Here is a 57,671-nt window from a genome sequence, read left to right as displayed (position 1 = left end):
GCTCGAGGAGTACACCGGCGACTTCCTGAACCGCCCCGAAACCGGGCTGCGGCAGTGGCCGGCGGAGCTGTTCGTGTGGCGCCGCGCGGACAAGGCCGCGGTCCTCGATTCGGTCAAGAAGGTGCGCGACGCCCTGGCCGCCGGGGCGCAGCCGACGCCGGCCGATCTCGCGGCCAGCGTGTGGCAGAGCAGCAAGTCGGCCGCCGCGGGCGCCCCGGTGCTGGCGGTGGTCGCGACCTCGCTCGCGGACCTGAAGGACAAGCTCGGCACCGCCCTGGAGGCGCTGCCGAAGGCGACCGACGCCCACACCGACCCGCGCGGCGTGTACTTCTCCGCGAAGCCGGCCGCGGGCAAGGTCGCGTTCCTGTTCCCGGGCCAGGGGTCGCAGTACCCCGACATGCTCGCGCAGGTGGCGATGGCGTTCGGCGAGGTGCGCGAGGTGCTCGACCGCGCGGAGGGGACGCTCGCGGGCGACCTCGACCGGCCGCTCGGCAAGCTGATCTACCCGCCGTCGCCGTTCACCCCCGAGCAGGACGCCGCGAACCGCGACGCGCTCCGGCGCACCGAGGTCGCGCAGTCCAGTATCGGGGCGACGAGCCTCGGCATGTACCGGCTGCTGTCGGCGCTGGGCGTCGAGGCCGACATGTTCGCGGGGCACAGCTACGGCGAGTACACCGCGCTCGCGGCGGCGGGGGCGCTGCCCGAAGACGATCTGGTGCGGCTGTCGTTCAAGCGGGGCCGCGCGATCCGCGAGGCCGCCGCGACGGCGCCCGGCGGGATGATCGCCGCGGACACCACCGCCGAGGCCATCGAGCCGGTGCTGAAGGGCCTGCCCGAGGTCTGGATCGCGAACCACAACTCGCCCACCCAGACGGTGATCGCGGGCACCGAAGCCGGCGTGAAGCGTGCCGCCGAGAAGCTCCAGGCGGCCGGCATCCGGTCGCAGCGGATCGCGGTGGCGTGCGGGTTCCACTCGCCGCTGATCGCGGGCGCGAAGCCGCCGCTCGCGGAGGCGCTCGGACAGGCCAAGTTCGGTGCGCCGAAGAAGCCGGTGTTCTCGAACACCAGCGCCGCCCCGCACCCCGCCGACGGGGCCGCGATCGCCGCGCAACTCGCGGAGCACCTGGTTTCCCCGGTGCGGTTCGCGGACGAAGTGCGGGCCATGCACGCTGCCGGCGCGCGGGTGTTCGTGGAGGTCGGCCCGCAGGCGGTGCTCACGGGCCTCACGGGCCAGATCCTCGCCGGCAAGCCGCACGTCGCGCTCGCGACGGACGCGAAGTCGCGCCCGGGGCTGGTGCAACTCGCCCACGTCCTCGGCCAACTGCTGACCGCCGGCGTGGGCGCGAACCTCGACCGGCTGTTCGTGGGCCGTGCGGTTCAGCCGTTCGACCTCGCGAAGCTCAGCGCCGACACCGGCAAGCCGAAGCCGGCGGCCACCGCGTGGGTGGTCAATGGCGTGCGCAGCCGGCCGATCAACGGGCCGGAGCCGCGGCTGCTGGGGCAGGCTCTGCCCGCGGGTGCGGCACCCGCCGCGACGGCCAAACCCGCCCCCGCGTCTGTACAATCGACGCCCGCGCCTTCTCCTTCCGTGTCGGCCGCTCCTGCCCACGGGGCTTCCCGTGGATCGGCTGAAACGAAGGTGGCGAAAAGCACTGCGCCCGCGCCGCAACTGAACGCCCCTGCGCGTGCTCCGGTGCAAACGACTTCTGCGACTGGGGCCGCTCCGGCTCGCGACTACCAGTCGCGGCCGGTAAATCATGTCGCCGTGCAAACGACTTCTGCGACTGGGTCCGCTCCGGCTCGGGGGGCTGACGCCCCCCGCTCGCCTGGCGCGCCCGGGGTTACCGCACCCGTTCCCTCTACCGCTGCCGTCACCACGCCCTCACGAGCGATGATGCACAACACCGATACACCGCCCGCCCTCCCCGTTCCGTCGGCCAACGGGAACGGCTACGCGCACGCCAGCACCCCGGCGCCGGACGGCGCGGCCGCCGTGATGATGCACTTCCAGGACGTGATGGCCAAGTTCCTGGACACGCAGAAGTCGGTGATGCTCGGGTTTCTCGGCGCGCCCGCGGCAGCCCCGGCCACGGCCGCGCCAGCGAACGGCCACGCGACCTACGCCGCGGTGCCGTACACTAACGGCCACGCGCACACGAACGGTAACGGCAACGGTCACGCATACACGAACGGCAACGGCCACGCGGTCCCGGCCCCGCGGCCGGTGGCCGCCCCGGTCAACCGCGTCGCGCCACAAACGGTCGCCCGACCGGCCGCACCGGTCGCTGCCCCGGCTGCACCCGCTAACGGCCGTAACGGGAAGCACGAGACGAACGGGGCGCACGCCCCGGCTCCGACTCCCGCCCCGGCCCCCGCTCCCGCTCCGGTCGTGGTTGCGGACGCGGGCGCGAAGAAGTCCGGTCAGGTTCTGGACCGGGACGCGCTGCTCGCCCAGCTCCTCGAACTCGTGAGCGAGCGCACCGGGTACCCGAAGGAGGCGCTCAGCATCGACCTCGACCTTGAGGCCGACCTGGGGGTCGATTCGATCAAGCGCGTGGAAGTGCTCGGCGCCCTCGCCGAGAGCATCGAGGCCGGCGCCGACGGCAAACAGCCGAACCTCGAAATGGAAAAGCTCAGCGTCATCAAGACGCTGCGCGGGATCGCGGACTACGTGATGGGCGCGCTGAACGAGGCGGCCCCGCCCGCGAACGGTAAGCACGAACCGGCGGCGCTGCCGGCCGCGCCCGCGGCGGGCACGACCGGCGACCTGCACCCCGGGGCGCGCCAGGGCGACGTGCAGCGGCTCGTGGTGCGGCTGATCGACGCGCCGCTCCCGATCCGGCCCACGTTCAAGCCGCCGACCGGTGCGATCGTCATCACCGACGACGGCCAGGGCACCGCGCGGGAGCTGGCCGACCGGCTCGCGGAACTGGACATCAAGACCGCGCTCGTGCGGCACGGCGGCGGGGACGGGTTCACGGCCGACCTCACCGACCCGGACGAGGTGAGCGACCTGCTCAAGATCCTCCGGTCGAAGGTCGGCCCGGTGTCCGGGCTGATCCACCTGCTCCCGCTGGCCGAACCGCCCGCGGGCGAGTCCGCCGAGCAGCGGATGCGGCGCGAGGTGAAGTCGCTGTACCTGCTGGCCCGCGGGCTCGAAGGCGACATCCGCGAGGCCGGCAAGGGCGGCTCCGCGGTGCTGCTCGCGGTCACCGCGCTGGGCGGCACGATGGGGTACGGGCGCGACCTGCCCGACGACTTCTTCGCGGGGCACGGCGGCATCGCCGGGTTCACGAAGTGCCTCGGGTACGAGTGGCCGGAGGTGACCGTTCGCGCGGTCGACGTGAGCGCCGACGCGCCCGCGCCGCGGCTCGCGGAACAACTGCTCGGCGAACTCGGCGACCCGGACGGGCCGTTCGAGGTCGGCCGCGACGGCGAGTTCCGGAAGACGTGGCAGGTCGATCCGGGGCCGCTCGCCAAAGAGACGGCGGCGATCGAACTCGACGCGAACTCCACCGTTCTCGTGACGGGCGGCGCGCGCGGCATCACCGCGAAGATCGCGCTGGAGATCGCGACGCGGTACAAGTCGCGTCTGGTGCTGGTCGGCAGCTCGCCGGTGCCGGTCGCGGAGCACCCGGACACGACCCCGCTGACGGCGCCCGCGGACCTGAAGGCCGCGCTGATGAAGCTCCTTCAGGCCGAAGGGAAGTCGGCCGCGCCCGCGGCGGTCGAGCAGGCGTACAAGCGGCTCCTGAAGGATCGCGAGATCCGGCAGAACCTGGACGCCATCCGCCACGCCGGGAGCGAGGTCGAGTACCGGTGCGTGGACGTGCGCGACGCCGCGGCGTTCGGCGCGCTCATCACCGGGCTGAACACGACCACGGGCATCACGGGCGTGATCCACGGCGCCGGGGTGATCGAGGACAAGTTGCTGCGGGACAAGACGCCCGAGTCGTTCGACCGCGTGTTCGGGACGAAGGTGGACAGCGCGCTGACGCTGGCCCGCAAGCTGGACCCGGCGAAGCTGAAGTTCTTCGCGCTGTTCGCGTCCATCACGAGCCGGTACGGCAACCGCGGCCAGTCCGACTACGCCGCGGCCAACGAGGTGCTGAGCAAGCTGGCGTGCCAGCTCGACCGCAAGTGGCCGGGGCGGGTGGTGTCGGTGGCGTGGGGGCCGTGGGCCGAGGTGGGCATGGTGGCGGACCTCGCGAAGCACCTCGTCGCCCGCGGGCTCAAGCTGATCGAGCCGGGCGTGGGGGCCGGGTTCGCGGTCGACGAGTTCGTGTTCGGCACGAAGGGCGAGCCCGAGGTGCTGGTGGCGGGCGGGACCGAGTCCGCGCCCAAGCCGGCGCGGCCGAGCGCCCCGGGCGAGTCGTCGCCGGTCCCGACGGGACCGAGCGGCTACCCGATCGCGTCCGGCGCGGGCGGCTGAGGAGTTTTGCCTTCTCCCTATTCATGGGAGAGGGCGGTTGTCTTGCGGACCCAATGCGGCTGGGTAAGGGGACGCCTGCTGACTCGTTGGGCGGCGCTTCTCGCCCTTGCTTTGCGTCGCAAGTCCAGCCCGGTTCCCAATGTTAACGCCATTCGGAACCACCCTCTCCCTTGCGAGAGAGGGGAAATCATATCGGGTCGCGTGGATTGGCTTTCGTCTTCTGTAGCCGGCCTCTGTGAGGCCGGTGCGACACCACCGGAGTAGCACCGGCCTCACAGAGGCCGGCTACAGAATGCAGCCCGCGCAATCCGGTATCACTACCTTTTGCATTATGTCTTCCACCCTCACCGACTCGCCGCTCCCCGCCACGCCGCCCGCGACCGGGTGGGACACGGTGCTCTTCGTGCTGCGCGGCGCCGACCGCGCCGAGTTGCGCGCCCGCGCGCTCTCGCTGGTCGCCGACCTGGAGCGCCGGCCCGACGCCGAACTCATCCCCCTCGCGGCGGCGCTCGCGGCGGAACTCCAACCCGGCGGGGCGCGGCTCGCGGTGGTCGCCGGCTCGCACGCCGACCTGCTCGCGCGGCTGACCCGCGCCGCGGACCGGCTCGGCGACCCGAAGGTCAAGCAGATCCGCGATTCCAACGGGGCCTACTACTTCTCCGAACCGCTCGCGGAGCAGGGCACGGTGGCGCTGCTGTTCCCCGGCGAGGGGGCGCAGTACCTGAACATGCTCGCCGACCTGTGCGGCGTGTTCCCGGAGGTCGAAGACACGTTCGCGTGGTCCGACCAACTGTCCGCGGAAGCGGGGCGGCCGGAGGCCTCGCTGCGCCGGATGCTGCACCTCCCACTGAGCGCGACCGCCGAGGAAAAGGCCGCCGCGGAAGCGGAACTGCGGGGCCTGGGGCCGTCCATCTTCGGCGTGCTGCTCGCGGATCAGGCGATCTACCGCGTGATCGAGCACCTCAAGGTGCCCGTGGCCGCGATGGCGGGGCACAGCGCCGGGGAGCTCGGCGCGCTGCTGGCGAGCGGGGCAATGGACACGCGCGAGTCGCACGGCTCGCGGCTGCCCGACATCATGGAGGTGATGCAGCGCCAGGAGGCCGACGCCGGCGGCCCCGATGTGGCGCTGCTCGCCGTGGGCGCCAGCAAACAGACCATCACCGAGGTCGCCGAGGCGGTCGCGGGCGGGGCGGTGATCGTCGCGATGGACAACTGCCCGCACCAGTGTGTGGCGGTCGGGCCGACCCACCTCGTCGCGGCGGTGGAATCGGCGCTCGCCGAGAAGGGCGTGATCGCGGAGCGCCTCCCGTTCAAGCGGCCGTACCACACGCCGCTGTTCGAGCCGTACATGGGGGCGTTCCGCGAGCTGTTCGCGGCCGTCCCGTTCGGCGGCCAGCACACGCCCATTTACAGCTGCTCGACCGGCGCGCTGTTCCCTTCGGACCCGGACGCGATGCGGGAACTGGCCGTGAACCACTGGGTTCACCCCGTCGAGTTCACGCGGCTGATCGAGAACATGCACGCCGACGGGGTGCGGCTGTTCGTGGAGTGCGGCCCGCGCGGGAACCTGTCCGCCTTCGTGGAAGACATCCTGCGCGGCAAGCCCTTCGCCGCGATCCCGGCCAACGTCCCCCGCAAGAGCGGCCCGACGCAGATCAACCACATGGTCGCACAACTCGTGGCGCACGGCGTTGAACTCAACTTGGGTCACCTGTTCGGGGCGCGGGACGAAGACCCGGCCCCCGGTCCCCTCACCGTTCTCGCCGACCCTGTCAGCGGAGCTTCTGTGGGTCACTGGGAAGGGAAGGGGAGTTCCGCCGACCTGCAACAAGCTGCGCCCACCGGACCGGCGGGCGAGCGGAGGGCGGTGGGGCGGTCCGACTTTGCCGTACACGACTACCTGCGCGTGATGGGGCAGTTCCTCGACACCCAGCGCGAGGTGATGTCGGCGTTCCTCGGGAGCCCGTTCGTTCCTTCGGCGCCGGCGCCCGCTGTTGATCGCCTCGTTCCCGTCGAGCCCGTATCCGCTCCGGCGTCCGAGGCGCTCCCGCCATTCTGTCTCGTCGAGACGGTGGTTCATCACGAGCCCGGGCGCGAGATCGTGTTCCGGCGCGTTCTGGACGAGCGCGAGGACCGGTACGCCTCCGACCACACTTTGGGCGGGCGCGGGGTGAGCCGCGAAGACCCGGGGCAGAACGGGCTGCCCGTGCTGCCCATGACGTTCAGCCTCGAAGCGATGGCCGAGGCCGCGTCGCTGCTCGTACCGGGCAAAGTGGTGATCGGGCTGCGCAACATCCGGCTGTTCCGGTGGCTCCCGCTCGACCCCGAAACGACCACGCTTGAGGTGCGGGCGACGGTCGCCGTGGTCGATCCCGGGACCGGCGCCGTCGAAGTCCGGGCGGACGTGCGCGACCTCGGCAACTCGTTCCTCCGCGACGGCGCCGGCAAGGCGTCCGCGGAGGCGGTGGTGCTCCTCGCCGACCGCTACCCGGACCCGCCGGCGCCGCTGCCGTTCGAACTGACCGACGCGGTGCCGTGCAAGAGCACGGTCGAGGACCTGCGCCGGAACATGTTCCACGGGCCGGTGTTCCAGATGATCCGCACGCTCGACACCACCGGGCGCGAGGGGATCGAGGGGACGCTGGAGGTGCAGTCGCGGGACACGTGGTTCCGCTCGAACCCCGACCCGCAGTTCGCCCTCGACCCCGTCCTCATGGATGCGGCGATGCACATCCTGGGGGCGTGGCACCTCGAGCAGCCGGACTGGACCGGCCGCATCCTGCTGCCGTTCGAGGTGCAGAAGGTCGAGTACTTCGGCCCGACGCCGCAGGTCGGCGCGCACGTCCTGGTGCGCGGGCACAACGAGCAGGAGTCGGCCCGGCACTTCCGGCACGGCCTCGAAGTGTTCGACGAGACCGGGAACGTGTGGCTGCGGCTCACCGGCGCGGGCTACTGGCGGTTCTACCTGCCGTTCGGGCACGTCAACTTCTTCGGGCCGAAGGACGAGTACTACCTGAGCCGCGAGTGGGCGGAAGCCGCCACGGGGAATTCGGAATTCGGAATTCGGAATTCGGAACAGAAGACACAAGGCAATTCGACTCCGCACTCCGCATTTGCAAAGTGCTACTTCCTGGAACCGCCCGCGGACCTGAAGCAGCCGGTGCTGCGCGCCGCCGGGGCGCGCGTGACGATGACGCCGGCCGAACTGGCCGTGTTCGGCACCTGGTCGGGCACCGACGCCGAACTGAACGACTGGTTCTTCGGGCGGATGCTCGCGAAGGACGCGGTTCGCAGCGCGTGGTCGCAGAAGCACGGCGAGGCGATGTTCCCCGCCGACATGGAAACAGAAACCGCCGATGGGCGGATCGTGTGCCGACCGCGCGGCGCTGCCAAGAGCGAGGCGTTCCCGAACGTGGCAGTCGCTGTTGCGGACGGGAAGGTGGCGGCGTTCGCGGCGTTCGCCGAGCGGGTGGGAATCGCCCTTCAAACGGTTCCCAAGAACGCGACGCCGGAAGCCGACGCCGAGGCCCGAACGGCGGTCGCCTGTGGGGCCGTTGCCGACGCCCTGGGCGTTCCGCGCGAGGGCTGCACCCTACAATCACTCGACGCGAACACCGGCGCCGCGCGGGTGACCGCGGGCGGGGCCGCGGTCCGCGTTCAGACGGCCCGTAACAAAGACGCGGTCGTCGCGACCACCCTGTGCGAGCCGGCCTGATGCGAACCGCCGACGAAGTTCTCTCCGCGCTGAGCGACGTGGTGCGCCAGACGTTCCCCGACCGCGACTTTCCCGACGCGGTCGATGCGTCCACCCGCGCCTTCGGCGATCTGGGGCTGGCGTCCATCGACCTCGTCGTGCTGGCCGAGCGGCTGGACGCCCACTTCGGGCGCCGCTTGCCCTTCGGATCGTTCCTGAAGGGACTACGCGACCGGGCCGCGGACGACCTCGAACTCGGCGACCTCGTCGCCTTCCTGCAACAGCACGTCTGATACCGGGCGAAGAGGGAGCGGAGCAGGAAGGCAACCTACCCCCCGGCCCCCTCCCTGACCTGAAGGGAGGGGGCCGGGGGGGGAGCAGTGGTCTCGGAGCTGAAGGAACACGCGGGAGTAAAGGCAACCTACTCCCCGGCCCCCTCCCTGAAGGGAGGGGGTGGCGCCGAGAGGAGTGGTCCCGGCGCGGGCGGGGTGCGCGGGGCGCAGACCCACCCCCAGCCCCTCCCTGCAGGGAGGGGAGCAAAACACGGGCGAACGCCAAGCGTGGCACGCGCCTCTCGCTATGGGAACGTTCCTATCGGCGCCAACCCCCTCCCTTCCCGCCGGCTCACGGAAGCTCGGCTGACCGGGCCGGCGAACACGACGAGGGGCTGGGGGGGGTAGGTTGCCTTTACTCCCCCTCCCTTCAGGGAGGGGGTTGGGGGTGGGTCCGCTTCGCGCACCCCTCCCGCGCCGGGACCGCTCCTCTCGGCGCCACCCCCTCCCTTCCCGCCGGCCAACGGAAGCTCGGCTGACCGGGCCGGCGAGCACGACGAGGGGGCTGGGGGGGCAGGTTGCTTTTTGCAACCACGCACCAACCGCACGGCACCACTGGTTCTTTCAGAAGCCGTTGGAGCTTCCAGAAGTGCCGCAACAGACCGGATTGGTACCACACCGCACGTGAGCAGTCATGCCCGAAGTCGAAGTTAACGGCACGCGCCTCTTCTACCAGCAGGACGGCACCGGGCCGGACGTGGTGCTCGTTCACGCCGTCACCAGCAACCAGGCCGTGTGGGTGCTGAGCGGGTTGCCCGAGGCGCTTGCGACCGAGTACCGCGTCACCACCTACGACATGCGCGGTCACGGGGCCAGCGCCCGGCCCGCCACCGGGTACACGTCCGCGGTGATGGTCGAGGACTTCCGCCAGCTCCACGCTGCACTCGGGCTCAAGCCCGCTGTGTTGGTCGGGCACAGCTTCGGCGGGGTGGTGGCGATGCACGCCGCCGCCGTCGCGCCCGAGTGCGTCGCCGGCGTGATCCTCTCGGACTCGTTTTTCCCGGGGCTGAAGCACGTCGAACCGAACTTCGGGAAGATGAGCATCTGGGTCGATCTGCGCGAGCAGTTCGCCAAGGTGGGCGTCGAACTCGGCGAGACGGTGGACTTCTCCCGGCTGTTCCGTGAAACCGCCGCCCTGAGTTCCGCGAAGTTGAAGGAGCTGGAAGACATCTTCGGTCCGTTCGGGCGCGGGTGGCTGCGTCAGCTCCCGAAGCTCGCGGAAACGACGTGCGGCGAAGAGGTGCTGACCGAGGCCGGGCTGACCGCCGACGTGCTGGCCGGCATCCGTAGACCGGTGGTCGCTCTGTACGACGAATTCTCCCCCTTCCTTGCAACGTCGCGTTGGCTAGAACAACATCTTTCGGGGTGTACGGCCGAGATCATTCCGGCCGCCAAGCACCTCGCGATGTTCGATAACACCGCTGGCTTCACCGATGCTGTTCGGCGGCACCTGAAGCGACTCACCCCACCAGAACGATGTACTTCGCCGCCTTTATCCTGAAGAACCTCACGCGGCGCCCGGTCCGCACCGCGCTCACGGTGCTCGGGTTGGCGGTCGCGGTCGGTAGCATGATCGCGCTGCTGGCGGTCAGCTACAACGTCGAGCGGTCCGTCGAGTCGGCGTTCGATGTCCGCCGGGTCGATCTGGTGGTCATGCAGAAGGGCAAGCCGTTCGGTTTGGACAGCGAGTTCAGCGAGCGACTCGTCGCGGCCACCCGGGCCATGCCCGAGGTGGAGCGCGTGTCCGAAGGGCTGGTGGGTAACGCTAACGTGTACCGCGACAGCGGCACGGTGGACAACGACATCATCCTGGTCCAGGGCTGGAAGCCGGACAACTTCGGCTACGAGGACATGGAGCTGATCGAGGGCCGATTGCTCCAACCCGGCGATCAGCACAAGGTGATTATCGGCCGCATCCTGGCCGGTAACCTGCGGGACAAGGGGAACGTCGGGCACAACGTTGGTCAGAAGTTACGGTTCGTCGGCGACCCGGACAACCCTTATGAAATCGTCGGCATCTTTAAAAGCCGGGTCGTGTTCGAAGAGGGCGGGGCCGTCGTCCCATTCGACGACGGACAAACGTTACACACCAAACCCGGAAAGGTGACCGGGTTCTCCGTGCGCGTCAAAAAGGGCGGCCCCGATTCGACCGCGGAAGTGGAAGCGGTCCGGCAGCAGATCGAGGCGCTTCGCGACGCGAAGGACCCGACCGTTCGGCTCGTCGCCAACCCGCCGGACAAGTACGTCGAGCAGGTGTCGCAACTCCAGCTCATCCGCGCGATCACTTGGCTCGTGTCGGCGATCGCGTTCGCGGTGGGCACGATCACCATGATGAACACGATGGCGATGTCGGTGCTGGAACGCACGCACGAGATCGGCATCCTGAGGGCGGTCGGTTGGCCTCGGTTCCGGGTCATCCGCATGATCCTGGGCGAGGCCGCCATGATCGCGCTGGGGGCAACGCTCATGGGCGTGGTCATTGCGTTTGTTGGGATGCAGTCGCTGACTCTTTCGCCCAAGGTGAACGGGTTCATTGAGCCGGACTTGTCCCTGGTGGTGATTCTGAAGGGGGCGGCGATCACCCTCCTGATCGGGTTAATCGGCGGCGCGTACCCCGCGTACCGGGCGGCCCGGCTCCTGCCGACGGAGGCGCTGCGCCATGACTGACCGCCCCGCCGACTACCTGCTCTTCGGCGAGCAACTCGCGAAAACGTACCCCGATGGCGACGTGCGCGCGCTGAACGGCGTCACGCTGGGCGTGCGCGCCGGGCAGCACGTGGCGATCACCGGCCCGTCCGGGTGCGGCAAATCGACGCTCCTGAACCTGCTCGGCGTGCTCGACACGCCCGACGCGGGGGAGGTGTACTACCGCGGCGAGCCGCTCTCGAAGGACCACAACCTGAACCACTTCCGCGCCCGGCAGATCGGGTTCGTGTTCCAGTCGTTCTTCCTGATCCCGACGCTGACGGCGAAGGAGAACGTGCAGGTGCCGATGTTCGAGGGGCCGGCCCTTTCCGCCCGGGCGCGGGCGAAGAAGGCCGAGGAACTGCTCGAACTGGTCGGGATGCTCAAGCGGGCGAACCACCTGCCGGTTCAGCTCTCGGTGGGCGAGCGGCAGCGGGTGGCGCTGGCCCGGTCCCTGGCGAACGACCCCGCGATACTGCTGGCCGACGAGCCCACCGGTAACCTCGACTCCGACAACGCCGTCAAGGTGCTCGACCTGTTCGCGTCGCTCCAGAAGGCGCGCAACCTCGCGCTCCTGGTGGTCACCCATAGCGACGAAGTGGCCCAGCGCGCCGACCGCGTGATCCGCATGAAAGACGGGCGCGTGGTGAGCGACTCCGCGAACGGCCGCGCCGCGCCGGCCGGCGGGCCGGGCTGACGGTTGGCGCGGTTCGCCTTGTCCGCTGGCGGTTGTGGGTTTAATCTCCGGGCGCTCGACGGACCCGGAGGTGAGCCCGATGCGCGTCGCGATTGTGATTCCGGCCCGGTTCGCGTCCTCGCGACTGCCCGGCAAGCCCCTGCTGAGGGACACCGGCAAGTACCTGATCCAGCACGTTTACGAGCGGGCGTGCGAGACGAAGTGCGCCGACACGGTGGTCGTGGCGACCGACCACGAAGACATCCGCGCCGCGGTGGCCAGTTTCGGCGGGCGGGTCGCGATGACCCGCGCCGACCACCCGTCCGGCACCGACCGCGTGGCCGAGGTCGCCGCGACCCTCACGGCGGACGTGGTCATTAACGTGCAGGGGGACGAACCCCAACTGGAACCGGACGCGATCGACCTGTTGGCCGACCTGATGCGTGACGGGTCCGACATGGCCACCCTGGCGGTGCCCATTCCGGACCTCGAAGCGTATCGCAACCCCAACGTGGTGAAGGTGGTGTGCGACGACCGCGGGCGGGCGCTGTACTTCTCGCGCTCGCCGATCCCGGCGGTGCGGGACGACGAGCCGGATTTCGCCGCGCGCCCGGCCCGGTTCCTCCAACACCTGGGCGTGTACGCGTACCGCCGCGAGTTCCTGCCGCGGATCGCCGCGACGCCGGCGCACCCGCTGGAACAGTCGGAGAAGCTGGAGCAGCTCCGCGTGCTCGGCACCGGTGGTACGATCAGCGTCGGGGTGGTGGCGCACGCGCACCGCGGGGTCGATACCCCCGCGGACTACGCCGCGTTCGTGCGGTGGTACCGCTCGGCGGATAGCGGCGTTCGTCGCGCGGCGTGACCGCGTGGCCGATCCGTCGGCGGGCGCATAAGTCAGATTCGTCTCGACAGGTTCGCGCCCGTGGGCGGCGCGACGAAAAGGGAAGCCGGTGCGATTCCGGCGCAGGGCCGCTGCTGTGTTCGGCCAGGGTTCGGGCACCCGCCACTGTGATTCGTCACGGGAAGGCCGCCCGCCGCCCGCTACGAGCCGTAAGCCAGAAGACCTGCCTGTCGTTCACCCGTTCGGTGCCTCGGAACCAGGCGACCGGCCGACAGGCGCTCCGTGCGCGTGCGCACCCGTTTGTCCGCTTTTGCCCCTCCGCAGGCACCCGGTTCGCCCGTCCCGGCGAACAAGGAGCCGTGCGTGTTCACCGACTACCAGTCCCGTTTGCCGCGCGTTCTTCTGCTGCTGTCGCTGGTTGCGGCCGCGGCTCTTGTGCGCCAGCTCTCGCACCCGCAGAACTTCACGCCGGTCGGGGCGCTGGCGATCTTCGCCGGGGCGTGCTTCGCCGACCGGCGGCTTGCGGTTCTGGTTCCGCTCGCCGCTTTGGTTCCCGGCGACCTCGCTGCCGGGATGCACGTGCTCGTGCCGGCCGTGTACGGGAGCCTCGCGCTGAACGTGTTACTGGCGCGCCGGCTGCGGAAGGGCCGGACGGCGGCCTCGACCGCGGCGGTCACGCTCCTCGGGGCGGTCCAGTTCTTCGTCACCACCAACTTCGCCACCTGGCTGGTTTTCTACCCGCACACGCTCGGCGAACTGGTGTCGTGCTACGTCGCCGCGGTTCCGTACTTCCGCAACACCCTGCTCGGGGACGCGACGTTCGTGGCGCTGCTTTTTGGCGCGCTGGCCCTGGCCGAGCGCGCGCTCCCGGCCGTCCGCGAGCCCGTGCCCGCGGCGGCCAACTGACGGAGGCGGTCGTGCGAATCGTGTCCCTGCTCCCCAGCGCCACCGAGATCGTTTGCGAACTCGGGCTCGGTGATGCGCTCGTGGGGGTGACTCATGAGTGCGACTACCCGGCGTTCGTGACCGCGCTTCCCAAAGTGACCCGCACGCTGATCCCGCACGATGCCACCAGCCGTGAGATCGACGCCCTGGTGCGCGAGCGTCTGCAAACGCAACGGGCGCTCTACACACTTGACCTGCCGACGCTGGAGCGCTTGAAGCCGGACCTGATTGTGACCCAGGCGCTGTGCGACGTGTGCGCGGTGGCCGAAGCCGAGGTGACCGCGGCGGCCTGTACGCTGCCCGGCCGGCCGCGGGTCGTGAACCTCGAACCGACCTCGTTGGGGGACGTGTTCGACACGTTGCACTTGGTCGCCGACGCGGCGGGCGTGCCCGCACGGGCGGACCTCGCCGTGGCCGCGCTGCGTGAACGGATCGGGGCGGTCGCTAAGCGTTCGGAACAGGTGACCGCTCGCCCCCGGGTGGTCGTGCTGGAGTGGCTCGACCCGCCGTTCAGTTGCGGGCACTGGACCCCGGAACTGGTTCGACTGGCCGGGGGCGACGAGGTGCTCGGCGTGTCCGGGGGGCCGTCGCGCACGCTCGCCTGGGCGGACGTGGTCGCGGCGCGGCCGGACGTGCTGCTGGTTGCGTGCTGTGGCTTCTCGCTGGAGCGGACGCTCGTCGATCTTCCGGCGTTCCGGGACTGCCCGGGGTGGGAGGCGCTTCCGGCGGTTCGTTCCGGGCGGGTGTACGTCACCGACGGTAATGCGTACTTCAGTCGGCCCGGGCCGCGCCTCGTGGACAGCGCCGAGATCGTCGCTCACGCGCTTCATCCCGCCCTTCACCCGCTCCCCGCGGGGTTGCCTGCCGCCCGCCGGCTGACGCGCGAAGAGATCGAGAACGTTCGGCCGGTGAGCGTATGAGGCCGAAGGTCCTGTTGTCGTGGAGTTCGGGCAAGGACTCCGCCTGGGCGCTGCACGTTCTGCGACAGCGCGGTGAGGTAGAGGTTGTTGGGCTGGTGACCACCCTGAACGAGGCGTTCGGGCGGGTGGCGATGCACGGCGTTCGGGCCGAACTGGTCCGCGCGCAGGCCGAGGCCGCCGGGCTACCGCTGTGGACGGTCCCGTTGCCGTGGCCGTGCTCGAATGATCAGTACGAGAGCCGGATGCGCGGGCTCGTGGAACGTGCGAGAGCCGCGGGCGTCAGCGGGCTCGCGTTCGGTGACCTGTTCCTGGCCGATGTCCGCGCCTACCGCGAGCGGCAGTTGGCCGGGTCCGGGATCGAGCCGCTGTTCCCACTGTGGGGGGCTCCGGCGGACACGCCCGCGCTGGCGCGGGAGATGATCGGCGCAGGGCTCCGGGCCACGCTGGCGTGCGTCGATCCGAAGCAACTCGCCCCGCAGTTCGTCGGTCGGGAGTTCGACACGCGGCTTTTGGCCGAACTGCCGCCGGGCGCCGACCCGTGCGGGGAGAACGGCGAGTTCCACACCTTCTGCCACGCCGGCCCGGTGTTCGATCGGCCGATCCCGGTGCGGGTCGGCGACACGATCGAACGGGACGGGTTCTGCTTCGCGGACCTGCTGCCGGGCGCCGCACCCGAGTGAACCGCCGCGTTTGCAGATGTTGCGGGTGGCGCGTTCCGGGCGCCGCCGTTCACTTTTCGGAACAACGATTCGCACCGGAAACGCGGGGGCTCGGTTCGCGCGCCGGCGGGGGCGTCCCGCTGATTGTTCCGGTTCCGGCGGGCGATATACTGATAGTTTGGTACCGTCGCACCCCAGGGACCGTTGCTCGATGACCAAACACATCTTCGTGACCGGTGGCGTGGTCAGCTCGCTCGGGAAGGGCTTAACGTCGGCTTCGATCGGCCTCTTGTTGGAGAAGCGCGGGCTGCGGGTGCGGCTCCAGAAACTCGACCCCTATCTGAACGTGGACCCCGGAACGATGTCGCCGTACCAGCACGGCGAGGTGTACGTGCTCGACGACGGCACCGAGACCGACCTCGACCTGGGGCACTACGAGCGGTTCACCCACGCCACCCTGAATAAAGACTGTAACTACACGACCGGCAAGATCTACCTCTCGGTGATCGAAAAGGAGCGCCGCGGCGACTACAAGGGCAAAACGGTTCAGGTGATCCCGCACGTCACGGACGAGATCAAGTCCTGCATCCGGAAGATGGTCGCGCCGGACGTTGACGTGGTCATCACGGAGATCGGCGGGACCGTCGGCGACATCGAGGGCATGCCCTACTTCGAGGCGATCCGGCAGTTCGCGCTGGATGTCGGCAAGCACAACTGCCTGTTCGTCCACCTCACGCTCGTCCCGTACCTGAAGGCCGCGGGCGAACTGAAGACCAAGCCGACGCAGCGCAGCGTCCGCGACCTGCGCGAGATCGGCATCCAGCCCGACATCCTGATCTGCCGCACCGAGCGCGACATTCCGAAGGACGAGTGCGAGAAGATCGCGCTGTTCTGTAACGTCGAGCGCAACGCGGTGATTGAGGAGAAGGACAAGGAGTTCAGCATCTACGAGGTGCCGCTGAGCCTCGCCGACAACAAGCTCGACGCGCTGGTGGTGGAGAAGCTCGCGCTGACCCAGGCGAAGCCGCTGGACATGAGCGCCTGGCGCGCGATGCTCGACCGGATGCGCGCGCCGGCGCACGAGGTCACCATCGGGTTCGTGGGCAAGTACGTGAAGCACCGCGACGCGTACAAGAGCGTGTACGAGTCGATCGACCACGCCGGCATTGCCAACAACGCGAAGGTGCGGGTGATCCGGATCGAGTCCGACAAGCTCGCCGAAGAGGGCGCGGCCCAGGCGCTCGCGGGCGTGGACGGGCTGCTCGTCCCCGGCGGGTTCGACAAGCGCGGGATCGAGGGCAAGATCGACGCCATCCGGTTCGCTCGCGAAACCGGGCTGCCGTTCTTCGGCATTTGCCTCGGGTTGCAGTGCGCGACGATCGAGTTCGCGCGGAACGTGGCGGGCCTGGAAGGGGCCAACAGCACCGAGTTCGATAAGGCGTCGCCGCACCCCGTGGTGTGCCTGCTGGAGGAGCAGGTGAACGTCACGAACCTGGGCGGGACGCAGCGCCTGGGCGCGTATCCCTGCCACCTGGTGCCCGGCACGAAGGCGCGTGCCGCCTACGGCGTGGACGTGGTCAGCGAGCGGCACCGGCACCGGTACGAGGTCAACAACGCCTACCGCGAGAAGCTCGCCGCCGCCGGGTTGGTGTTCTCGGGCACGAGCCCGTCCGGCGATCTGGTGGAGGCGATCGAACTGCCGAACCACCCGTGGTTCGTGGCCGTGCAGGCGCACCCGGAGTTCCTCTCCAAGCCGACCAAATCGCACCCACTGTTCCGCGACTTCGTCGGCGCCAGCTTGGCGCGACGACTCGGTAAGAAGCCGGTCGCGGTTGTCATGGAATAAAGGCCAAGACTGATTGGCCTTTATTTCAACAGCCCGCAACTCCAGGACCGCATCCGGGGGCAACTCGGGTCGGGTGCGATTGGGGCGCCCGGGTTTACCCGCCTCGGGCCTTCCCGGTTCCCTTCCGGGGCAACGCCCGCTTCACCTGCGGTCTATCGGACGAAGGCGCTTGGGACGAATTCGACGAGTTCTGGTTGAGTCGAACTTCCAGAACCGCGATCCGTGCCTTCAGAGTTGCAATCATCGCCAGCACCGCGGCTGGGGGCGCCGCCGGCAGTTGGTTCCACAACTCCTTGGGGAGTGGTGGTGTCGCGCCCATCACACACGAGTTTGTGCTTCCGGCACGGGGCGGTAAGTCGATTGCCGATCGGCTCCCGTGAACGGTTACCGATACAGAAAGCACTTCGTACATCCGGATCTGTAGCGCGCTGGCTTCGCACCTTGATCGTCTCGCCTGTCACAGCGATTTCTTTGCAGATCCCGTGAGCACCGGCATTTTCGGTCTCGAAAGTGGAAGTGCGTTGACCGTGGCGCCCCACGGGTGCGGTGCCATCAGGTTAGTAGGGAGACGAAGCCGCAGCGAGCGTCATACGAATCATGCGGTCGCGGTCCGAGTGTCGTCTGCGTGGGGAAACACGGACGAGTGGGTGCTGCCCTACGGGCGGCACTCGCGGACGGGACAGACGATGGGGCAGGAGTCGGCGTTCCGCGGGTGATTCGCTGCCCATTCGCTGGTACGGCACTACCACCGAATCGCGCCCTCAAAACCCAGACAATCGCTCCCGATGAACCGATCCGGGCTTCCGCGCAACGCAAAACGCCTGCCGTAAAACATTTCTGTGGCAGTTCTTACGGCGGGTGCTGGTTCGGCATAGGGAACACCCGTCTCGGGCGAGAACCGGTGCGGTCGCTCACCCGAGGCAGCTCGAACGGCCAGAACTACCACGCAAGGGGGAATCGGCGATGTGCGTGAGATCGATGCCGCGTCCGAGTCACAGAGGGGCGTTTCACCTCAGCGTTCACGCCCCTCTGTTCGGAGGATTACGCCTTCACCAGGATGGCCCCTTCGCCGTTGCGGAGGGTGATCGAGGTGACATACTGGCCCAGCGTGCCGTTCGAGTTCACGATCCGGTACGTGCCGCCGAGCTGGTGCGTCGTCGCGGTGTTGTTGCCGGTCGTCCCTTCGCCCTTACCCTGGGCGTACGACAGGGGCTTGTACAGCACCAGCGCGTTCTCGTACTCGCGCGCCATCACTTGGTACGTGAGGGCCGAATTCGCCGGATCGGTTCCGGTGGCGAACACCTTCATGGAGCCGACCGGCGCGCCGACGTTCACGTTCACCGCCGGGGACCAGTGCTCGGTCCACGAGGACGACGGGCTGTCGCCGCCGAAGAACATCAGGAACGAGCGGTCCGGGTCCGCGACCATGTAGTAGTACGCCAGCGTCGCGAGCTGCGTGCGCGAGTCGTACCGCGACCCGCCCTCGGGGCTGCTGTCGATCACCAGGTACGGCGCGTTCGGGCTGTTCAGCCGCCGCTGGATGAGGTTCATCGCGTCGCCCACCTCGGACCAGTTGGCGGACATGGGGCGGATGAGGAACTCCTCGAACGACCCCGCGGAACCGGCGGTGATCGCGTCCGCGGTGGCGGCCCCGCCCGCGGTGTTCGCCAGCACCCAGCGCGGGGCGATGGCGCGCGACACGGCGCTCATCAGCGCGCCGGAGTCCTCGGCGAACGTGGCCGTCGGCTCCAGCACGCTGGTGCCCGCGAACGGCACCTTGCCGGTCGCGTTGTCCATGAACACCCCGTCGGCCAGCGGGTTATCGGTCAGCAGTTGGACATGGTACTCCTGCGCCCAGTGCCGCACCGCGGACGACGACGGGTTCGTCACGAACCGCATCTGGCCGTAATAGGGGTAGAACAGCCGCGTCTCGTACACGAACCGGGCGTCGAAGCCCGCCTGGCGGTTGGCGTACTCGGCGTCGTTCAGGTAGCCGTCGTGGTCCTTGTCCGCGGCGTAATCGAAGGCCGGGATGGTGCCCGTACTGGCGCCGTTGGCGTTCACGTAGTCGCGCCCGAAGATCGTCTTCAGTTCCGGGCTGGAGCCGGCCGCGCCCGCGGTGACGCGGAGCCGCACCGAGTACAGCAGCGCGCCGCCGGGCGTCGCCGCGGCCGGCACCCAGTCCTTCGGCGGGTCGAACGTGATCCGCCCCGAGGTCCGCAGCGCCGCCGTCTGGTCGGATGTCAGGGTGAGCGCCTTCCAGGCGGTCGGATTGCCGCTTGCGTCCACGGCGGTGGTGTACTCCCACACGCCCGACCAGTTCCCCGTCGCGCCGTTCCCGAGCGTGATGTTCATCTCGCGGAACTTCTCGACGTATCCGAACGACGTGGTGGTGCCCGCGCCCCCGAGCGACGCGGCCGTGGCGCGCCCGCCGCGCACCGCCGAAGTCATGTCCGTCGGGGTCGCGGTGCCGTTGGACTGGTACGCGCCCCAGAACCAGTTCACCGGCTGCGACGACGGGCTGGAGCCGGTGAACGCGGTGGCCTTCGTGACGTGGTAGAACGCCAGCTCGCGCGACACCCCGGCGCGGTCCGCGTACGCGAGCCAGCTCGTCAACAGCCCCTGGTAGAGGTTCGAGACGTTGCTGTAGATGAGCTGCGGGGTGTCCGGGCTGGCGCCCTGGATGGCGCCGAGGTAGCTGGGGTTCGGGATCACCAAGTCGACGCTGTTGCGGAGCAGTTGCTGCTCGAAGGCGCCGGTGATCGGGGTGCCGCTGTACGCGAGCTGCGCGATGCGGATGTAGCTGTAGTGCCGCGGGATCTCCGGGGCCGGCAGCGGGTCCATGTTGGGGTTCGCGACGGTCAGCGTGATCTCCTTGGAGGTCACGTTGCCGGCGCTGTCGAACGCGCGGACGGTGAGCGTGTACGTCCCGTTGACGACCGTGGTGCTGTCGAACGTCCACTCGGCCGGCGTCGTTGCGGACACCGCGCGGACCTGGTTGTTGAGCCGGAACTCGATGCGCTCGAAGTCACCGGTGATGGCGGCGCGGAAGGTGACCTCGCCGGTCACGCTGCCCCCGCTGGCCCCGTTCACGCGGGTGACCGCGATCTGCGGCCCGGTGGACTGGCCCGCGGGCTTGGCCTCGAAGTCGTCCACGGTGAGCGCGCCGGACACCGCCGCTTTGCGCCCGACGCCCGCCTTGCCGGCCGCGGTGATGCCCGCGTCGCGGAGGTCCAGCACGAAGTCGGGGCTGTCGGACCACGAGCCGTCCGGCGTGAGCCACTGGCGGGTGTCGGTGCGGTACAGTTGCACGCGCAGGCGGTCGCCCTCGACGACGAGCCGGGCGCGGACCCACACGCTCGAAACGTACGCGGTCGATTTGATCGACCCGAGAACGGTCTCGGCGCCGTTGACGACCCGCAACAGTTGCGCGCTCAGCCCGCGGGTGAGGGTGACCGCGTAGTACGTGGGCGTGCCGCCTTGCAGGTTGGAGCCGCGGGCGAACACCTGGGCGGGGACGAGGCTGTCGAGGTACACCGCCGCGGACACGTCCACGTCGGCGGGGAGGTCCGCGTCGGCCCACGCCCGGGCGGCCGTGTTCGACAGCCCGGCGGACGCGAGGCCGTTCGTGGGGCTGAGCGCGCGGGCGGCGCTCGCCTGGAAGCCGCCGGCCGTTCCCGCGGACCACCCGCTCCAGCCTGCGGGGAGCGCGCCGGCGGGGGTCGAGTCGAACGACTGTGTGACCACCCCGGGCGTGGCGGGCGGGTCGGCGACGAAGGCGGAGAAGTTGTCCAGCGCCACCGCGCCGGAGTAGAGCGCGTCGCGCCCGATGCCGACCTTGCCGCCCGCGGCCGTGAGGGCGGTGGCGGCCGAGATCGCGCTGGTCGCGGCGGTCTGCCAGGTGCCGGCCGCGGTGAGGTACTGCCCGGTGTCGGCGCGGGTCACCTCGACCTTTGCGGTCGCGCCGTCGGGCACCAGCGACACGCGGACCCACTGGCCCGAGAGGTACGAGGAGCCGGGCGAGCTCACGGTGCCCAAAACGCGCGCCGCCCCGCCGCTCACCTCCACCAGTTGAACCTTCAGCCCGCGGGTGACGACCGCGGCGAGGTAGCTCCGGTCGCTCGTTTCGAGGTTCGAGCCGCGGGCGAACACGAACGCGGGCACCAGCGAGTCCGCCCGGAGCGAGGTCGAGACGCCGGCGTCGGCGGGGACGGTTTGGGGGTGCCAAGCGAGGGCCGCGGTGCGGCTGCCGCCCTGCGAGAGCGCGCCGGCCGTGCCGCCGGTGCCCGCGCCGGCCGCGGAGGTAAGGGCCGCGGTGCCGTCGCTGGACCACGTCGCCCAGCCGGCGGGGAGGGCGGGCGCCGAGACCGCGTCGAACGTTTCGGTAAAGAGGACGGCGGGGTTCTCGCGGGTCTCCAGCGGCTCGAACGAAAGGCGCGTGCGCAGGGGTAGCATGACGCGACGTTGCTCCTCAACGGTGATGGTCGTCCCCGCGAGGGGGCGGTCCGGGCCGCTGCCGCGACCGAACCGTTCGTGACCGTGTCGTGCTGTCGTCAGCTTGTGTTCGGCCCCCAGACGAGCGGCCGGAGAAGAATTGCGCGTGCAATGTGCGAAGGTGAACGGGCACCTGCCGTTACCGCACAGAGGACGCGCGCGACCGGTGCAACGGGAACGTTTTCGCGTGTGGGACAATACTCCACACGGGACGGGCGCACTCGCTCATGGTAATCGGTAAAGGCTGCGGCACGCGAACCATTTACCGCACCGCTTCACTTAGGTTCTGCGGAATGAGTTGCGATCGTTTGCTTTTGTACCTTGGTGAAGGGCTTGTGGGGCTGTTCTTACGGTTCACCCGGCGCGCCGCCTTCGCCGACCCGCACGACCCGCACCGTTGGGCACCGCGGGCCGCCAGCGATCGGGTGCCCTGCCAGCAGCACCACCCGTTCACCGGGTGCCACCGTGCCGGCGCGGAACGCGTCCAGCACGGCTGTGGTCATCCGGTCGCCTCCTGGCTCGACGGGTGTCATCCGCACGGGCGCGATACCCCACACGAGCGCCAGCCGCTGGAGGACCGCGTCCGTGGGCGCGACCGCGACGACCCGTGCGCGCGGGCGGTGCCGTGCCGCCAGCTTCGCCGTGCGGCCGGAGAGGGTGGGGGTGACGATCGCGGTCGCGCCCACCTCGTCCGCCAGCGCGCACGCGGCCAGCGTGATGGAGTCGTCGATCTCGTCGGCCGCGGTGTAACTCGCGACCAGCGGCCCGCGGCCGCGCACCAAGGCGAAGTGCGACTCCGCTTCCACCGCGATCCGGTCCATGCACGACACCGCCTCGACCGGGTACGACCCGACCGCAGTCTCGCCCGACAGCATCACCGCGTCGGTGCCGTCGAAGATCGCGTTGGCCACGTCGCTCGCTTCGGCGCGGGTCGGGCGCGGATTGTTTCGCATCGAGTCGAGCATGTCCGTCGCGGTGATGACCGGCTTCCCGGCGGACCGGGCCTCCGCGATCAACTGCTTCTGCACGGTGGGCACCTGCTCGAGAGGCAACTCCACCCCGAGGTCGCCGCGGGCCACCATGATCGCGTCGAACGCGGCGATGATCGCGCCCGCCCGGCGCACGGCCTCCGGGCGCTCGATCTTGGCGAGCACCGGCACGTCCATCCCGAGTGCCGCGCACGCGATCCGCACCTCGTCGGCCGCCGCGGCGTCGCGCACGAACGACACCGCAACCCAGTCCACCCCGGCCCGCGCCGCGACCGCCAGCGCCGCGCGGTCGCGGTCGGTGAGTGCCGCCATCGTGAGCGGCGTGTCGGGCAGGTTCAGCCCCTTGTTCGGGTGCAGCGGGCCTCCCACGGTTACGCGCGCCTGGACGCGCCCGGCGCTCGTTTCGCCGGCCGTGAGTTGCAACCGCCCGTCGTCGAGCAGCATGCGGTGGCCGGGGCGCACGTCCGCCAGCATCTCGGGCTCGGTGATGACGAGGTCGGGCGCTTCAACAGGTACAGAAGACAGTGAGAAGTGGACCGTATCGCCGACGTTGAGGAACCGGAGCGCAGGGAGCTTGACCCGCAACTTCGGGCCGGGGAGATCGGCGAGTACCGCGACGAACTTGCCGACCCGTTGCGCCGCGGCGCGGAAGTTGGCCACGCGACCGATGTGCTCTTCGGGTGCGCCGTGAGAGAAGTTCACCCGGGCCACATCGACTCCGGCACGCAGCACCGCGTCGAGGGCCTCCGGCGTGTCGGTTGCCGGCCCGAGCGTGGCGACGATCTTCGTTCGGCGGCTCATGGCGCGTTCTCTGGGTACACTGGTTCGGTTGAGTGATGAGGAGAGGTGGTTTATGGTTCGGGCGCGGCGCGTTCAATTCGTCAGCACCGTTACGGCGGCTCTGGCGCTCTCCGCGCTATTCTTTGCTCTGTTCGCGCCGGCCCTGGCGTTCCTGGAACCGCCGGCGCACGACCCGGCCCACAAAGCGATTCGGTCGTCGGCGGTGCGGGTGGTGCTGGTGTGGTGCTTCGCGTGGCCGATCGCGCTCGCGCGAACCGTCGCCGCTCGGCTCCGGGCGCTCTGGACGCTCGGGTGCGCACTGCTGTTGGTACACATTGCGGTGGCGTTTCACGTCGGACACGGATGGTCGCATGCGGCCGCGTGGGAGCACACGCGGCAGGTGGGTGGGTACGGGGACGGGGTTTTTGTGAACTACGTGTTTGCGCTGGTGTGGGTGGTCGATGCGGTGTGGGCGTGGGGCGCGTTCGGGTCGTACTTGCGGCGCCCGCCCTGGCTGACGTGGGCCGTTCACGGGTTCTTCTTGTTCGTTATTTTCAACGCGGCGGTGGTGTTCGGCGGGTGGGTGTCGCGAGTGGTGTTTGGGGTGTTCTTTGTCACTTGTGGGTATCGGATCGCAAGGGGGTACCATCGCTGACGGAGCTTTCGCACCGACACGAAGTTCGCGCGTCATCAAAAACGGTCGCGCGGCGGTTGCGGGTGCGGTGGTGTGAACTAAAGTTGGTAACGGTTCGGTGGAGCAGGCCTACGGTTTTACGGCGAGCGGCGGACCAGCGTGCAACAACCCAGTGCGACCGCCGACGACCCGCTGCCCGACCTCGTTCGGGCGCTGCGGAACGCCAGCGCCGCTGTCCGGTTCCGGGCCGCCAAAGACTTGGGGCGACTCGGGTGGCTGGCGCGCGAGGCGATGCCGGCGCTGGTGCACGCGCTGGACGACGAGGACGCGAAGGTGCGCGAGACCGCCGCGCACGCCATCGGCGGGATGGGGCCGGAGGCGCTGACCGTGCTCGTGCGGATGCTGGAGCACCACGACAAGTACGTGCGCCGGCACGCGGTCTGGGCGCTCGGCAAGCTCGGCCCGCTGGCGCGGCCGGCGCTGCCGGACCTGTGCCGCTCGCTGAAGGACCCGGACCCGCGCGCCGCGAGTGGCGCCGCGCAGGCGCTGGGGAACCTCGGGGCCGACGGGGCCGACGGGGTGCCGGCCCTCGCGGAGGCGATGCGGGGGACGAACATCGTGCTGTGCCGGCTGGCGTCGAAGGCGCTGAGCCAGATCGGCCCGCCGGCGCTGGCCACGCTCATCGCCCACCTGCAGCACGCGGACCCGTTCGTGCGGGGCGAGTCGGCCCTCGCCATCGGGTGGATGGGTGCGCCGGCGCGGTCCGCCGTCCCGTTCTTGGCGAAGGTGTTGCGCGGGGCTGAGGCGGCCCTGAGCCACACACCGGCACCGACCGTGACCCCGACCGCGATCCCGGTTCCGACCGACAGCGCCGCACTGACCCCGCCGCAACTGAACGGCCCGGACGGGACGTCGGCGGAGGTGACCTGTCGGGTGTACGCGGCGCAGGCGCTCGGGCGGATCGGCCCGGCCGCGTCGGCGGCCCTGCCGGACCTGCGGGACGCCGCCCGGCACGCGCCCGAACCGCTCTGTGCCGCCGCCCAACAGGCGATCCGCCAGATCCAGGGACCGTGAGCGGTCAGCCGTTCCCTCCGCCGGAGACCACGTTCCGCCACTCGGCCGGGAACGTCTGCCACGCTGACTGATAGGTCGCTTCGAGGGGCACCTGGACGTACCGCTCGGCGTCGAGGAACAGCGGCGCGTCCGGGATCGTCTCACCCACCGCGAGCGGGTTCACGAGCGCCGTCACCTCCTCACCCGCGCAGTACGCAGCGATCGTCAGGGGGCGGTCGGTAGGCTGGACGAATTCCTTATCGGTCAGCTCCTTCCAGATCGCGCCGTGAACCCCGTTCGGGTCGCGCCGGGTTGGCGGGAACGGGTCGATCACGATCAGGTGCAGCCCCGCATGGATCACCCCGCACGCCTTACCGACGAACGCATCGAAGTTTGATACGCCGTCCTTGTTGCCGGGCGATACCAGCTCGATGATCGCGACCATCCGGTGGTCACTGACGTGCCGGACACTCAGCCGGCGCTGCCCCTGTGGAAGCGGAACACGTTTCTCCTTGGCTTCGACTCGAGCCCGTGGCGGTGCCTCTGCGACTGCGACCCCGCCAGAGCTGTTAGGCAGTTCTCGAGGCGAACCGTTATGGGAGCCGTTGCCGGCCGGGTTGTGAAGCGTCAGTACGTCTGGGCCGAAGGTCCGCATCATCTGTTCTGCGAGCGCGTAATACCCGGGCGGCAACGCCCCGCCGTTGAGGGCTCCACGAATCGCGTACAGCCAACTGCCGTGGAAATCGTGGTAAATTTCCGCGGGCACTCGCGTCCAGTCGTGCATCGGCATGGGACCCCCTCCGTACTGTCATTCTAAACTGCCTGTCCCTCACTGAGTAATGCGGGTTTGGCTCTGCTGTTTCACACCTTCCACCCAAGAAGTTCGGTTGGTTCGGGTGCCCAGATTGCCTCTCTTCACCTCTCGTGTCTTCTGGCACCCTGTGAGCAACCGGCAGAGCCGGTGCGAATCGCAATCGGACTCAAGCCGTGTCCGGAGATGTGCCGATTGTTCCGTGTAGCAGGACGACGTGCGTTGTCCGGGTTGGGCGCGGTGCGTCGGGGGACGCCCGTGAAAGCGGTTCGGGGAGCGGGCAACTTGGGGGAGTGCTCCCTCGGGCCGGCGCCCGCCGGTCCCGCCACGGCGGCAGAGCAGGAGCGTGCCATGCGAAAAAGATTGCTGGGATCGATCGCGGCGTTGGCCGCCGGTGCGGGAACGGCCTGGGCGCAGCCCCCGGTCGAACCCGGGGGAGCACCGGTCGGGATCTCCGGGGGGTCGGCGGGGGCCGCCGGGGCCGCGCCGACGATTATGCCGCCGGGTAACTTCGGTGCGCCGTACGACCCACTCGGGATCGGCCCGGTGGGCGGGTTCGGCCCGCCGCCCGGCCCGATGTACCCGATGCCCGGGCCGTACGCGGCCCAGTCGTACCAGCCGGCCCCGACGGACGGGCTCGGCGGCGACCTGGGGTACGGAACCGCGCCCCGCTGGTGGGTGGACGGCGAGTACCTGCTGTGGTTCAACAAGGGGCAGCCGATCCGGTCCCCGTTGCTCACCACGAGCGCGCCGGCGGACCTGGGCGTCATCGGCCAGGCCAGCACCACGGTGCTGGTGGGTCAGGGGCGCATCGGCTACGGGGCGATCAGCGGTATGCGGCTGCACGCCGGGTTCTTCGGCGACGCGGACCGCCGGTTCGGGTTCGATTTGGGCGGCTGGTTCACCGAGCAGCGGACGGACGTCAAGTCGTTCGGGGCGACCGGCAACACGTCCGGCATCCCGGTGCTCACCCGGCCCATTCAGGACGTGAACGGGGCGACCAGCGGGCTGGTCCTCTCGGCCCCGGGCATCGGCGGGGCCAGTGCCCTGGTGACCACCCGCAGCTCGGCGTTCAGCATCGAGCCGACGGGCGTGTGGAACATCTACCGGTCCACCCCGGGCTCGCGGTTCGCGTGGTCGCTCGACTTCCTGGCCGGTTACCGGTTCCTCGAGCTGCGCGAGGACCTGACGGTGACCACGGCGACCGCGCTGAACAGCGGCACCGTGACACAGACGGTCGTCACCAACCCGTTCGGGGTCATCACGGTCGTCGGCAGCACCATCAACCCGGCGTCGGCGAACGTGGGCGGGGTCACCGTCGTCGGCACCACGATTAACGCCTACGACAGCGTCCGCACGTACAACCACTTCAACGGCGGTACGATGGGGCTGCGGAGCGAGGCCCGGTACGGGATCTTCACCACCACCGGGTTCGCCAAGGTGTCGCTGGGTAACATGCACCAGCGGCTGGAGATCAGCGGCGGGACCTCGTTCTTCGACCCGGGCAGCCGGGCGGGCACGGTCGTCACCCGGCTCCCGCAGATCGGGTCCGCGGTCGGCGGGGTGCTGGCGAACGCGAGCAACATCGGCCGGTACAACGACGACCGGTTCTCCGTGATCCCCGAGTTCGGGGGCACCCTGGGGGTCGCCCTGACCCGCGGCCTGACCGGGTACGTCGGGGTCAACTTCCTGTACATCCAGGACGTGATCCGGCCGGGCGGGCAGGTCACCAACGTGGTGAGCAGTGCGGCCATCCCGTTCAGCTCCAACTACGGGGCGGCCGGGGCGGCCCGGGCCGGCCGGGTGCTGTTCGACCAGGACGACTACTGGATCGGGGGCGTCAGCTTCGGGCTGCAACTCAAGTACTGATCCGAGCAAATTCGGAATGCGGAATGCGGAATGCGGAATAGAACACAGAGAGGGGACGGGGCACGAGTCCTCTCCCGGGTGTCCTATTCCGCCCTCCGCATTCCGCATTCCGAATTTGCACATGAGCGTGTTGAAGTTGGGGTTACCGGCCGGGTCGCTGCAAGAGGCGACCGCGGATCTGTTTCGTAAGGCCGGGTACAAGATCACCTTCCCGTCCCGCAGCTACTACCCCGCGATCGACGACCCCGAGCTGCATTGCACCCTGATTCGCGCGCAGGAAATGGGCCGGTACGTCGCCGACGGGTCACTCGACTGCGGCCTCACCGGTCACGACTGGATCGTCGAGAGCGGCGCGCACGTCACCGAACTGGCCGAACTCGTGTTCAGCAAGGTGAGCCGGCGCCCGGTGAAGTGGGTGCTCGCGGTGCCGAACGACTCCGACATCCACGGGCCGAAGGACCTCCAGGGCAAGCGGATCGCCACGGAGGTGGTCAACATCACCAAGAGCTGGCTCGCGGGGCACGGCGTCTCGGCCCAGGTGGAGTTCAGTTGGGGCGCGACCGAGGTGAAGCCGCCGAAGTTCGCCGACGCCATCGTCGAGGTGACCGAGACGGGCAACTCGCTCCGCGCCAACAACCTGCGCATCGTAGACACCCTGCTGACCAGCACGACCCGGTTCGTCGCGAACCCGCAGGCGGCGCTCGACCCGTGGAAGCGCCAGAAGATGGACGACCTGCTCCTGATGCTCCGGGGCGCGATGGCGGCCGAAGGCAAGGTCGGACTGATGATGAACGTTCGCAAGCCGGACCTGGCGCACGTCCTGAACAAGCTCCCGGCCCTGAAGAACCCGACCATCTCGCCGCTGGCGGATCAGGAGTGGGTGGCGGTCAACACGATCATCGACGAGGACACGGTCCGGCACATCATCCCGCAACTGAAGGCCGCCGGCGCCAGCGGGATCGTTGAATACCCGCTCACGAAAATCATCGATTAGGTCGAGGACAGATGGTGCCAAGGGTTTCGACCGCTGGCACCATCCCGTTTCGATCTCCCTCTTGTGCCCGTCTTTGGATGGCCTGCCACCGCCGGCGGTTGCTGTGTAACCGCCGGCGGAACTTGGCTTCCCGTCGCTTCTCGTCGGTCGTTTGCGCTCGGTATTCCTCCGCCTCACGGGTTGCAGCGGGAACCGACTGGCGCTCATTCTTGTGTGTAAGTCATTCGAAAACATGATGTTGCGCCTTCGCATCCAGTAATCGCGGGGGCACGGCCGGGCGGCCATATGGGGCGTATCTGCCGGTTGTGAGGGCGGTTCAGTGGGTAGCGAATGGGTAGTGAACCGCCCGCTCTCCGACCCACTCGCGTCCACTTGCCACCCCACCCGACGCCCCGTTGAGCGGCGCTGTAACCCCCGTTACACTTCGCGCCTCGGTAACGCTCTCGACGGGCCGTGACGGGGAATTCCGGTCTCGTTCGTGGGTAGCGAACCGTCCGCGAACCGGTAGCAAACGGCTATCTCCCCGCCCGCAGTTGTCCGCTCGATGCCCCATCGGTGCTGTACCGGCGTTCCACTTCGCGCTTCGATGCACGGCTTGGTTGCGGGTGTCCATCTTTGGCTTTAGCCTTTGCGTTGCAGACATTTCGGTTCTGTGTACCCTTTGCACGCCGCACGGCGCTTCCGGCCTGTGCCTTACGAGGCGGGCCACGCCAATCGCTCGCGCGGACCGTTCGACGGTGCTGGAGCGCCACCCCACGCGGGCACGAACGCTCCGTGCCCCTCTAAATGCAGATGGCACGCACGGGCGCCGGGGCACCGGTACGCACGCACTGTCGCCAATTACGGGATTGGGCAGGCTCTGCCGGTCAGGGAGGGCAGGAGAAACTCGATGCCCAGCACCGAGCGGGCGAAAGCGCTGGAATCCCGTGGACCCGTCCGATTCCCGAGAAGTTTCGGGTGGAGGGCGTGGTAGCGGATCGTGTAGAATCAAATCAAGGGAAGCACGAGAGTTCTGGAAACGAGCGCTCACGCTGTCGGAAGCTCTGACCGTCTGCGGTAGGCGAGCAACCCGCTCGTCGCGATCGCTCCCTTCAAATGACGGGCATCGCGTGATCCCTGTCGGGGTAAAGTTATGACTGACGAAGACAAGGGGATTCGCGCCAAATTCGGGCTCGATTACCTTCTTGGCGGCGATAAGCCTGTCAAGAAGACGGCCGCCTTGCCCCTCTCGCGCTATCTTGCAGGCAAAAAGAACCGTCGTTACGCGACCTCCGCCTTCGGTTTCGGTGCGGAAGCGGCAGCAGCACAGGTCTTCGGCCCGCTGGGCTTCCTAACTGAGGTATTCCAGCGGCATGCGGCCGAGTCTTTCAGCATTGCATCGTTGGTGAAACTAACCAGCATGCCTCCAGAACTGATTCGGGCCACAGTCGAATACATGCTTGCGGTGGGGGTGCTGGAGAAGCGAGAAGTACCGCTGACCGGAGAAGCCATCTACCAAGTCCGGCAAGGCACTCCCAAAGCCAGCGTCTACTAGTACACATACCGGACGCCCTTGAGATGCCCGACCTGCCTTCAGTTGCACAATTTGGGATGGTTGCCGCAGCAGCGGTGGCCTTAATAACCACTCTTGGTTGGTGGAAACCAACAACGCGACCTGCTGTAAAGGCAATCACCTACAGCGGCGTCACCGCATTGATTCCTGGATTTGCTTATTCGGTTCTCAGCGGTGCCGACGGATCGACATTGATGTGGCTGGGGATATTCCTCGGCGCGTTGTTGGGCGCGTTAGGGGTCAGCACTCGTGATGATAAAATGGCTTGGCGAGTGTGCCTCGGGCTTCGGGGCCTCTGGCTCTGGGTTGTGGTGCTCCTGCTTTCTTTCGCAGGTTACAGCCTTCTACTCCATAACGACAAGCTGGACTGGTATTGGGCATTAGCAATCGGACTTGGGACTCTCGTCGGGGCATCTGAGATCATCTCTCGTTACAGAGATGAGCCAGGCGCCGCCCTGCTGTGCCTTCACGGACTGATCTATCTAATCATCAACGGGATAATTTCTGGCGCGGCATACAAGCTTCTCCGGCATTATTCCGACTCGTTGATCCCTGCAATCAAGAATGATCACCTGCTCACGGCTATCGTTGCGGGATTCGGGGCGATGATTGTAATGCGGTCGAAGCTTTTCAGCTTTCGGTCAAGCAGCGGCGAAGATTTCGCCGTTGGGCCAGATGCCGTGATAAGCATCTTTCTCAAGTCGGTTGACCGCGCCATTGACCGCTGGAGATCGGTGAGCCGCCAACGCCTCGTCTTTCAGCTAACTCAGGGCATAGAGTATTCGCCCCGCGTCCCCAGCTTCTTCAAAGCCAGCATCGCTGCTTACCAGAACCTTACGGACAGCGAAAAGACGGAGTTAAAGGAGATTATTGAGGGTGTCGAAAGCGGACAGATTGAGGATCAGTTGAAGTTCGTGGCAATGGCATTCGGCTTCTTGAACATTAGCGGCGAAGCCAATTTTTCCGAGTTAATGGGTAATTTGGTGACCTTCCTGAAAACTCAGCCTCCTGATACCGGGGAGGCTGAGGAGGACGACCCGAATCAGGGAGAACCAAATCCGCCTGAGCCGCAAGAGCCTGACGCGCCCCCAGGAGGCGGCGTCTAAGCTGATCGACTCCCCGCAGGTTATCCACGGACGGCTCGCTTGCGACGCTGATGCGCCGCGCGCCGTCCGTGGATAACCTGCTCTTGCGGAGGCGGGAGGGTGGATTCCACCCCCAACCAGTTGGCTGACTCACCGGTGGTAAATGGCATCCGTTCGCTTCTCGACAGCCTCGTGCAGTTCGTTGACCACCTTCAGCCCCGGGAGGCCGATGAAGGTGTCGAGCGGTATGTCTACGATGAAGTCGGAGTTTGTGGCGGCGTGGTACTGTTGCTCGAACTTCATGAGTTTATCGCGGATTTCTGGCGGGTAAAGTAGGAAAATTGGTTTGATAGTCTTGAAGTAGCTCTTCATCAAGTCCATGAACTCTCGCCGTGGCTCACCCGGGTCGAAAAGGGTGTTCCCGGCTGAGGCCAGCCAGCCGTACAGAACTTTATACGCTTCCAGGATTTGCGGCTCGTGGATTTTCAGTCGCTCGACCTTCATTTGGTGCCGTAAATCGAGCAACTGCTTGATGGCCGGTCCGCTCAAGGCGCCGAACAGCCCGAAGACCGGAGCCCAAAACCAAGGCTCATTGTAAAACATGGCATACGCTCGGGTTGCGGGTTACGAGGCAATCGTTGACCTCATCGCGTCCGTCTAACCAGTCTATTCGCGTGACCGACTGCCGCATTCTGCCACAAACCGATAACTCTCCCTTCGAACTTCACCACCGCGATCCCGGTCACCGGCCCGTTCACCCGCAGCGTCTCCCGCTTCGCCAGCGTCAGTTACTCGGCGATGCGGTTCAACTCCTTCCCCTCGATCAGCACTTTCAGAAGGGCCGTTGTATCCCTCGAATCGGAACGCGATTCGGGTGGCTTACCGGTTCAGCAGGATCGGCCCGAGGATGTGGCCGTAATACACGCCCACAGACGAACCGTACTCGGTGTGCTGCAGCACGTCCGTCTGAGCGTACTTCGCCAGCGTGCTATCGACGCTGGCGGTGGTGCCGGCAACCAACATCTTCGCCCCCGCAACACCCAACACGAACCGAAAGACGTCGTCGAATACCTCTTCGGGTAGTCGCTTGCGGGTGTTGGTGAGGGTGGAGTGCTCGGGCATGGCCTTGTCCGGCGGGATGCCCAGGAAGGCGCGCAACGATAGGCTGTCGGGGGACCGCCCGACGATGCTCCGCGGCGAGCCGATGCCCTCGAAGTAACCCACCAGGAGCATGCGGGAGTAGACGCCGAGTTCTACGCAGCCCTTCGCGCGCATGGAACTCGGCGCACCGGCGCTCGATCCCGTTCTCGGTGAGGAGGGCGTTGAACCGCTGATAGAACAGGTGATCGGCCGAGGGGTGAACTGGCAGGTGGTGATGAGCAGCAATTCTTGCCGCTGCTTCCGCTTGCCCGACCCATCACGTCCCCTCGTTCTTGATGACGAACGCCTGCAACTCGGCCAGCTTGCCGCCCCGCAAGCGCCAGACGTCGCAGTACGCGAAACGTTCCTTCTTCCCGTCGCTGCCAACCATCGTTACCACGCCGAGCGCCGTGAGGAACTCACCCTCCGCGATCAGGTGATCGACCGTCAGTTCGGGCGGCACGGTGTATGCCTCCGCCATCCACTGACGCACGGCCTCCTTCCCGCGGAGCACCCGGTCGCCAACGAACGTCCAGACGGTGTCGTCTGTGCAGAACGACAGGAAGCCCTCGTAATCACCTTTGGTAACCGCCGCGTTGGCCTGTTCGAGTACCGATTTGTTGTTCATTGCGCTTTCCCGCGGAAACGTCGTTACCCGGCTCCGAGTCCGGTAATCGTTGTGGTTGTCGTCCGTATCTTCCGTCGCAACTACTGTTCCTGTTGGTCGGCGCATTCCGGTTTGCCAGTGGCAAGGGTTGTTAGGCGAACGCATCGGGTTCGCAACCGTCAACTTCGGCGGCAGCGCCCGACACCGATAAGCGGTGCGACACGTCGGCCGGTTCGATTCCTGTCACGTCGCGCCGGGTCGCCCGGCCCCGCTGTCACGAAGGAGCGGACGGGTGGAGCATGCGCCGTTGCCGAAAGGCAGCAGGCGCCGCGGGCCTCTGTCTCCGATTCCGGCAATTCGCCCCTTCCGCCATCATTACTACCGGAGTAAACTTTCAGGCATCGCCTCCCGCCACTTGAGCCACCCGCCATGACGCGCCTGTCTGGTTGTTTAGTTGCGCTCGCGCTCGCTGCCCCCGTACTCGCTGCGGATCAAGCACCGGCGCCGCGCACGAAGGCCGCTCCCGCAGCGTCCGTACCGAAGATGCCGCTGTCCGGGCTGACTCCGGCCCAGCCGATGTTCGACGCCTGCATCTACCAGTACCCGGTCGGCACCACGAACCCGCAGTGCCAGGCGTTCGTGAACCAGGGGCTCGGCCAGTACTACTCCTACGTGTGGATCGACGCGGCCCGCGCGTTCGAGACCGCCACGCGGCTCGACCCCGACTGCGCTTATGCGTGGCTCCTGCTGCACCGCTCCCTAGAGAAATGGGGCAAGCCGGGCGTGACGCCGTCGGCCAACCCGCACGTCGCGGCGCTCGGCGGGCTGGCGCTCGCGAAACTGCCGGACCGGGTCGGCAAGAACGCGGCGGAGTACGCCCTCGACACCGCGCGGCGGCTCATGCCGAAGGCCCCGTTGCGGGAGCAACTGCTGATCCAGTCGCGCCTGCAAGAGAAGGGGATGTGGCCCGGGGTCGGCCCCGACGAGCGGCGCAAGAAGGCGGCCCAGTCGCTCGACGAACTGCTCATGCTCCACGAGGACGACGAGGAGGGCTGGTTCTGGCGCGCCCAACTGGCTTCCGGGGACGGCCCCAACGCCGGCGCGGTGTTCTACAAGGCGCTGCTGCGAGTGAACCCATTGCATCCAGGGGCGAACCACGAGTTCGTTCACTTCTACGAGAACGTGAAGCGCCCCGCGCTCGGCTGGCCCTACGCCGAGAACTACATCAAGTCGTCGCCCGGCATCCCGCACGCCCACCACATGCAGGCGCACCTCGGCACGCGGATCGGGAAGTGGGGCGAAACGACCGACTGGTCCGCGAAAGCGGTCGAACTCCAGATCGCCTACCACAAGCTCCAGGGCGTGACGCCGGGCGAGGACCACCAGTTCAACCACCACATGGACATCCTGTCCAAGAGCCTCGTTCACGACGGGCGGTTCGCCGAGGCGAAGGCGCACCGGGCGCTGTGCGAGAAGTACAAGTACACGTTCCGGCACGACTGGCTGCGGGCCGCCCTGGGGGCGCACGACTGGTCCGAGGCGCACACCCTGGTCGAGCAGTTCCGCCGCACGGACAAGGCGTCGGGCGCGTACTACGCCGCCCTCGTGTCGCTCGAAAAGGGCGACACCGCGCAGGCCGGGCGCGAGGTGGAGACGTTGCGGCAGCTTTCCCAGAGCAAGAAGTTCGACCGGACCCTGGAGCGCCGGTTGTGGGAGGTCCAGGGGCGGCACCTGTGCCAGTCGGGCAACACCGAGGCCGGGCTGAAACTGCTCAAGAAGGTGGTGGACGCGACCAAGAACGACTTCGGGCACCACGCCTGGGGCAACGGGGCGGTGTACATGGAGTCGTGGGGCATCGGCGCGCTCGAGGCCGGCGCCGCGACCGACGCCGAGGAGGCGTTCCAGGAGGCCCTCGCGCACGACGCCGGCAGCGTGCGCGGCGCGCTCGGGCTGTGGGCGCTGTGCGACCGCGTCGGGCGGAGCGAAGAGGCGGCCCGTTACCTCAAGCTCGCGCAACGCGCGTGGTCGCGGGCCGACTCCAAGGACTTCATCGCGCTCCAGCACGACATGGCGGAGCGGGCCAAGAAGATCACCAAGCCGAGCGTCGCCGCCGCGGGCGAATAACGCGGGCCGCCGACGCGAACACCCAATACCCGATCCCCCCGATACCAGCCATGACGCGCGTTCTTTGTTTGAGCCTTGCCCTGACCCTCGCGCCGGCCCTGCCCGCGGCTGAACCGGTCGTTTCCGGAACCCCGGTCGGTAAGCGCCCGGGGCCGTACAGCTTCCTGGTCGCCACCGGGCCGCAGCGCGGCCAGCAGACGTGCTACATCTGCGAACAGCACGAGGGGAACAAACCGGCGGCCGTGGTGTTCGCCCGGGGCACCACCGACCAACTCGGCAAGCTTGTGACGAAGCTCGACGCTGTGGCGCTCGCGAAGAAGGAGAGCGGGTGCAAGGTGTGGCTCACGCTGCTCGCGGACAAGGCCGACCTGGACGCGCTCGCGAAGTGGGCGCAGCAGCAGGGCATCAAGAACGCCCCCGTGGGCGCGTTCGAGGACGCCGACGGCCCCCCTTCGTACAAGCTGCACAGGGACGCCGAAGTGACCGTCCTGCTGTTCACGAAGCAACGGGTGGTGGCGAACTTCGCGTTCCGCGCCGGCGAACTCGACGACGCGGCCGTTGAGCAGGTCGTGAAGGCGATGCCACAGGTGTTCGAGGCGAAGTGATGTTCCCTCTGCTCGCCAACGGTGCGCCCTCCCCGTTCCCGACCGCGGACACGCCCGCACGGGAACTCGCCGTTTGGGGCGCGTGCGTCAGCGTGGCGCTGCTCCTCGGCGGGTGGGGCGTTCTCAACCGCAACCGCCCGGATCGCTACGCGCGCGTGGGTGTGGCGCTTCTTGTCGCCATGATCCTCGTCGCGTTCGCTGCGCTGTTTGCCATGTCGCGCGACTGGGAACGCCAGCAGGCGCGCAACGAACGCGAGCGGCAAGAACAAATTCAGCGACTGGAGGAGCGGGAGCGGGAGTCGCAGCGCTGAGCCGCGCCCGTATCTTGTCGGGATGAGCATTTCCCGCTTCCTGCTGCGCCTAGCGCTCGGGCGCAGGCTGCCACAAACCGCTGGTGAGCTGCGGGTGACGGGCGTTGCCGCCCCGGTCACGATCCGCCGCGACCGCTGGGGCGTTCCGCACATCGACGCGGCGTCCGACGCCGACGCCTATTTCGCGCTCGGCTTCTGTCAGGGCCAGGACCGCGCGGGGCAACTCGAAGTGCTGTGGCGGCTCGCCCGCGGCGCCCTCGCGGAGTGGGTCGGAGCGGTCGCGCTGCCCGCGGACCGGATGAGCCGGCACATCGGGTTCCGCCGCGCCGCGGAGACTCAGCTACCCGTTCTGAGTGCCGAAGCACGCGGTGCGTTCGAGGCGTTCGCGGCCGGGGTGTGCGCCGGCACCACAACCGGGCTGCCGCAGAAGCCGCACGAGTTCGCCATCGTCGGCGGCGCGCCCTCCGCATGGGACGCCGCTGATGTGCTGGCCGTGCTCAAGCTGCAATCGTTCCTGCTCCCGTCCAACTGGGACGTGGAACTGGCGCGGCTGCGCGTCCTGCTCGCCGACGGACCCGATGCCGTTCGCGAACTGGACCCCGTTTCTGTGCTGCCCGTCGTCGATCCCGTAATGGGCGCGCCCGGGGAGGCGGGCCTGCTCGACCGGCTCGCCGCGGACCTCGCGGCGCTGCAAGCGTACCTACCGCGCGGGGGCGGCTCGAACAACTGGTGCATTTCGGGCACGCGCACGGAATCCGGGAAGCCGATCCTCGCGAGCGATCCGCACCTGGCCCCGACGACCCCGCCGCCGTGGTACCTGGCCCACGTCCGCACGCCCGCCTGGGAAGTGGCCGGGGCGGGACTGGCTGGCGCGCCCGGGTTCCCCATCGGGCACAACGGGTTCGCCGCCTGGGGCGTCACCGCCGGTCTGGCCGACAACTCCGACCTGTTTATCGAAACGCTTAGTTCCGACGGGCGCTCCGTGCGCCAGCCCGACGGCACGTTCGTACCGTGTGAAGTCGTGCGCGAGGTGGTGCGGGTGAGGGGGGCGGCCGACGTAGTGGAGGAGGTGCTCGTCACCCCGCGCGGGCCGTTGCTCACGACCGTTCTGCCAGACACGAAGCTGGCGGTTTCGCTCTCGGCCGTCTGGCTCCGGCCGCGCCCGGTGGAGGGCTTCCTCACGTCGCCAACGGCGCGCTCGTTCGAGGAGTTTCGGAAGCCGTTCGCGCACTGGCCCGCGCTGCCGCTGAACGTGCTTTACGCGGACGCGAACGGGACGATCGGCTGGCAACTGGTCGGCGAGGTGCCGGAACGGGCGGGGAGCGCCGGGTTGCTCCCACGTCCCGCCGACGCGGCCGGTTCCGCGTGGACCGGGACCGTGCCGTTCGACGCGATGCCGTTTCAGGAGAACCCGCCGTGCGGCTTCCTCGCGACCGCGAACGACCCGCCGAACGAGTGGGCACAAGCGGCTTTCCTTCCCAACCCCTCTTCGGGACAGCGAGGGGTTGGAGAGGAGTTGGGTCACGACTTCGTTGACCCGTACCGGGCGCGGCGGATTCGCGAACTCCTCGCCGCGCGCGACAGCGGTTGGACGCTCGCCGGGGCGTCCGCGATCCAGCTTGATGTGCAGTCGCTCCCGTGGCGCGAGGCGCGTGAGGTGGTGCTGGCGCTCGCCCCGACCGACCCCGACGCCCGCGACGCGTTGGCGCTCTTGCACGAGTGGAACGGCCGCGTGGAAACGGACTCGTCGGCGGCGGCGGTGTTCGAACTGTTCGTCGCCGAGATGTGCGTGCGGGTGGCCCGGGCGAAGGCGCCGAAGTCCTGGGCGACGGCGGTGGGTGAGGGGGCGCTCGGCGTCGCGACGTACAACCTCTTCTCGGACCGCCGGGTCGGGCACCTCGTTCACCTCCTGCGCACGCAACCCGACGGCTGGTTCGGGGCGTGGGCGGGTGAGATGGAGCAGGCCCTCGCGGGGGCGGTGCGGACGCTCCGGCGCGAGGCCGGCCCGGGGCCGCGGTTCTGGGCGTGGGGGCACCTGCGGCAGTTGCTACTGGAGCACCCGCTGTTCGGGAAGCACCGGTGGCTCGGTCCGGCGTTCAACCGCGGCCCGTTCCCGTGGGGCGGGGACAGCAACACCGTGAGTCAGGCGGGCGCGCGACCGGCCGAGCCGACCGCGTTCACGCACAACATGGCGAACTTGCGCACCGCGTTCGATCTGGCCGACCTGTCGAAAAGCACGTTCGTGCTGTGCGGCGGGCAGAGCGGCAACCCGCTGTCGCCGCACCACGCCGACCAACTCGCACTATGGCTCCAGGGCGAATCCTTCGTCTTGCCCTGGGATCAGGCGGACGTGATTCGCGCCGCGGTCGAGACGCTCCGGCTCGTGCCCGGAGGAGCGTCGCAGAACGTTTGAGCGGGTGGCGCAGGCGTTCCGCCGCCCTGCGCCACCCGCGCGGGCTTATCTATTGGTTCCGGCGACGAAGATACCGGTGGGCGAGTAGGGCTGCCCAGGCGGTGTGGCGACGAGGCTGTCGAGCAACTGGGCCGGGTCGAGCCCGCGGAACACCTTGAGGTGTGGTGCGGCGGCGGCGGGGCCGGTGAGGATGTCGGCGAGGCGGTCCCGATCCCGGTCCACGGTCCCGACCCGTACCCCGAACGGGGCCGGCGTGCCGTTGGCGTTGGTGTACGCGAAGAAGCTGGCGCGCTCGGCTCCGTTGCGCGTGAGCACCTTGACATGCGGGGCGTTGGTGGCCCCGGTAATGATCTCGGCGCGGCCGTCGCCGTCCACGTCCCCGGCGGCGACGAAGATGCCGCCGAGGTACCCGGTCCCGTATGCGAAGTAGCTACCGAGGAGCTGTCCGGCGGCGTTGAACGCCTTGACGTGCCCGGCGAACGTGGCCGACCCGGTGACGATGTCGGCGCGGCCGTCGCCGTCCACGTCCCCGGCGGCGACGGTGACCCCGACCGGGTTGCCCCCTCCGTAGGCGAAGAAGCTGGCGAGCGTGCTGAAGTCGGGGCTGGCCCCGCTCAGGAGGGCGCGGCCGGAGAGCGCCTTGACGTGGTCGTTGGCGACGGCCGTTCCGACCACCACGTCGGCGAACCCGTCGTTGTCCACGTCCCCGGCCGCCACGTTCACCCCGCCGGTGTACCCGGGGAAGGTGAAGAAGCTGGCGATCTGTGCGTAGTTGGCCCCGCTGTACACCTTCACGTGCCCGCCCGGCGCGCCGGCGCCGGCGGACACGATGATGTCGCTGATCCCGTCGTTGTCCACGTCCCCGGTCGCCACCTTCGCCCCGCCGTTGTACAGCTCGAACGGGAACAGGGTCTGGAGCAGCGCCCCGGTCCGCGGGTCGAACACCTGCACCGTGGTCACCGGTCCGGCGTCCGAACCGACCGCCACCCGCGCCTGGCGGTCCACCTGGGCCACGCCCTCACCTTCGCTGGGGCGATAATTCGCGTCGCCGTAGTAGGCAACCGCGAGCGGAATGGTGCCAGCCGGCAGGCGGGACGTGCTCAGCACGGCCCGGCCGGTCGCGTCCAGAAACAAGTTTTGGATGTACTCGTGAGTGTCCGCGCGGGTGATACTCACGGTCCCCGTCGGCACCGGCAAGCCGGGCTCCTGTCGGACCGTGACGAGGAACTGGGCCACGTCTCCGAACACGGTCGGACCGCTGAGCGGGGTGAGGGTGACGGTCGAGGCGACCTGTGCCACCGCCGGCGCGGACACGGTGACGGTGCCGCTGGTTCCCGTTGCGCCGAGCGCCGCGTCGGTTGCCGTTAGCCGATGCGCGCCGACGGTCCGGAACGTGACCGTGATCTGTTTGCTCCCAAGGTCGGCAGGCGTGAACGTGACAGTGGTCGGGAAGGTGGCTTGCCCGTCGGTGCTGGTGATCTGAACCGTTCCGGCGAACCCTGTGATCGTAGCCCCGCCGGCGTCCCGGGCGGCGACGGTGACGGTGACCGGCTGCCCGATGGTCGCCTCGGGTGGGACACTAACGGCGAACGTGCCGAGCGCTACGGCGGTGGGTGTGCTGGTGCCGGTCGCGCCGATCGCCGCGTACGTGGCGGTGACGGTCTGCGCTCCGGGGGTGTTGAACGTGACGGTGACGATCTTCACCCCTTGGTCGGCAGGCGCGAAGGTAACGGCAACGGGCAGGATCGCGAGCCCGTCGGTGCTGATGAGCAGGACGGTTCCGGTGAACCCGGTGAGCGCGGCTCCGCCGGCGTCCCGGGCGGTGACGGTGACGGTAACGGGTTGCCCGGCGGTGGCGCCCGCTGGGGCGGTAACGCCGAACGAGGTGGGCGCCACGACGACCGGGTCACTGGTGGCGGTGGCGCCGGTCGCCGTGTACGCAGCGGTGACGGTTTGAGGGCCGCCCGTCTGGAATGTCACGGTGACGGTCTTCACGCCGTGATCGGCGGGCGTGAAGGTGATGGCAGCGGGGAAGGTGGCCCGCCCGTCGGTGCTGGTGAGCGAGACGGTTCCGGCGAACCCGGTGAGCGGGTTGCCGTGTTCGTCGCGTGCGGTGACGGTGACCGGGACCGGGAGCCCGGCGGCGGCGTACGCAGGCGTGCCCACCACGAGCGCGAGAGTTGCCACATCGACCGTGGCACTGGTGCCGGTGGCGCCAGTGGCGGCGTCGGTGGCGGTGAGCGCCTGGGTGCCGCTCGTCCTGAAGGTGACGTTAACGGTTTTCACGCCCGCATCGGCGGGCGTGAAGGTGATGGTAGCGGGAAAGACCGCGAGCCCGTCGGTGCTGGCGAGTTGAACGGTCCCGGTGTAGCCCGGAAGTGGCGTTCCCGTCCCGGTGAGCGCGGTGATGGTGACGCTGACCGGTAGGCCGGCGATGGCCGCGGTCGGAACGGTGACGGCGAACGAACCGGTTGCCACAGCGACGGGGGCGCTGGTGCCGGTACCTCCGGTGGCGGTAGCGGTGAGTGTCTGGTTGCCCACCGTCTTGAGTACAACGGTGATCGTTTTTACACCGCGGTCGGCGGGTGTAAAGGTGATGGTGGCTGGGAACGTGGCGAGTCCGTCGGTGGCGGTAAGTTGGACCGTTCCGGTGAACCCGGTGAAGGTGCTGCCGCCGGGTGTGCGTGCGGCGATTGTGACGGTGACCGGCTGCCCGACGGTGGCGTTGGCCGGTGCGCTCACGGCGAACGAGCCGAGTGACACCACGGTGGTGTTTAGGGCCACGGTGACCGACGCCGGACTGGTCGCATTTGAACTCGCCAGATCCGGGAGCCCGTCGCCGTTGAAGTCGCCAAGTGCGAGGGCCGATGGGGTTATGCCCGTACTCACGGTAACGGGGTTACCGAACGTCCCATTGCCGTCGTTGGTGTACGCCCGCGCCCGGTGAGATCCCGGCAGCGCGACGACGAGGTCGATGTCGCCGTCGGCGTCGAGGTCGGCGAGTGCGAGACCTCCCGGCCCGGGTGCCCCAGGGTTCGGGACGTATTCGACCCGCGGTCGGAGGGTGCCGTCCGGATTCGCCAGGAAAACGGCGAACTCTGCCCCACCGTGGTAGGAAACGACGACATCGTCCCGGCCGTCGCCGTTCAGGTCCGCGGCCTCGATCTGCCCGCCGTGCCAAGTGAGCGAGTACGACGCAGGGGCCGCGAAGGTGCCGTTGCCGTTGTTCAGCAGCACATGCACTGCGTCACCGCTGTAGATGCCGGTGGCAATGTCCGGTTTGCCGTCGCCGTTGAAGTCGCCGGCCGTGATGAACTCGTCGTCCGACCCGCGCGCGATCTGCACTGCCGGATCGAAGAGCGTGGCCGTGCCGTTACCGCGGAGCAAGGTTACTCCGCCACGGGCCACAACCAGGTCCAGCTTTCCATCCCCATCAAAGTCGGCGGCTGCGATGTCGAGAGCATTCACCCCAATGGGCGTACCGATCTGAGCCTGGAACGTTCCGTCTCCGTTGCCCAGCGCGACAACCGCTTGTTGTCCCCCGCCGTTGGCAACGACGAGGTCCAGTCGGGTATCGCCGTTCACGTCAACCAAGATGACCCTTCGTGGGTCAACAACGGGGACCGTATCGACGGACGTAAGGGTGCCCGACGCGCTACTCAAATACGAGATCATCCCGCCCGCGCCGGCTCCAAGGACCACATCGTCACGACCGTCACCATTGAGGTCGCCGGCGGCGACGGCGGTACCATTGAAACCGCCGTCGTAGCTGGCACCAGAGCCGAATGTGACGGGTGTGAGGCGGTCTTCAAGGGCTTCGAGAGCGAACGGGCGGGGGCGCGAACGGGTCATTGGGGGGCGGGTCCAACAAGGTAGGTGGTCTGGGGAGAATTACATTACCAAGTGCTTGTCGGTGCAGACAAGGTAAGTACTGGCTGGGTCGCCAAATTACTGTGAGGCTTGATTCCAAGACCTGCTCGTGCTCGAAGCAATTCCGAGACCGATCGCACACCGCCGCAAAACAGTTGTCTTTGATAAGTCGTTAACGGCAAAGATCTTGCGTACGCGGGCGCGGGAAGTCAACACACCTGGCGTCTGCCGCTTTGCGCACCGGGCTTCTGTACTCTCAGACGGACCGCGTGAGCAGGAAGGTCAGGAGGTGGGAACGTCCAAGCGAGGACGTTTCTTGTTTTAGACTGAATGACACGCGAGACCTCGTGAACGAGCAACGGTTGAAGATCGTACCGACCCCCTCGCCACCGGCCTGGCTTCCCGCCCGCGCTGCGACGAATACCCGCGAGACGCCGCCATGTTCTCCCGCCGTTTCTTCTACGCCGTTGCCGCGTGCCTCGCCGGGACCGGTGTGAGCCGGGCGGACGCCCGCGACGCGGCCCCCGCCGAAGTGGCCCTGCCGACCGGCGGGGCGGTGAAGCGGGTCGACTTCGAGCGGCACATCATGGGGCTCGTCTCGAAGGTCGGGTGCAACGCCGGGAGCTGCCACGGGTCATTTCAGGGCAAGAACGGGTTCCGGCTGTCGCTGTTCGGCTACGAGCCCGCGATGGACTTCGCCGGCCTCACGCGCGACAACTTGGGCCGGCGCATCAACGTCGTGAAGCCCGACGGGAGCCTCATTCTTCTGAAGGGCACCGGGCAGACGCCCCACGACGGCGGGATGCGGTTCGGCAAGGACGGCTGGGTGTACAACGTGTTCCGCGAGTGGATTCGCGGCGGGGGCAAGTGGACGCCCGGCAGCGGCGAGATCAAGGATCTGACCGTCACCCCGGGCGACTTCGCCCTCCTGCGCGACTCCAAGTCCGCACAGGTGACCGTCACCGCGACGTTCGCCGACGGCACCACCGAGGACATCACGCCGTTCTGCGACTTCCGGATCACCGACGACGCGATCGCGACCGTTTCGCCGCTGGGCCTGCTGACGCCGAAGCAGCCGGGCGACGCGGGGCTCACCGTGCTGTACCGCGGGAGCGTGAAGGCCATCCGCGTGCTGGTCCCGTCGCCGGCCCGGGCCGAGTACCCGAAGGTGCCCGAAGTCAACTACATTGACCGCGAAGTGTTCGCGAAGCTGAAACTGATGAACGTGGTGCCGAGCGATCTGGCTTCGGACGAAGTGTTCCTCCGCCGCGTGTCCATCGACACCACCGCCCAACTCCCCACACCGGAACAGGTCCGCGCGTTCGTTGCCGACAAGGACCCCAAAAAGCGTGAGAAGATCATCGATCAGCTTCTCGCCGACCCGCTCCACGCCGCGGTGTGGGCGACGAAGCTGTCGGACATTACCGGGAACAACACCCAGGCGCTGGAGGCGCCGCAGCAGACGCAGCCGAAGCGGTCGCAGATGTGGCACGACTGGCTCCGCAAGCGGGTCGCCGACAACGTGCCCTACGACCAGATCGTGCGCGACATCCTCACCGCCAACAGCCGCGACGGGATGACCCCGCAGGAGTGGCTCGCGTTCGTCAAGAAGATCGACGAGCAGTCCGCAAAGGGCGCGAAAACCGAGTACCCCGAAAAGAAGACCCTCGACCTGTTCTGGCGGCGCCAGCAGCAGGTGCCGGTTGAACAGTGGGGCGAAAAGGTGGCGGCGGCGTTCCTGGGCGTGCGGCTGGAATGCGCCCAGTGCCACAAGCACCCCACCGACCGGTGGACGCAGGACGAGTACTGGGCGTTCGCGAACGTGTTCGCGACGGTCACCTTCCAGGCGAACCAGTTCAGCAGCCCCGAGGTGAAGAAGCTCGCCGACGCCGAGAACGCGGCGCGCCGGGAGAACGCCCCGAAGGCCAACAACAACAACGTCCTGCTCGTGCGCGAGATGTTCAGCGGGGCGAACCCCCGGCGGCGGCCGAACCCCGGGACCAACAAGGTGCCGCTCCCGCGCACCCTCGGCGGCGACACCGTGGGTACGAAGGCCGGCGCCGACCCGCGGGCCGAACTCGCCGACTGGCTCACGGGGCCGGAGAACCCGTTCTTCGCCAAGAGCTTCGTGAACCGGGTCTGGGCGCACTACTTCGGCGTGGGCCTCGTGAACCCGGTGGACGACTTCTCGCTCGCGAACCCGCCGGTCAACGCCCGGCTGCTCGACGCGCTCGCGAAGGACTTCGTCGCGAGCACGTTCGACATCCGCAAACTGGAACGGACGGTGCTCCTGAGTCGCACCTACCAACTCAGCTACGCGCCGAACGAGAGCAACAGGTTCGACAAGAACAACTTCTCACACGCCTACGTCCGGCCGCTGATGGCCGAACAGGTGGTGGACGTGCTGAACGCCGCTCTGGGCGTGGACGAGACGTTCGGCGGCGCGGACGCCGAGTTCGCCGGGCTGAAGATGGTCGAGGTCGGGTCGAGCCGACTGGCGAGCACCGTGTCTTACGCCCTGCGCATCTTCGGCCGCCCGCCGCGCACCACCGCGTGCGACTGCGAGCGGGCGATGGAGCCGGCCCTGCCACAGACCCTGTTCCGCATGACCGACGCCGCCGTTCTGGCGAAGTTCACGAGCGGCACCGGCCGCGTCGCGAAGCTCGCCAAGAGTAAGCTGAGCCCCGAGGAAATTGTGGACGAGGCGTTCCTGTCCACGCTGTCGCGGCTGCCGACGACGAAAGAAAAAGCCGACGGCCTGGAGCACCTGAAGGGCGCAAAGAACCGCACCGAAGGCGTCACCGATCTCGTGTGGGCGCTCGTGAACACCCGCGAGTTCATCCTGAACCACTGACCGCCCGCCACGCCGGCGCCGGGCCGCCCCCGGCTGGTGACCGGCGCGCGAGCTGATTCACCCGACCGCTTCCCCACCTTCAAACGGAGCGCTGCCATGTCGAACGTGCGGACCGACTGCGAAGGCTTCCACCGCCGGGACGTGCTGACCATCGGGTCGGCCGGGTTCCTCGGCCTCACCCTCCCGGGCGTACTCGCTTCGGAAGCGAAGGCGAAGGCCGCGAACGAGATCGGCTCCGGGAAGAAGGCCAAGAGCGTCATCTTGCTGTGGCTCGCCGGCGGGCCGGCCACCATCGACATGTGGGACAACAAGCCGGACGCGCCGGAGGGCATCCGCGGCGAGTTCAAGTCCATCGACACCGCCGTCACCGGCGTCCAGGTGGCCGAAACGTTTCCGAAAATGGCGCAGGTCGCGAACAAGCTCACCATCGTCCGCTCCCTGTACCACACCATCCCGAGCCACAGCCCGGCGACGGTGTTCATGACCACCGGGAACAAGCCGACCGCCGCCCTCCAGTACCCGTCGATGGGCTCGGTCGCGGCGCGGATGCTCAAGACCGAAGTGGGGGTGCCGCCGTACGTCACGTTCGGCGACATCCGCAACGGCACCGCCGGCCTCGCGGGGTACCTGGGCACCGGGTACAACCCGTTCGTGATCGAGGGGAGCGCACCGACGCGCGGCGAGGGCAAGGCGGCGGGGGGTGGGTTCAGCGTCCGCGGGCTCACGCTCAAGGGCACGTTCACCCTCGAAGACCTGGAGAAGCGCGACGCGCTGCTCCGCAAGTTCGACACCGGCTTCGCCGGCCTCGACCGGTCGAACGACCTCGTGGACGGGCTCGACACGTTCCACCAGCAGGCGCTGGAGATCCTCAAGAGCGATAAGACCCGCAAGGCCCTCGACCTGACCGCCGAGAAACCGGCCACCCGCGAACTGTACGGCGCCACGCCGTTCGGCCAGGGTGCGCTTGCGGCCCGGCGGCTGGTGGAGGCCGGGGTGCGGTTCTCCACCGTGACCTTCGGCGGCTGGGACACCCACAGCCAGACGTTCAACGCCCACAAGACCCGGCTCGCCCCGACCACGGATCAGGTGCTGTCGGCGCTCATCAAAGACCTGGACGACCGCGGGCTGCTCGACAGCACCGTGGTGATGTGCGCCGGCGAGTTCGGCCGCACGCCGAAGGTGAACAAGAACACCGGCCGCGACCACTGGGCGCGGTCGATGGCGTGCGTGCTGGCCGGCGGCGGGTTCAAGCGGGGCTACGTCCACGGCAGCACCGACGCCAGCGGCATGGCCCCGGCGACCGAGCCGGTCACTCCGGACGATGTCGCCGCGACCATCTTCCGCAACCTCGGCGTCGATCCGGCGACCGAACTGCAAACCGCGACTGGCCGCCCCATGCAGCTCTTCCGTGAAGGCAAGGTGATCGAGAAGACCGTCGGCTGAGCACTCCGGTGCCGCAGAAAACTCAAGCGGGCCAGAAGCCGGCGCCGGAGCGCGGGCCTCTGGCCCGCTTGAGATAGGTCGTTCACTCCAGCTTTGCGACTGCTCCGTGACGCGCTCTCGAAGTTGACGCTCGGCGGGCCGGAGGCCCGCGCTCCGGCGCCGACACGACTACCGATCGATCGAACTGGGTGCGCGGGGGCGAAAGCCTCCCGCGCGTCGTTTGGTATGGTTCAGCGGGCGCGAACGGAGGGTGCGTATGGACCGCTGGTTCGACGGCGTGTACTTGGTCGGGCGGTACAACTGGCTGCAAACGGGCGTCTGGCTGCTCGCCCACAACGGCGAGGCCGCGGTTCTGGAACAACCGCCCACCAACATTGCCGGGATCGGGTTCGGGCCGGACCCGGCGGCTGATGTCGAACGCGCGGCGGCTCAACTCGGCGTGCGTGTGCGGTTCCTGCTCTGCACGCACACCCACGCCGACCACTTCAGCACCCGCACCTTCGACGCGCTGCGCCAGCGGTTCCCGGGCGCCGAACCGGTGCTCCAGAGCGGGTTCCACAAGTTGACCGACGGTCGCCCCGGGGTGCGGTACTTCGACCACGAGTGCGAACTGTCGGTCGGCGGCGAGCCGCTCCACCTCGTCCACGCGCCGAAACACAGTTGGACCGATACCGTGGTGCTGTTCCGCGGCGCCGCCTGTACCGGCGACTGGGAGCTGAACACGGTCCGCACCGTCAACGAAAGCGTTCCGGTGCCGGCGCGGCTACAGTCCTGCGAGCGGCTCATCGGGTTCGTGCGGCAGACGGGGTACCGCGTCCACCGCGTGTATTCGGTCCACGCGAACGACCGGCGCGAGGGCGTCAATTTCCCGGCGCTGATCGCCGACACGCGAACCGATCGCAAACTGTGGTGAGGGCCGAGGGCGAGGCGCCCCGCGGCGTCTTCGGGGTCGGGACGCCGCCCGGAACGGCTGGGGCGGTCAGCGCCCGAACCGGCCGCGGAACCGTTTCAGCGCGTCCTCGAAGTGCCCCAGCCCGTCGCCGTCGAACGGCTCGCTGCGGACGTACACGCGGTGGTCGCGCTCGTTCGACCGGCCGCCGCGGAGCTGCACCACCTCCACCCCTTGAGGGTGGGCGTTGGCCGGCACGTCTTTCAGCTCGAAGATCACCGGCGCGAGCGGTTCGCTCAGGGTGCCGTCGCGCGCGACCCTCAGCGTGTGCAGTTGATTCCCCTGCGGGAACGCCGGGTCGGTGGACTGGGTGACGGCGTACAGGAACCGGCCGGTCGGGTCGAGCGCGATCTCGAACGCGTTGGTAACGGGGCGCCCGGCCGCGGTGGCCCCGCGCGGGCCGCCGAGCGGCAGCTCCTGGATCTGGACCGGGTGCAACGGGTCGGCCAGCGAAAACACGCTCACCGAGTCGGTGGCCGTGTTCGCCACATACAGCACCCGGCCGTCCGCGCTGATGGTACACCAGCACGGGGCCGCGCCGCTGCCCTCCGCCGGGCCGACGAAGTTCGTGCGCCCGGTCTCGTCGTAGGTGAACACCCCGACCTGGCCGGACGACGCGAACCCGGTGTAGACGATGTTCCGGGTCGGGTGCGCCGCCGCGCCCAGCAGAACGGGCGCGTTCGCGCTGGCGCTCGCCGGGCCGCCGGGGGCGGCGGTGAGGCGCCCGTCGGCGCCGATCCGGAACGTGTTCACCGTGTTCCCGCCGGGCGTGCCGGCCAGCGTCGCGGCCTCGACGAAGAGGAACCGGCCGTCCGGCGAGACGAGGGCCTGCGTGACGAACGTCCCGACCGGGAAGGTGACCGTCGAGTTCGGAATGGCGACGAGCGCGCCGTCGCGGCCGATGTTGAACGCGACCACGCTCGGGGCGGTCGTTCCGGGGTGCCCCTGGCCGGCGTCGCCGCGGTTCGCGACGTAGAGCGTGTTCCCCGCGATGCCGATGCTGTCGGGCTGGTCGCCGCCGGACGCGAACGTCCCGACCCGGTGCAGCCCGCCGTTGTCGAGAACGCGGAACGCGGTTACGCTGTCGCTCCCCTGGTTCACCGCGAACAGGAACCGGCCGTCGGCGGTGGCTTGCACCTGCTGGTCGCCGTCGTCCGGGCCGACGAGCTTGGGCACGTTCAACTGCCCGGTGCCCCCGGTCGCGAACGTCCCGATCTGCGTCAGCGCGCCGGTGCGGGCGTCCCGGGCGAACGCCAGCACCGCGTTCTGGCCGTCCTGCGGGTTGTTGGTCTCGGTGTAAACGACCGCCGCGGCGGTCCCGCCGGGGTGGGCGAGCGCGCCGGAGCCGAGGGCGGCGGGAACGTCCCGCGCGTCGAGCGCTTCCAGGCCGAGCCGGGGGCGGGGGGCGGGAACCGTTTCGCTGCGGGTGCGGAGCCAGCTCATCATCAGAGGTCCTTTCGAACGCACGGGCGACCGGCGGACCGGGCGGTCGCACCCGGTCGTTCGCGGGGTCAGTCGCTCGCCCCGGCGGTCCCTTACGCCGCCCGCGGGGAAATTTCTCGGCGGCCGAAGGCGCGGGTGTAAGGTCCGGGGCCGGCGCACGACACACGTCTGACGGCCCGCTGTCCCGACGAGAACCGGCGCATGACCCCAACGACCGACCCGACCGCTGAGGACCGCCTGCCGGGCGCGGACCCGGGCACGTGGTTCGAGCGGTACGGGGACTACCTGTACCGGTTCGCGCTGGCCCGGGTGCGGCGGGCCGAGGCGGCCGAAGATCTGGTTCAGGAGGCGCTGCTGGCCGCGTGGCGGAACCGGGCCGAGTTCGACGGCCGGTCGTCGGAGCGCACCTGGCTGACGGCCATTCTGAAGCGCAAGGCGGTCGACTGGCTCCGCAAGCGGGTGCGCGAACAACTCCGCGAGGCGGACGGGGCCGCGGACCGGTTCGCCGACGACCTGTTCGACCGCCGCGGCGGGTGGAAGACGCCCCCCGGCCTGTGGGGCGCGGTCGAGCCGCTCGACCGCGCGGAGTTCTGGGCCACGTTCCGGGCGTGCCTGGGCAAGCTCCCGGAGCGGATGCACACGGCCTTCGCCCTGCGCTACCTCGACGAGGCGGCCGCCGGCGAGGTGTGCCGCGAGTTGGGGCTGACGCCCTCGAACCTGTGGGTGCTGTTGCACCGCGGGCGGCTGCGGATGTGGTGGTGCCTGTCCAAGAACTGGTTCGGCGAGGAGCCGCAAGAGGGAGACGAACCGTGATCTGCCGACAGGCCGCCGAAGCCATTTCCCGCGCGCTCGACGAGCCGCTGCCCGCGCCGGAACGGCTCGACCTCTGGGTCCACACGCTCTTCTGCGGCCCGTGCCGCCGGTTCCGGCGCCAGTTGACGCGGCTCCACGCCGAGTGCGCGGCCGCAGCCTCCGAAGAGGTGCCGGCCGATACGCCGGGGTTATCCGATGCCGCCCGCGCGCGGATCGCGGCGGCCCTCGAACAACCGCCGCCCGCCGGGTAGCGTTCGGAACCCTCACGTGCCCGGTGGCGCGAGTGCCGGCCGAACCACCAACGGGCAATGGTCGTGGCGGTGGCCGAAGAACCGCTCCTGACGCCCCGCCGCGGGAGCCCTACGCCGGCGGGGGCGGCGCCGTTCCCGGTAGGTGCGAACCCTCGTGCCCGGTCGCCTCTTCGTGCTGCGTGTTGAGCCGGCGGAACGGGTACGCGAGTTGGCCGAGGAGCGTTTCGGGCGGCGGGTCGTGGTTCACCCCGAACTGCACCGGCTCACGTTTCGGGAAGTGGGCGGTACCGAACAGCAGGTCCCAGAGCGGGAACATGCCCGCGAAGTTCTTGTCCAGCCCCTCCTCGTCCCGCGTGTGGTGCCAGCGGTGGTACCGCGGGCTGACGATCACCCACCGGAACGGCCCGTAGTCCCAGTTCAGGTTCGAGTGCAGCACGATCACGAAGAACACCAGCACCGGCACCACGATCAGGATCGCCTTGGCCGACAGGCCGACCAGTACCACTGGCACCACTTGGCACAGCCGGGTGATGAAGTCGTTCACCGGGTGCATCCGGGCCGACGCGAGCCAGTTCATGTGCTCCGGGCTGTGGTGGATCGCGTGGAACCGCCACGCCCGCGACACGTGGAACCAGCGGTGCGTCCAGTAGTCCACGAAGTCGGCGAGCACCAGGATCTCGATCGTCTGGAGCCACAGCGGCTGGCGCCCGAGCGGTCCGAACCCGTCGAGGACACTTTCGTCGAGCGGCCAGCCCAGGGCGGCGCACGCGGCCAGCCCGATCAGACACACCGCGAGCTTCGAGACGATCTGGATCACCAGCGGGTTGATGAACCAGTACGTCACGTTCAGCAGCAGCGCGCGCCGCGGGACCTGTTGCGCCGGATGAGCCGGAAACAGGCGCTCCAGCAGCGTGAAGGCCGCGGGCATCACCGCAGCCAGCATCAGCATTTTCGACCAGGTCGGCAAGGCGCCGATCTGGTCTAGCAAGTTGAAGACGGTTTCGGTCATGACTGGTCTGTGGGTCTCTGGGCGGCGACGCAGCGGCTCCTGCCCCGAATCGGTTCCGACCCGACCTGAATACTAGCCGGGGGCGCGCTCAACGGGAATGGCTCTCGTAAGCATCTTCGAGAGCAATCCGGCCGACGTTTGAAAGCGCGGCGTTTCAACCGGCATGTACGGCTCAAGTCGTGCCGCCGGCGCGCGCACATGGTTTTCCCCTTGTCAGGAATTCGCCCATTCGCGCCTGACATTTATGAATGCGATCGGTAGGCCGATCAGGTTCCACGTCGGGCGCGCCAGTGCTGGCATCTTTGATGCCACCCGTCGGTCGAGAAGGGAACGTCGGTTGCCGAGAAGGGAGCGGGGCCAAATGGAGACGCCGGCACCGCGGGTCGGTTTCCGGAGAATTGTGTCGGATTCTTGAACCGTTCCCGATATGAGTGATTCGCGCGGAACGTTGTTCGGTGCCACGCCCTCAAAAGCACCGTACTCGATCGGTGGTTCGTGGGGCGCCGGCCCGCACCCGTAATCCGAACTCAGAACGAAGGATTCCTGATGCGTTCGGGGGACGGATCGGCGATACTGAGGTGACCTCCGGTTCGCGCTCTCGCTTCCAGCAGAACCTCCCGCTGCACGGTGTTCGCGATGCGATTCGCTGCTCTCTCTCCAGTCGTGCTGCTCGCGGCGCTGGTTCCCGCCGTGCCGCTCGCGGCGTCCGACCCGCCCAAACCACTCACGCCGGCCGAAACCGAGTTCTTCGAGAAGAAGATCCGGCCGGTCCTCGCCCAGCACTGCGCGAGCTGTCACTCCGCCGACGCCGAGAAGAACAAGAAGCTCAAGGGGAGCCTGTTTGTCGATTCGCGCGACGGGTTGCTCAAAGGGGGCGACAGCGGGCCGTCGGTCGTTGCTGGCAAGCCGGGCGAGAGCCTGCTGCTCAAGACGATGAGGTACGACGGCGACCTCCAGATGCCGCCCAAGGGCAAACTGCCGGACGCCGTCATCAAGGACTTCGAGAAGTGGATCGCGATGGGCGCTCCGGACCCGCGCGGCGCCTCCGACGCACCCAAGAAGCAGATCGGGCTGAGCCTCGAAGAGGGGCGCAAGTTCTGGGCCTACAAGCTCCCCGCTCCGGCCGCGGTGCCGGACGTGCGGGCCGATAAGGCCGAGGTCCGCAACGAGATCGACAACTTCGTGCTTGCGGCGCTCGAAAAGAAGGGGCTCAAGCCCGCCAAAGAAGCCGACCGCGCGACCCTCGCCCGCCGACTGTACTACGACCTCACCGGGCTGCCTCCGGCGCCCGAAGAGGTCGATGCGTTCGTCAACGCGAAGACCGCCGACGCTTACGAAAAGCTGGTCGATAAGCTCCTCGCGTCGCCGCAGTTCGGCGAGCGCTGGGGCCGGCACTGGCTCGACATCGCGCGATACGCCGAGTCGGTCACCCTCCGCGGGCTCGTGTTCAAGGAGGCCTGGCGCTACCGCGACTACGTCATCGACAGCTTCAACGCCGATAAGCCCTTCGACCGGTTCGTGCGCGAGCAACTGGCGGGCGACCTCCTTCCCGCCACCGACAGCGCCGACCGGACCCGCAACCTGATCGCCACGACGTTCCTGCAACTCGGCAACACGAACCTCGAAGAGCAGGACAAGAAGCAACTCCGAATGGACGTGGTGGACGAGCAGCTTGACGTTATCACAAAGGGGTTCCTGGCGCAGACCGTCACCTGCGCGCGGTGCCACGACCACAAGTTCGACCCGATCCCCACCAAGGACTACTACGCCCTCGCCGGCATCCTCCGCAACGTGAAGGCGCTGGAGAACGCTAACGTGTCGAAGTGGGTGGAGGTGCCGCTGCCCGCCACGCCGGAAGCCGAAGCCGCGCTGAAGAGGCACGAGAACGCCGTCGCCGCGCTCCAGACCAAGATCGCCGCCGCAAAAGCGAAGGGCGGGCCGAAGGTCGCGAGCGGCGTGCTGGCGGTCAAGGACGTGGTCGGGGTCGTGGTGGACGACGCGCAGGCGAAGAAGGTCGGGGCGTGGACCGCTTCGACGTTCAACGCGACCTACATCGGTGCCGGATACGTTCACGACGGCAACGCCGGCAAAGGCGAGAAGACGCTGACCTTCCAGCCCGAGAACCTGCCGCCGGGCAAGTATGAGGTGCGGCTCGCCTACTCCGGCGGCGCGAGCCGCGCCGACAAGGTGCCCGTCCACATCAACAGTGCGGACGGCGAAAAAGAGCTGTTCGTGGACATGAAGAAGGCGCCGCCGATCGAAGGCCGGTACGTCTCGCTCGGCGAGTTCCGGTTCGAGAAGGGCGGACTGGCCTACGTCCTCGTGTCGAACGAGGACACGAAGGGGCACGTCTGCCCGGACGCGGTGGTGTTCCTGCCGCTCGACAAGAAGGAGCAGGGGAAGGACGATAAGCCGGTCCCGAAGAGCCCTGCCGATGACGTGAAGGCGCTCGAGGCGGAACTGAAGAAGCTTCAGGACAGTGGCCCGAAGCGCGACCTGACGATGTCGGTCATCGAAGAGAAGGCGATCGAGGACACAAAGGTTCACGTTCGCGGTAACGTCCACAACCTCGGCGAGCCGGCGCCGCGCGGGTTCCTCTCGGTGGCCCTGCACGGCACCCCGCCTGTCGTTCCCAAGGCCCAGAGCGGGCGCAAGGAACTCGCGGAGTGGATCGCCTCAAGGGACAACCCGCTCACGGCGCGAGTGTACACGAACCGGGCGTGGCACTGGCTGTTCGGCGCGGGGCTCGTGCGGACCGTGGACAACTTCGGCGTGACGGGGGAAGTGCCGTCGAACCCGGAACTGCTCGACCACCTCGCAGCCAAGTTCCAGGGCACGTGGAGCGTCAAGGAGTTGGTGCGATACATCGTGCTGAGCCGCACGTACCGCCAGAGTACGACCGGTGACGCCGCCACCGCCGCAGCCGACCCGGAGAACCGTCTGTACGGTCGCGCGAACCGGCGGCGACTCGAAGCCGAAGCGATCCGGGACACCGTTCTGGCGGTGAGCGGCCAACTCGACCCGGCCCGCGGCGGGCAAACGTTCCCGGCTGCGCTGGCGGCCGACTATGCATTCAAAGCGAACTCGCTGCGCCGCAGCGTGTACCTCCCGCAGTTCCGCAACGCGTTTCCGGAGATGCTCGAAGCGTTCGACGCCGCCGACCCGAGTACGGTGACGGGCCAGCGCAACACCGGGACCGTCGCCCCGCAAGCGCTGTTCATGATGAACCACCCGTTCGTACTGGAACAGTCGAAGGCCGCCGCGGCGCGGCTCCTCGGCGAATCACACGCGGACGACACCGCCCGTGCCACCCGCGCGTACCGGCTCGCGCTCGGCCGCGTCCCGACCGACGGCGAGCGCGATGTTGCACTGCGGTTCCTCAAGGGCAAATCCGATAAGGACGCCTGGGCCGCCGTGTTCCACGCGCTGTTTGCGTCCGCCGAGTTCCGCTACGTGAATTAATGCAGGAAGAGTTTTTGACAGAATCAATAGAGTAATAAGAAATATATTGTTGAACTCGATCCTGTTGAAAATGCAGGAAGAGTTTTTGACAGGATCAACAGGATAGACAGGATAAGAAGGAAGATATTGTTGAATTCGATCCTGTCTATCCTGTTGATCCTGTCAAAAACTCTTTGACTTCCGCTGCCATTCCCACTCCGCGTGAGAGCCGAGATGCTGCCGACCTTCTCCCGTCGCGAATGGCTGAGCCGCACCGGCTGCGGCTTCGGCGCGATGGCCCTTGCCGGGCTCGCGGCCCAGGAGTCCCGCGCCGCGGCCCCGGTCATCAACCCGCTGGCTCCGAAGGCCGGGCACCACCCGGCCCGGGCGAAGCGGGTGATCTTCCTGTTCATGCAGGGCGGGGTGTCGCACGTCGATTCCTACGATTACAAGCCGGTCCTCGATAAGGAGGACGGCAAGCAGATCAAGTTCGACGACGCCCGGGTGATCGCGAACACCGGGATGCGCGGCAGCACGCAGCGGGTGATGAAGCCGCTGTGGAAGTTCGCCCCGCGCGGCCGAACCGGGAAGTGGGCGTCCGACCTGTTCCCCGCGGTGAACGAGGTGATCGACGACCTGTGCTTCGTCCACTCGATGCGCACGGAGGGGGTGGCGCACGGGCCGGCGACGCTGTTCCTGCACTGCGGCTCGACGAACTTCGTGCGCCCGAGCATGGGCTCGTGGGTGCTGTACGGGCTGGGCAGCGAGAACGCCAACCTGCCGGGGTTCGTGAGCATCGCGCCGTCCGCCGGCAACGGCGGCGCGCGAAACTACGGCAACGCCTTCATCCCCGCGATCTACCAGGGCACGCCGGTGGGGCGGGCCGGCGCCCCCGCCAGCGAGGCGACGATCCGCAACCTGGTGCCCGGGCTGTCGCCGACCGCGGCCGAAGAACACTTCAACCTGCTCCGCGAACTCAACGCCGAACAACTGAAGCAGAGGCCCGGCGACGCCGAACTGGAGGCGGTCGCCGCGTCCTACGAGCTGGCGTGGCGGATGCAGAAGAACGCCCCGGACGTGATGGACATCAGCAAGGAAACGAAGGAGACGCACAAGCTGTACGGGGTCGGCGCGAAGGAGACCGACAACTTCGGCAAGCAGTGCCTGATGGCGCGGCGGCTGAGCGAGGCCGGGGTCCGGTTCGTGCAGGTGACCTACGGCGACAACTCGGCCAACCCGGCGTGGGATCAGCACTCGAACCTGCCGAAGCACGGCGATCACGCCCGCGCCGTCGATCGACCGATCGCGGGGTTGCTCGCGGACCTGAAGCGCCGGGGGCTACTCGAAGACACGATCGTGTGGTGGGGCGGGGAGTTCGGGCGGACGCCCTACGCGGAGAAGAACGGCACGGGTCGCGACCACAACCCGGGCGGGTTCACGGTGTGGCTCGCCGGCGGCGGGTTCAAGCCGGGGCTCTCGTTCGGCGCGACCGACGAGTTCGGCGCGCAGGCGGTGACCGACAAGGTCCACATGCACGACCTGCACGCGACGATCCTGCACCAGCTCGGGCTGAACCACGAGAAGCTGACCTTCAAGTACGCCGGCCGCGACTTCCGGCTCACCGACGTTCACGGGCACGTCGTGAAGGAACTGCTGGGGTGACACCGAATCCAGTGGTTTCCAGCTCGCACCACCGTTCTGGCCGTTGAGTGTGGTCCGCTCACCCCGTGAGCGGCTGCTCTGCGTACCCGATCCGCTCCGGTATCATCGGCTCCGTCGTTGTGTGCAACGCGCCTCCGAGGCGCCGAGCGACCGCTCACGGAGTGAGCGGACCACACTCAAAACCAGCGCACCGTTCCGAGGTGCGAACTTGAAACGACTCAAATCCGGTTAACGAGTGACGGCTCGGCGTGTGAGAGTCGATCAACGATGGCTTTTTCTCCGGAGCGGTACCGCCTGCTCGCGCCCGCACCTCGTCCGCAGAACGCGCCCCGCACTCCGTCGAGCTATTTGGTCTGGAAGTGACCGCGCAGCTCGCGGAGGATCGACATCGAGTACAGCCCGGCGCTGACGTGCCCGGCCTCGAGCCACACGATCCGCTGTTTACCGGTCGCCTCCCACAGCGCGGTCGCGGCCTTCGCGGGGACCACGTCATCGTTCGTTGCGGCGATCATGAGGAGGTTCTTGTCCTTCAGCCGGGGCGCGTAGGTGAGCGGATCGACCGGGGCGATGAGCCGCTTCACGAGGCCCTTCCCGCCGACCGCGTCGAGCGCCTTGCGCACGTCCTGGCCTTTCGGGTGGTCGTAGTACGCGTCCACCAGCCCGCCGCCGCCCAGCACCATGCACACGTTCTTCACCCGCGGCTCGTTGGCCGACGTGAGCGCGGTGAGGAAGCTGCCGAGGCTCGTGCCCACCATGCCGAGCCGGTCGGCGTCGACCTCGTCGCGCCCCGCGAGCCACGCGAGCGCGCACCGGCAGTCCATCACGCCCTGCCGGATGCCCGTGAGCGTGCGCGGGATGTTGGTCGATACGAGCTTCGCCTTGCTGTCGGGGGCGCGGCGCTGGTTGTAGTGCGGGAGGACGACCACGAGCGCCGCGACGCCGTTCTGGGCGAGCCACATCGCCTCGCCGCGGGCGATGCGCTGGTTCCCCTGCATGATGTCGAGCACCACGACCGCGGGGAACTTGCCCGCCGCGGCGGGGACGAAGTACTCCGCGTAAACGGTGTTGTTCTCGGGCACGTCCGACGGGAGGGGGGACGGGAACGTGAGGTCGTAAACGGTGACGCCGCTGTGGCGGAGGTGGTAGCGGTCGGAGAGCCGAAACGTGCCCTGGTACGGCTGCTGGAAGCGGTACCCCTCGGCGATCGGCGTCTTCTCGGGGTCCGCCGGCACGGACAGCGTGCCCGTGGCCTCGGCCCCCCGTGCAAAGGCGTGGGAACCGAGCGCGACGGCGAGAGCGAGTGTGAGGCGTGACATGCGCGGCCCCGCGTCCGTGGATCGTACACCTTCATGGTACGCGCGGCCGCGCCGGCGCTCAACAACGAAGCCGCAGCGGCGGCGGGTTGGGGCGGGGGCCGTGCCCGCCCGGCGAAGCCGGCCCAATTC

General features: G+C 68.4%; 38 protein-coding genes, 1 pseudogene and 1 riboswitch (1 of these 40 cut by a window edge). Of the genes and pseudogenes, 28 read left to right on the top strand and 11 right to left on the bottom strand.

The features are described 5' to 3' along the window. The 11 genes from R5W23_RS18965 to R5W23_RS18915 all read left to right on the top strand — a co-directional run. Window positions 1-4,432, top strand: partial view of a polyketide synthase gene (locus R5W23_RS18965; RefSeq protein ID WP_320687638.1) — the 3' portion only. 3,413 nt of this gene lie to the left of the window's left edge; 4,432 of the gene's 7,845 nt are visible here — the last part of the coding sequence; the start codon falls outside the window, past its left edge; its stop codon occupies window positions 4,430-4,432. Between the two features lie 331 nt (window positions 4,433-4,763). Continuing rightward, on the top strand, window positions 4,764-8,147 hold the full coding sequence (locus R5W23_RS18960) for a polyketide synthase dehydratase domain-containing protein (RefSeq protein WP_320687637.1): 3,384 nt from the start codon (window positions 4,764-4,766) through the stop codon (window positions 8,145-8,147). Further along, window positions 8,147-8,419 (top strand): acyl carrier protein, encoded by a 273-nt coding sequence (locus R5W23_RS18955; protein ID WP_010045537.1) that lies wholly within the window; start codon window positions 8,147-8,149, stop codon window positions 8,417-8,419. Before R5W23_RS18960 ends, R5W23_RS18955 begins: the two co-directional genes overlap by 1 nt. A 673-nt stretch (window positions 8,420-9,092) precedes the next feature. Further along, window positions 9,093-9,959: an alpha/beta fold hydrolase gene (locus R5W23_RS18950; RefSeq protein WP_261185804.1), complete on the top strand. Its 867-nt coding sequence runs from the start codon at window positions 9,093-9,095 to the stop codon at window positions 9,957-9,959. Further along, window positions 9,935-11,125, top strand: coding sequence for an ABC transporter permease (locus tag R5W23_RS18945; RefSeq protein WP_320687636.1), 1,191 nt, complete (start codon window positions 9,935-9,937; stop codon window positions 11,123-11,125). The genes R5W23_RS18950 and R5W23_RS18945 overlap by 25 nt, the downstream gene beginning before the upstream one ends. Beyond that, complete coding sequence (locus tag R5W23_RS18940) at window positions 11,118-11,840, top strand: ABC transporter ATP-binding protein (protein WP_261185802.1); 723 nt, start codon at window positions 11,118-11,120, stop codon at window positions 11,838-11,840. Before R5W23_RS18945 ends, R5W23_RS18940 begins: the two co-directional genes overlap by 8 nt. Before the next feature lie 79 nt (window positions 11,841-11,919). Beyond that, entirely contained in the window at window positions 11,920-12,681 is a 762-nt protein-coding gene (kdsB, locus tag R5W23_RS18935) for a 3-deoxy-manno-octulosonate cytidylyltransferase (RefSeq protein ID WP_320687635.1), read from the top strand. A 32-nt stretch (window positions 12,682-12,713) separates the two neighbouring features. Next, a riboswitch (cobalamin riboswitch) is annotated at window positions 12,714-12,905 on the top strand. A gap of 118 nt (window positions 12,906-13,023) precedes the next feature. Beyond that, window positions 13,024-13,566: a DUF6580 family putative transport protein gene (locus R5W23_RS18930; RefSeq protein WP_320687634.1), complete on the top strand. Its 543-nt coding sequence runs from the start codon at window positions 13,024-13,026 to the stop codon at window positions 13,564-13,566. A gap of 11 nt (window positions 13,567-13,577) precedes the next feature. Beyond that, window positions 13,578-14,525: a cobalamin-binding protein gene (locus R5W23_RS18925; RefSeq protein ID WP_320687633.1), complete on the top strand. Its 948-nt coding sequence runs from the start codon at window positions 13,578-13,580 to the stop codon at window positions 14,523-14,525. After that, window positions 14,522-15,205: a Dph6-related ATP pyrophosphatase gene (locus R5W23_RS18920; RefSeq protein WP_320687632.1), complete on the top strand. Its 684-nt coding sequence runs from the start codon at window positions 14,522-14,524 to the stop codon at window positions 15,203-15,205. Before R5W23_RS18925 ends, R5W23_RS18920 begins: the two co-directional genes overlap by 4 nt. Before the next feature lie 190 nt (window positions 15,206-15,395). Beyond that, window positions 15,396-17,030: a CTP synthase gene (locus R5W23_RS18915; protein ID WP_261185797.1), complete on the top strand. Its 1,635-nt coding sequence runs from the start codon at window positions 15,396-15,398 to the stop codon at window positions 17,028-17,030. A gap of 33 nt (window positions 17,031-17,063) precedes the next feature. Here R5W23_RS18915 and R5W23_RS32735 read toward each other — a convergent pair. From R5W23_RS32735 to pyk, 3 genes and pseudogenes are all read right to left on the bottom strand, one after another. After that, a pseudogene (locus R5W23_RS32735) lies at window positions 17,064-17,349 on the bottom strand (DUF6444 domain-containing protein); the annotation flags it as partial. A 722-nt stretch (window positions 17,350-18,071) separates the two neighbouring features. Next, entirely contained in the window at window positions 18,072-21,485 is a 3,414-nt protein-coding gene (locus R5W23_RS18905; protein WP_320687631.1) for an Ig-like domain-containing protein, read from the bottom strand. Window positions 21,486-21,871: 386 nt separating this feature from the next. Further along, complete coding sequence (pyk, locus tag R5W23_RS18900) at window positions 21,872-23,314, bottom strand: pyruvate kinase (RefSeq protein WP_320687630.1); 1,443 nt, start codon at window positions 23,312-23,314, stop codon at window positions 21,872-21,874. Window positions 23,315-23,366: 52 nt separating this feature from the next. Between pyk and R5W23_RS18895 the strand changes: the two genes are divergently transcribed. Both R5W23_RS18895 and R5W23_RS18890 read left to right on the top strand, forming a co-directional pair. After that, window positions 23,367-23,948, top strand: a complete 582-nt coding sequence (locus R5W23_RS18895) for a hypothetical protein (RefSeq protein ID WP_320687629.1) — start codon at window positions 23,367-23,369, stop codon at window positions 23,946-23,948. Window positions 23,949-24,086: 138 nt separating this feature from the next. Beyond that, window positions 24,087-25,001, top strand: coding sequence for a HEAT repeat domain-containing protein (locus R5W23_RS18890; RefSeq protein WP_261188124.1), 915 nt, complete (start codon window positions 24,087-24,089; stop codon window positions 24,999-25,001). Window positions 25,002-25,005: 4 nt separating this feature from the next. Here the strand turns inward: R5W23_RS18890 and R5W23_RS18885 are convergent, their stop codons facing one another. Further along, complete coding sequence (locus R5W23_RS18885) at window positions 25,006-25,770, bottom strand: DUF4058 family protein (protein WP_320687628.1); 765 nt, start codon at window positions 25,768-25,770, stop codon at window positions 25,006-25,008. Between the two features lie 372 nt (window positions 25,771-26,142). Here R5W23_RS18885 and R5W23_RS18880 point away from each other — a divergent pair, with 372 nt between their 5' ends. From R5W23_RS18880 to R5W23_RS18865, 4 genes are all read left to right on the top strand, one after another. After that, the gene (locus R5W23_RS18880) at window positions 26,143-27,660 is read left to right on the top strand and encodes a BBP7 family outer membrane beta-barrel protein (RefSeq protein ID WP_261188126.1); all 1,518 of its coding nucleotides are present in this window, start codon (window positions 26,143-26,145) and stop codon (window positions 27,658-27,660) included. A 121-nt stretch (window positions 27,661-27,781) separates the two neighbouring features. Then, entirely contained in the window at window positions 27,782-28,654 is an 873-nt protein-coding gene (gene hisG, locus R5W23_RS18875; protein ID WP_320687627.1) for an ATP phosphoribosyltransferase, read from the top strand. 1,132 nt (window positions 28,655-29,786) lie between these two features. After that, on the top strand, window positions 29,787-30,188 hold the full coding sequence (locus tag R5W23_RS18870; RefSeq protein WP_261188127.1) for a hypothetical protein: 402 nt from the start codon (window positions 29,787-29,789) through the stop codon (window positions 30,186-30,188). A gap of 23 nt (window positions 30,189-30,211) precedes the next feature. Next, complete coding sequence (locus R5W23_RS18865; RefSeq protein ID WP_320687626.1) at window positions 30,212-31,312, top strand: hypothetical protein; 1,101 nt, start codon at window positions 30,212-30,214, stop codon at window positions 31,310-31,312. A 129-nt stretch (window positions 31,313-31,441) separates the two neighbouring features. Here R5W23_RS18865 and R5W23_RS18860 read toward each other — a convergent pair whose 3' ends face one another. From R5W23_RS18860 to R5W23_RS18850, 3 genes are all read right to left on the bottom strand, one after another. Beyond that, entirely contained in the window at window positions 31,442-31,894 is a 453-nt protein-coding gene (locus R5W23_RS18860; RefSeq protein WP_320687625.1) for a hypothetical protein, read from the bottom strand. Window positions 31,895-32,170: 276 nt separating this feature from the next. Then, complete coding sequence (locus R5W23_RS18855) at window positions 32,171-32,566, bottom strand: transposase (RefSeq protein ID WP_320687624.1); 396 nt, start codon at window positions 32,564-32,566, stop codon at window positions 32,171-32,173. 142 nt (window positions 32,567-32,708) lie between these two features. Next, window positions 32,709-33,059, bottom strand: a complete 351-nt coding sequence (locus R5W23_RS18850) for a nuclear transport factor 2 family protein (RefSeq protein ID WP_320687623.1) — start codon at window positions 33,057-33,059, stop codon at window positions 32,709-32,711. 408 nt (window positions 33,060-33,467) lie between these two features. Between R5W23_RS18850 and R5W23_RS18845 the strand changes: the two genes are divergently transcribed. The 4 genes from R5W23_RS18845 to R5W23_RS18830 are packed head-to-tail and all read left to right on the top strand — an operon-like array spanning window position 33,468 to window position 38,491. After that, window positions 33,468-35,162, top strand: coding sequence for a tetratricopeptide repeat protein (locus tag R5W23_RS18845; protein ID WP_320687622.1), 1,695 nt, complete (start codon window positions 33,468-33,470; stop codon window positions 35,160-35,162). 50 nt (window positions 35,163-35,212) lie between these two features. Next, complete coding sequence (locus tag R5W23_RS18840; protein WP_320687621.1) at window positions 35,213-35,767, top strand: hypothetical protein; 555 nt, start codon at window positions 35,213-35,215, stop codon at window positions 35,765-35,767. Continuing rightward, window positions 35,767-36,078 carry a hypothetical protein gene (locus tag R5W23_RS18835; protein WP_320687620.1) on the top strand — a complete coding sequence of 104 codons (312 nt, stop codon included), beginning with the start codon at window positions 35,767-35,769 and terminating at the stop codon, window positions 36,076-36,078. Before R5W23_RS18840 ends, R5W23_RS18835 begins: the two co-directional genes overlap by 1 nt. Window positions 36,079-36,100: 22 nt before the next feature. Further along, a complete protein-coding gene (locus tag R5W23_RS18830; protein ID WP_320687619.1) occupies window positions 36,101-38,491 on the top strand; it encodes a penicillin acylase family protein in 2,391 nt (796 codons plus the stop codon). A gap of 45 nt (window positions 38,492-38,536) precedes the next feature. Here R5W23_RS18830 and R5W23_RS18825 read toward each other — a convergent pair whose 3' ends face one another. Then, the gene (locus tag R5W23_RS18825; RefSeq protein WP_320687618.1) at window positions 38,537-42,343 is read right to left on the bottom strand and encodes a beta strand repeat-containing protein; all 3,807 of its coding nucleotides are present in this window, start codon (window positions 42,341-42,343) and stop codon (window positions 38,537-38,539) included. 457 nt (window positions 42,344-42,800) lie between these two features. Here R5W23_RS18825 and R5W23_RS18820 point away from each other — a divergent pair, with 457 nt between their 5' ends. The 3 genes from R5W23_RS18820 to R5W23_RS18810 all read left to right on the top strand — a co-directional run bounded on the left by R5W23_RS18820 (window position 42,801) and on the right by R5W23_RS18810 (window position 47,571). After that, the gene (locus R5W23_RS18820; protein ID WP_320687617.1) at window positions 42,801-45,215 is read left to right on the top strand and encodes a DUF1549 and DUF1553 domain-containing protein; all 2,415 of its coding nucleotides are present in this window, start codon (window positions 42,801-42,803) and stop codon (window positions 45,213-45,215) included. Window positions 45,216-45,311: 96 nt separating this feature from the next. Further along, entirely contained in the window at window positions 45,312-46,658 is a 1,347-nt protein-coding gene (locus R5W23_RS18815) for a DUF1501 domain-containing protein (RefSeq protein WP_320687616.1), read from the top strand. Window positions 46,659-46,914: 256 nt separating this feature from the next. After that, window positions 46,915-47,571 (top strand): MBL fold metallo-hydrolase, encoded by a 657-nt coding sequence (locus tag R5W23_RS18810; RefSeq protein ID WP_320687615.1) that lies wholly within the window; start codon window positions 46,915-46,917, stop codon window positions 47,569-47,571. A gap of 66 nt (window positions 47,572-47,637) precedes the next feature. Here the strand turns inward: R5W23_RS18810 and R5W23_RS18805 are convergent, their stop codons facing one another. Next, entirely contained in the window at window positions 47,638-49,050 is a 1,413-nt protein-coding gene (locus tag R5W23_RS18805; protein ID WP_320687614.1) for a lactonase family protein, read from the bottom strand. Window positions 49,051-49,251: 201 nt separating this feature from the next. On the opposite strand from R5W23_RS18805, the gene R5W23_RS18800 reads away from it, so the two are divergent. Next, entirely contained in the window at window positions 49,252-49,863 is a 612-nt protein-coding gene (locus R5W23_RS18800; protein ID WP_320687613.1) for a sigma-70 family RNA polymerase sigma factor, read from the top strand. Next, complete coding sequence (locus R5W23_RS18795; protein WP_320687612.1) at window positions 49,860-50,114, top strand: anti-sigma factor family protein; 255 nt, start codon at window positions 49,860-49,862, stop codon at window positions 50,112-50,114. Before R5W23_RS18800 ends, R5W23_RS18795 begins: the two co-directional genes overlap by 4 nt. Before the next feature lie 109 nt (window positions 50,115-50,223). Here the strand turns inward: R5W23_RS18795 and R5W23_RS18790 are convergent, their stop codons facing one another. After that, a complete protein-coding gene (locus tag R5W23_RS18790) occupies window positions 50,224-51,123 on the bottom strand; it encodes a sterol desaturase family protein (RefSeq protein ID WP_261188143.1) in 900 nt (299 codons plus the stop codon). A gap of 636 nt (window positions 51,124-51,759) precedes the next feature. Between R5W23_RS18790 and R5W23_RS18785 the strand changes: the two genes are divergently transcribed. Together R5W23_RS18785 and R5W23_RS18780 are read left to right on the top strand one after the other, a co-directional pair. After that, window positions 51,760-54,585, top strand: a complete 2,826-nt coding sequence (locus R5W23_RS18785) for a DUF1553 domain-containing protein (protein ID WP_320687611.1) — start codon at window positions 51,760-51,762, stop codon at window positions 54,583-54,585. A 213-nt stretch (window positions 54,586-54,798) separates the two neighbouring features. Continuing rightward, a complete protein-coding gene (locus R5W23_RS18780) occupies window positions 54,799-56,226 on the top strand; it encodes a DUF1501 domain-containing protein (RefSeq protein ID WP_320687610.1) in 1,428 nt (475 codons plus the stop codon). A gap of 344 nt (window positions 56,227-56,570) precedes the next feature. On the opposite strand, the gene R5W23_RS18775 is transcribed toward R5W23_RS18780, so the two are convergent. After that, window positions 56,571-57,542: an alpha/beta hydrolase family protein gene (locus R5W23_RS18775; protein WP_320687609.1), complete on the bottom strand. Its 972-nt coding sequence runs from the start codon at window positions 57,540-57,542 to the stop codon at window positions 56,571-56,573. Window positions 57,543-57,671: the final 129 nt, after the last annotated feature.

It is taken from the genome of Gemmata algarum, from assembly GCF_034097035.1.
Taxonomy (GTDB): Bacteria; Planctomycetota; Planctomycetia; order Gemmatales; family Gemmataceae; genus Gemmata; species Gemmata algarum.
Note: the sequence above shows the minus strand (reverse complement) of the source record. Positions and strands in the feature narration are given on the sequence as shown.

Coding starts and splice junctions, on each gene's coding strand:
- R5W23_RS18775 (WP_320687609.1), bottom strand. CDS start 57,542: ATGTCACGCCTCACACTCGCTCTCGCCGTCGCGCTCGGTTCCCACGCC.
- R5W23_RS18955 (WP_010045537.1), top strand. CDS start 8,147: ATGCGAACCGCCGACGAAGTTCTCTCCGCGCTGAGCGACGTGGTGCGC.
- R5W23_RS18950 (WP_261185804.1), top strand. CDS start 9,093: ATGCCCGAAGTCGAAGTTAACGGCACGCGCCTCTTCTACCAGCAGGAC.
- R5W23_RS18820 (WP_320687617.1), top strand. CDS start 42,801: ATGTTCTCCCGCCGTTTCTTCTACGCCGTTGCCGCGTGCCTCGCCGGG.
- R5W23_RS18915 (WP_261185797.1), top strand. CDS start 15,396: ATGACCAAACACATCTTCGTGACCGGTGGCGTGGTCAGCTCGCTCGGG.
- R5W23_RS18940 (WP_261185802.1), top strand. CDS start 11,118: ATGACTGACCGCCCCGCCGACTACCTGCTCTTCGGCGAGCAACTCGCG.
- R5W23_RS18845 (WP_320687622.1), top strand. CDS start 33,468: ATGACGCGCCTGTCTGGTTGTTTAGTTGCGCTCGCGCTCGCTGCCCCC.
- R5W23_RS18855 (WP_320687624.1), bottom strand. CDS start 32,566: ATGCGCGCGAAGGGCTGCGTAGAACTCGGCGTCTACTCCCGCATGCTC.
- R5W23_RS18880 (WP_261188126.1), top strand. CDS start 26,143: ATGCGAAAAAGATTGCTGGGATCGATCGCGGCGTTGGCCGCCGGTGCG.
- R5W23_RS18835 (WP_320687620.1), top strand. CDS start 35,767: ATGTTCCCTCTGCTCGCCAACGGTGCGCCCTCCCCGTTCCCGACCGCG.
- R5W23_RS18860 (WP_320687625.1), bottom strand. CDS start 31,894: ATGTTTTACAATGAGCCTTGGTTTTGGGCTCCGGTCTTCGGGCTGTTC.
- kdsB (WP_320687635.1), top strand. CDS start 11,920: ATGCGCGTCGCGATTGTGATTCCGGCCCGGTTCGCGTCCTCGCGACTG.
- R5W23_RS18780 (WP_320687610.1), top strand. CDS start 54,799: ATGCTGCCGACCTTCTCCCGTCGCGAATGGCTGAGCCGCACCGGCTGC.
- R5W23_RS18790 (WP_261188143.1), bottom strand. CDS start 51,123: ATGACCGAAACCGTCTTCAACTTGCTAGACCAGATCGGCGCCTTGCCG.
- R5W23_RS18830 (WP_320687619.1), top strand. CDS start 36,101: ATGAGCATTTCCCGCTTCCTGCTGCGCCTAGCGCTCGGGCGCAGGCTG.
- hisG (WP_320687627.1), top strand. CDS start 27,782: ATGAGCGTGTTGAAGTTGGGGTTACCGGCCGGGTCGCTGCAAGAGGCG.
- R5W23_RS18865 (WP_320687626.1), top strand. CDS start 30,212: ATGCCCGACCTGCCTTCAGTTGCACAATTTGGGATGGTTGCCGCAGCA.
- R5W23_RS18815 (WP_320687616.1), top strand. CDS start 45,312: ATGTCGAACGTGCGGACCGACTGCGAAGGCTTCCACCGCCGGGACGTG.
- R5W23_RS18895 (WP_320687629.1), top strand. CDS start 23,367: ATGGTTCGGGCGCGGCGCGTTCAATTCGTCAGCACCGTTACGGCGGCT.
- R5W23_RS18945 (WP_320687636.1), top strand. CDS start 9,935: ATGTACTTCGCCGCCTTTATCCTGAAGAACCTCACGCGGCGCCCGGTC.
- R5W23_RS18785 (WP_320687611.1), top strand. CDS start 51,760: ATGCGATTCGCTGCTCTCTCTCCAGTCGTGCTGCTCGCGGCGCTGGTT.
- R5W23_RS18800 (WP_320687613.1), top strand. CDS start 49,252: ATGACCCCAACGACCGACCCGACCGCTGAGGACCGCCTGCCGGGCGCG.
- R5W23_RS18840 (WP_320687621.1), top strand. CDS start 35,213: ATGACGCGCGTTCTTTGTTTGAGCCTTGCCCTGACCCTCGCGCCGGCC.
- pyk (WP_320687630.1), bottom strand. CDS start 23,314: ATGAGCCGCCGAACGAAGATCGTCGCCACGCTCGGGCCGGCAACCGAC.
- R5W23_RS18825 (WP_320687618.1), bottom strand. CDS start 42,343: ATGACCCGTTCGCGCCCCCGCCCGTTCGCTCTCGAAGCCCTTGAAGAC.
- R5W23_RS18850 (WP_320687623.1), bottom strand. CDS start 33,059: ATGAACAACAAATCGGTACTCGAACAGGCCAACGCGGCGGTTACCAAA.
- R5W23_RS18810 (WP_320687615.1), top strand. CDS start 46,915: ATGGACCGCTGGTTCGACGGCGTGTACTTGGTCGGGCGGTACAACTGG.
- R5W23_RS18805 (WP_320687614.1), bottom strand. CDS start 49,050: ATGAGCTGGCTCCGCACCCGCAGCGAAACGGTTCCCGCCCCCCGCCCC.
- R5W23_RS18885 (WP_320687628.1), bottom strand. CDS start 25,770: ATGCCGATGCACGACTGGACGCGAGTGCCCGCGGAAATTTACCACGAT.
- R5W23_RS18920 (WP_320687632.1), top strand. CDS start 14,522: ATGAGGCCGAAGGTCCTGTTGTCGTGGAGTTCGGGCAAGGACTCCGCC.
- R5W23_RS18960 (WP_320687637.1), top strand. CDS start 4,764: ATGTCTTCCACCCTCACCGACTCGCCGCTCCCCGCCACGCCGCCCGCG.
- R5W23_RS18905 (WP_320687631.1), bottom strand. CDS start 21,485: ATGCTACCCCTGCGCACGCGCCTTTCGTTCGAGCCGCTGGAGACCCGC.
- R5W23_RS18870 (WP_261188127.1), top strand. CDS start 29,787: ATGACTGACGAAGACAAGGGGATTCGCGCCAAATTCGGGCTCGATTAC.